The sequence below is a fragment of the Acidovorax cavernicola genome, from assembly GCF_003581445.1.
Genome location: NZ_QXMN01000025.1, coordinates 1 through 55,811 on the forward strand (window position 1 = coordinate 1; position 55,811 = coordinate 55,811).

Annotated in this window: 52 protein-coding genes (1 of these 52 running past the window's edge); 25 read left to right on the plus strand and 27 right to left on the minus strand. The window is 69.5% G+C overall.

Annotation, left to right across the window (positions count from 1 at the left end):
* The 10 genes from yaaA to D3H34_RS19170 all read left to right on the plus strand — a co-directional run.
* Positions 1-729: peroxide stress protein YaaA (gene yaaA / locus D3H34_RS19125; RefSeq protein ID WP_119555827.1), on the plus strand; the 729-nt coding region annotated here is incomplete at its 5' end.
* Entirely contained in the window at positions 729-1,571 is an 843-nt protein-coding gene (locus D3H34_RS19130) for a 2OG-Fe(II) oxygenase (RefSeq protein WP_119555828.1), read from the plus strand. The genes yaaA and D3H34_RS19130, both read left to right, overlap by 1 nt.
* Positions 1,572-1,593: 22 nt before the next feature.
* Positions 1,594-2,505 carry an alpha/beta fold hydrolase gene (locus D3H34_RS19135; RefSeq protein ID WP_119555829.1) on the plus strand — a complete coding sequence of 304 codons (912 nt, stop codon included), beginning with the start codon at positions 1,594-1,596 and terminating at the stop codon, positions 2,503-2,505.
* Positions 2,502-3,380 carry an NADPH-dependent 7-cyano-7-deazaguanine reductase QueF gene (gene queF / locus D3H34_RS19140; RefSeq protein ID WP_119555830.1) on the plus strand — a complete coding sequence of 293 codons (879 nt, stop codon included), beginning with the start codon at positions 2,502-2,504 and terminating at the stop codon, positions 3,378-3,380. The genes D3H34_RS19135 and queF overlap by 4 nt, the downstream gene beginning before the upstream one ends.
* Positions 3,381-3,498: 118 nt before the next feature.
* Positions 3,499-4,404, plus strand: a complete 906-nt coding sequence (locus D3H34_RS19145; protein ID WP_119555831.1) for an SDR family NAD(P)-dependent oxidoreductase — start codon at positions 3,499-3,501, stop codon at positions 4,402-4,404.
* Positions 4,405-4,483: 79 nt separating this feature from the next.
* Positions 4,484-5,374, plus strand: a complete 891-nt coding sequence (locus D3H34_RS19150; RefSeq protein WP_119555832.1) for a LysR family transcriptional regulator — start codon at positions 4,484-4,486, stop codon at positions 5,372-5,374.
* A 4-nt stretch (positions 5,375-5,378) separates the two neighbouring features.
* Positions 5,379-6,266 carry a LysR family transcriptional regulator gene (locus tag D3H34_RS19155; RefSeq protein ID WP_119555833.1) on the plus strand — a complete coding sequence of 296 codons (888 nt, stop codon included), beginning with the start codon at positions 5,379-5,381 and terminating at the stop codon, positions 6,264-6,266.
* 110 nt (positions 6,267-6,376) lie between these two features.
* On the plus strand, positions 6,377-7,531 hold the full coding sequence (locus D3H34_RS19160) for a mandelate racemase/muconate lactonizing enzyme family protein (protein ID WP_119555834.1): 1,155 nt from the start codon (positions 6,377-6,379) through the stop codon (positions 7,529-7,531).
* A gap of 71 nt (positions 7,532-7,602) precedes the next feature.
* A complete protein-coding gene (locus D3H34_RS19165; RefSeq protein WP_119555835.1) occupies positions 7,603-8,613 on the plus strand; it encodes a Bug family tripartite tricarboxylate transporter substrate binding protein in 1,011 nt (336 codons plus the stop codon).
* Position 8,614: 1 nt separating this feature from the next.
* Positions 8,615-9,325, plus strand: a complete 711-nt coding sequence (locus D3H34_RS19170; RefSeq protein WP_119555836.1) for an arylmalonate decarboxylase — start codon at positions 8,615-8,617, stop codon at positions 9,323-9,325.
* Positions 9,326-9,340: 15 nt separating this feature from the next.
* Here the strand turns inward: D3H34_RS19170 and D3H34_RS19175 are convergent, their stop codons facing one another.
* The 3 genes from D3H34_RS19175 to D3H34_RS19185 form a co-directional block, all read right to left on the minus strand.
* Positions 9,341-10,708 (minus strand): MmgE/PrpD family protein, encoded by a 1,368-nt coding sequence (locus D3H34_RS19175; RefSeq protein ID WP_119555837.1) that lies wholly within the window; start codon positions 10,706-10,708, stop codon positions 9,341-9,343.
* Between the two features lie 109 nt (positions 10,709-10,817).
* A complete protein-coding gene (locus tag D3H34_RS19180; RefSeq protein ID WP_119555838.1) occupies positions 10,818-11,978 on the minus strand; it encodes an acyl-CoA dehydrogenase family protein in 1,161 nt (386 codons plus the stop codon).
* A gap of 5 nt (positions 11,979-11,983) precedes the next feature.
* Positions 11,984-12,766, minus strand: a complete 783-nt coding sequence (locus tag D3H34_RS19185; RefSeq protein ID WP_119555839.1) for a citryl-CoA lyase — start codon at positions 12,764-12,766, stop codon at positions 11,984-11,986.
* 144 nt (positions 12,767-12,910) lie between these two features.
* Here D3H34_RS19185 and D3H34_RS19190 point away from each other — a divergent pair, with 144 nt between their 5' ends.
* The 5 genes from D3H34_RS19190 to D3H34_RS19210 all read left to right on the plus strand — a co-directional run bounded on the left by D3H34_RS19190 (position 12,911) and on the right by D3H34_RS19210 (position 18,926).
* Positions 12,911-15,247: an acyl-CoA dehydrogenase family protein gene (locus tag D3H34_RS19190; protein WP_119555840.1), complete on the plus strand. Its 2,337-nt coding sequence runs from the start codon at positions 12,911-12,913 to the stop codon at positions 15,245-15,247.
* A gap of 44 nt (positions 15,248-15,291) precedes the next feature.
* Positions 15,292-16,278 carry a Bug family tripartite tricarboxylate transporter substrate binding protein gene (locus D3H34_RS19195; protein ID WP_119555841.1) on the plus strand — a complete coding sequence of 329 codons (987 nt, stop codon included), beginning with the start codon at positions 15,292-15,294 and terminating at the stop codon, positions 16,276-16,278.
* A 3-nt stretch (positions 16,279-16,281) separates the two neighbouring features.
* A complete protein-coding gene (locus D3H34_RS19200; protein ID WP_119555842.1) occupies positions 16,282-17,787 on the plus strand; it encodes a class I adenylate-forming enzyme family protein in 1,506 nt (501 codons plus the stop codon).
* Positions 17,788-17,901: 114 nt separating this feature from the next.
* Entirely contained in the window at positions 17,902-18,090 is a 189-nt protein-coding gene (locus D3H34_RS19205) for a DUF3606 domain-containing protein (protein ID WP_119555843.1), read from the plus strand.
* A 161-nt stretch (positions 18,091-18,251) separates the two neighbouring features.
* Entirely contained in the window at positions 18,252-18,926 is a 675-nt protein-coding gene (locus D3H34_RS19210) for a hypothetical protein (protein ID WP_119555844.1), read from the plus strand.
* On the opposite strand, the gene D3H34_RS19215 is transcribed toward D3H34_RS19210, so the two are convergent.
* Entirely contained in the window at positions 18,875-20,053 is a 1,179-nt protein-coding gene (locus D3H34_RS19215; RefSeq protein ID WP_119555845.1) for a DNA topoisomerase IB, read from the minus strand. The genes D3H34_RS19210 and D3H34_RS19215 overlap by 52 nt on opposite strands.
* A gap of 105 nt (positions 20,054-20,158) precedes the next feature.
* Here D3H34_RS19215 and D3H34_RS19220 point away from each other — a divergent pair, with 105 nt between their 5' ends.
* Entirely contained in the window at positions 20,159-21,220 is a 1,062-nt protein-coding gene (locus D3H34_RS19220; protein ID WP_119555846.1) for a purine-nucleoside phosphorylase, read from the plus strand.
* A gap of 6 nt (positions 21,221-21,226) precedes the next feature.
* Here the strand turns inward: D3H34_RS19220 and D3H34_RS19225 are convergent, their stop codons facing one another.
* A complete protein-coding gene (locus D3H34_RS19225) occupies positions 21,227-21,916 on the minus strand; it encodes a TIGR02117 family protein (protein WP_119555847.1) in 690 nt (229 codons plus the stop codon).
* Between the two features lie 7 nt (positions 21,917-21,923).
* Complete coding sequence (locus D3H34_RS19230) at positions 21,924-23,108, minus strand: Y-family DNA polymerase (protein ID WP_286185949.1); 1,185 nt, start codon at positions 23,106-23,108, stop codon at positions 21,924-21,926.
* 190 nt (positions 23,109-23,298) lie between these two features.
* On the opposite strand from D3H34_RS19230, the gene D3H34_RS19235 reads away from it, so the two are divergent.
* Positions 23,299-23,577: a contact-dependent growth inhibition system immunity protein gene (locus D3H34_RS19235; RefSeq protein ID WP_119555849.1), complete on the plus strand. Its 279-nt coding sequence runs from the start codon at positions 23,299-23,301 to the stop codon at positions 23,575-23,577.
* A 7-nt stretch (positions 23,578-23,584) separates the two neighbouring features.
* Here the strand turns inward: D3H34_RS19235 and D3H34_RS19240 are convergent, their stop codons facing one another.
* Positions 23,585-24,211, minus strand: coding sequence for a YiiX family permuted papain-like enzyme (locus D3H34_RS19240; RefSeq protein WP_286185933.1), 627 nt, complete (start codon positions 24,209-24,211; stop codon positions 23,585-23,587).
* Positions 24,212-24,274: 63 nt separating this feature from the next.
* Here D3H34_RS19240 and D3H34_RS19245 point away from each other — a divergent pair, with 63 nt between their 5' ends.
* Positions 24,275-24,835: a putative glycolipid-binding domain-containing protein gene (locus tag D3H34_RS19245; protein WP_119555850.1), complete on the plus strand. Its 561-nt coding sequence runs from the start codon at positions 24,275-24,277 to the stop codon at positions 24,833-24,835.
* A gap of 31 nt (positions 24,836-24,866) precedes the next feature.
* On the opposite strand, the gene D3H34_RS19250 is transcribed toward D3H34_RS19245, so the two are convergent.
* Genes D3H34_RS19250 through D3H34_RS19265 form a run of 4 tightly spaced genes read right to left on the minus strand, consistent with a single transcriptional unit; the run spans position 24,867 to position 29,125 of the window.
* On the minus strand, positions 24,867-25,868 hold the full coding sequence (locus D3H34_RS19250) for a Bug family tripartite tricarboxylate transporter substrate binding protein (RefSeq protein WP_119555851.1): 1,002 nt from the start codon (positions 25,866-25,868) through the stop codon (positions 24,867-24,869).
* Positions 25,869-25,919: 51 nt separating this feature from the next.
* Positions 25,920-26,909, minus strand: a complete 990-nt coding sequence (locus tag D3H34_RS19255) for a Bug family tripartite tricarboxylate transporter substrate binding protein (protein WP_119555852.1) — start codon at positions 26,907-26,909, stop codon at positions 25,920-25,922.
* A gap of 52 nt (positions 26,910-26,961) precedes the next feature.
* Entirely contained in the window at positions 26,962-27,906 is a 945-nt protein-coding gene (locus D3H34_RS19260; RefSeq protein WP_119555853.1) for a hydroxymethylglutaryl-CoA lyase, read from the minus strand.
* A 22-nt stretch (positions 27,907-27,928) separates the two neighbouring features.
* Positions 27,929-29,125, minus strand: coding sequence for a CaiB/BaiF CoA transferase family protein (locus D3H34_RS19265; RefSeq protein WP_119555905.1), 1,197 nt, complete (start codon positions 29,123-29,125; stop codon positions 27,929-27,931).
* Between the two features lie 170 nt (positions 29,126-29,295).
* Here D3H34_RS19265 and prpR point away from each other — a divergent pair, with 170 nt between their 5' ends.
* Entirely contained in the window at positions 29,296-31,215 is a 1,920-nt protein-coding gene (gene prpR, locus D3H34_RS19270; RefSeq protein WP_286185935.1) for a propionate catabolism operon regulatory protein PrpR, read from the plus strand.
* Positions 31,216-31,230: 15 nt separating this feature from the next.
* Here the strand turns inward: prpR and D3H34_RS19275 are convergent, their stop codons facing one another.
* Together D3H34_RS19275 and D3H34_RS19280 are read right to left on the minus strand one after the other, a co-directional pair.
* A complete protein-coding gene (locus D3H34_RS19275; protein ID WP_119555855.1) occupies positions 31,231-32,232 on the minus strand; it encodes a Bug family tripartite tricarboxylate transporter substrate binding protein in 1,002 nt (333 codons plus the stop codon).
* A complete protein-coding gene (locus D3H34_RS19280; protein ID WP_119555856.1) occupies positions 32,229-33,152 on the minus strand; it encodes a LysR family transcriptional regulator in 924 nt (307 codons plus the stop codon). The genes D3H34_RS19275 and D3H34_RS19280 overlap by 4 nt, the downstream gene beginning before the upstream one ends.
* 118 nt (positions 33,153-33,270) lie before the next feature.
* On the opposite strand from D3H34_RS19280, the gene D3H34_RS19285 reads away from it, so the two are divergent.
* Genes D3H34_RS19285 through D3H34_RS19295 form a run of 3 tightly spaced genes read left to right on the plus strand, consistent with a single transcriptional unit; the run spans position 33,271 to position 38,423 of the window.
* Positions 33,271-36,057 (plus strand): tannase/feruloyl esterase family alpha/beta hydrolase, encoded by a 2,787-nt coding sequence (locus D3H34_RS19285; protein ID WP_119555857.1) that lies wholly within the window; start codon positions 33,271-33,273, stop codon positions 36,055-36,057.
* Positions 36,057-37,418: an alpha/beta hydrolase family protein gene (locus D3H34_RS19290; RefSeq protein WP_119555858.1), complete on the plus strand. Its 1,362-nt coding sequence runs from the start codon at positions 36,057-36,059 to the stop codon at positions 37,416-37,418. The genes D3H34_RS19285 and D3H34_RS19290 overlap by 1 nt, the downstream gene beginning before the upstream one ends.
* Positions 37,419-37,448: 30 nt before the next feature.
* Positions 37,449-38,423: a tripartite tricarboxylate transporter substrate-binding protein gene (locus D3H34_RS19295; protein WP_119555859.1), complete on the plus strand. Its 975-nt coding sequence runs from the start codon at positions 37,449-37,451 to the stop codon at positions 38,421-38,423.
* 25 nt (positions 38,424-38,448) lie between these two features.
* On the opposite strand, the gene D3H34_RS19300 is transcribed toward D3H34_RS19295, so the two are convergent.
* The 5 genes from D3H34_RS19300 to D3H34_RS19320 form a co-directional block, all read right to left on the minus strand.
* The gene (locus D3H34_RS19300; RefSeq protein WP_147400463.1) at positions 38,449-38,754 is read right to left on the minus strand and encodes a hypothetical protein; all 306 of its coding nucleotides are present in this window, start codon (positions 38,752-38,754) and stop codon (positions 38,449-38,451) included.
* A gap of 129 nt (positions 38,755-38,883) precedes the next feature.
* Positions 38,884-40,215 (minus strand): MFS family transporter, encoded by a 1,332-nt coding sequence (locus D3H34_RS19305; RefSeq protein ID WP_119555861.1) that lies wholly within the window; start codon positions 40,213-40,215, stop codon positions 38,884-38,886.
* Between the two features lie 122 nt (positions 40,216-40,337).
* Entirely contained in the window at positions 40,338-41,495 is a 1,158-nt protein-coding gene (locus D3H34_RS19310) for an alpha-hydroxy acid oxidase (protein WP_119555862.1), read from the minus strand.
* Between the two features lie 130 nt (positions 41,496-41,625).
* Positions 41,626-42,519, minus strand: coding sequence for a LysR substrate-binding domain-containing protein (locus tag D3H34_RS19315; RefSeq protein ID WP_119555863.1), 894 nt, complete (start codon positions 42,517-42,519; stop codon positions 41,626-41,628).
* Between the two features lie 25 nt (positions 42,520-42,544).
* Positions 42,545-43,135, minus strand: coding sequence for a TetR/AcrR family transcriptional regulator (locus D3H34_RS19320; RefSeq protein ID WP_119555864.1), 591 nt, complete (start codon positions 43,133-43,135; stop codon positions 42,545-42,547).
* An 87-nt stretch (positions 43,136-43,222) separates the two neighbouring features.
* On the opposite strand from D3H34_RS19320, the gene D3H34_RS19325 reads away from it, so the two are divergent.
* Entirely contained in the window at positions 43,223-43,654 is a 432-nt protein-coding gene (locus D3H34_RS19325) for a nuclear transport factor 2 family protein (RefSeq protein ID WP_205736762.1), read from the plus strand.
* 70 nt (positions 43,655-43,724) lie between these two features.
* A complete protein-coding gene (gene cynS / locus D3H34_RS19330; RefSeq protein ID WP_119555865.1) occupies positions 43,725-44,168 on the plus strand; it encodes a cyanase in 444 nt (147 codons plus the stop codon).
* 16 nt (positions 44,169-44,184) lie between these two features.
* Here cynS and D3H34_RS19335 read toward each other — a convergent pair whose 3' ends face one another.
* The 5 genes from D3H34_RS19335 to D3H34_RS19355 form a co-directional block, all read right to left on the minus strand.
* Entirely contained in the window at positions 44,185-44,949 is a 765-nt protein-coding gene (locus tag D3H34_RS19335; protein ID WP_119555866.1) for an SDR family oxidoreductase, read from the minus strand.
* A 148-nt stretch (positions 44,950-45,097) separates the two neighbouring features.
* Complete coding sequence (locus D3H34_RS19340) at positions 45,098-47,311, minus strand: hypothetical protein (RefSeq protein WP_147400464.1); 2,214 nt, start codon at positions 47,309-47,311, stop codon at positions 45,098-45,100.
* A gap of 191 nt (positions 47,312-47,502) precedes the next feature.
* Positions 47,503-48,351, minus strand: a complete 849-nt coding sequence (locus D3H34_RS19345; protein WP_119555868.1) for a helix-turn-helix domain-containing protein — start codon at positions 48,349-48,351, stop codon at positions 47,503-47,505.
* 22 nt (positions 48,352-48,373) lie between these two features.
* Positions 48,374-48,727 carry a DUF1161 domain-containing protein gene (locus D3H34_RS19350; protein WP_119555869.1) on the minus strand — a complete coding sequence of 118 codons (354 nt, stop codon included), beginning with the start codon at positions 48,725-48,727 and terminating at the stop codon, positions 48,374-48,376.
* 169 nt (positions 48,728-48,896) lie between these two features.
* Entirely contained in the window at positions 48,897-51,131 is a 2,235-nt protein-coding gene (locus tag D3H34_RS19355; protein WP_119555870.1) for an NADP-dependent isocitrate dehydrogenase, read from the minus strand.
* 166 nt (positions 51,132-51,297) lie between these two features.
* Between D3H34_RS19355 and D3H34_RS19360 the strand changes: the two genes are divergently transcribed.
* On the plus strand, positions 51,298-52,092 hold the full coding sequence (locus tag D3H34_RS19360; protein ID WP_119555871.1) for a hypothetical protein: 795 nt from the start codon (positions 51,298-51,300) through the stop codon (positions 52,090-52,092).
* 12 nt (positions 52,093-52,104) lie between these two features.
* Here D3H34_RS19360 and D3H34_RS19365 read toward each other — a convergent pair whose 3' ends face one another.
* From D3H34_RS19365 to pbpC, 4 genes are all read right to left on the minus strand, one after another.
* Complete coding sequence (locus D3H34_RS19365) at positions 52,105-53,418, minus strand: CynX/NimT family MFS transporter (protein WP_119555907.1); 1,314 nt, start codon at positions 53,416-53,418, stop codon at positions 52,105-52,107.
* A gap of 5 nt (positions 53,419-53,423) precedes the next feature.
* Positions 53,424-54,104 carry a FadR/GntR family transcriptional regulator gene (locus D3H34_RS19370; RefSeq protein WP_119555872.1) on the minus strand — a complete coding sequence of 227 codons (681 nt, stop codon included), beginning with the start codon at positions 54,102-54,104 and terminating at the stop codon, positions 53,424-53,426.
* 122 nt (positions 54,105-54,226) lie between these two features.
* Complete coding sequence (locus D3H34_RS34530) at positions 54,227-55,687, minus strand: TPM domain-containing protein (protein WP_205736763.1); 1,461 nt, start codon at positions 55,685-55,687, stop codon at positions 54,227-54,229.
* 36 nt (positions 55,688-55,723) lie between these two features.
* Positions 55,724-55,811, minus strand: the 3' portion of a protein-coding gene (pbpC, locus tag D3H34_RS19380) for a penicillin-binding protein 1C (protein WP_119555908.1). 2,165 nt of this gene lie beyond the right edge of the window; 88 of the gene's 2,253 nt are visible here — the last part of the coding sequence; its start codon lies off the right edge, out of view; the stop codon is at positions 55,724-55,726.

Here is a 55,811-nt window from a genome sequence, read left to right on the forward strand (position 1 = left end):
CCCGAAACCCCCGTCACCCAGCCGCATTTCGAAGCCCCGCGCGGCCCTTCGGTCGAACTCATCAAGCTGCTGCGCGAGAAGTCGCCCCAAGACATCGCCGAGCTGATGCACCTGTCGGACAAGCTCTCGGCCCTCAACGTGGCCCGCTACGCCGCCTGGTCGCCCAAGAGCACCGACAAGAACGCCCGCCAGGCCGCCTTTGCCTTCGACGGCGACGTCTACGGCGGCTTCGACGCCCGCAGCCTCACGCCCGCCCAACTCGCCTGGGCGCAGGACCACGTGGGCATTCTCAGTGGCCTGTACGGCCTGCTGCGCCCGCTCGACCGCCTGCAGCCCTACCGGCTCGAAATGGGCACGCCGCTGGCCAATCGCCACGGCAAGGACCTGTACGCCTTCTGGGGCTCGCGCATCGCCGAGCACCTGAACGAGCGCCTGGCGGCCGACCGCACGCCGGTGGTCATCAACGTCGCCTCGCAGGAGTACTTCAAGTCGGTCGACCAGAAGGTGCTCAAGGCGCGCGTGGTCGAATGCGTGTTCCAGGAGTGGAAGGGCGACAAGTACAAGATCGTGAGCTTCTTCGCCAAGCGCGCCCGCGGCCTGCTGGCGCGCTGGGCCGTGATGCACCAGGCGGCCACGCCCAAGGCGCTGGAAAAATTCGATCTCGAAGGTTATGGTTTCGACGCCCAGGTATCGACAGCCGAAAGGCTGGTGTTCAGGAGGAAAGTCTGATGTCCCAAGCGATCAGTCCGGAACTGCGCGAATGGCTGGTCGCCCAGCTCGCGGCCGGACATTCGGTGCCCGCGCTGCGGGCCTCGATGCGGGCGGCCGGCTGGCACGATGCCGCGGCCGACACCGCGCTGGCCCAGCTCGAAGGCGGTTTCGCCGATGCCGAGACAGCCCTGGCGCCGGCCCGCACCGAGATGCCCGGCCCCGATCTCGACGGCGCGCCGCTGTACATCGATGCCGGCGACCGCCGTGTGCAGGTGCTGCAGACCGTGCGGCATCCGCGTGTCGTGGTGTTCGGCAACCTGCTGTCGGTGGAGGAATGCGAAGGGCTGATCGCCGCCGCGCGCGTGCGGCTGGCCCGCTCGCTCACCGTCGAGACCCGCACCGGCGGCGAGGTGCTCAACGTCGACCGCACCAGCGACGGCATGTTCTTCGAGCGCGGCGAGAACGAGATCGTCGCGCGCCTCGAACAGCGCCTGGCCATGCTGCTGCGCTGGCCGCTCGAATACGGCGAGGGCCTGCAGATCCTGCGCTACGCGCCCGGCGCGCAGTACCGCCCGCACTACGACTACTTCGACCCGAACGAGCCCGGCACGCCCACCATCCTCAAGCGCGGCGGCCAGCGCGTGGCCACGCTCGTGATGTACCTGCAGGAGCCCGAGCAGGGCGGCGCCACCACCTTCCCCGACATCGGACTCGAAGTGGCCCCGGCGCGCGGCTGCGGCGTCTTCTTCAGCTACGACCGGCCCGACCCCGCCACCCGCACGCTGCACGGCGGCGCGCCGGTGCTCGCGGGCGAAAAATGGGTCGCCACCAAGTGGCTGCGCGAGCGCGAGTTCAAGTAGAAGAAACAACATCAAGGAACCGATGAAAGTCACCGCCAACGGCCTGCAGATCGAAGTCGACGACACCGGCGGCGAAGGGCGCCCCGTCATCCTGCTGATCATGGGGTTGGGCATGCAGCTGGTCGCTTGGCCCGACGGCTTCGTGCAGCAGTTGGTCGATGCGGGCTTTCGCGTGGTGCGCCACGACAACCGCGACATCGGCCTGAGCCAGGGCTTCGATCATGCCGGCGTGGGCAACCTCGTGTGGGAGACCCTCCGCCACCGCATCGGCCTGAAGGTGCGCAGCGCCTACACCCTGCAGGACATGGCGCTCGATTCGCTCGGTGTGCTCGACGCACTGGGCATCGCGAAGGCCCACATCGTCGGCGCCTCGATGGGCGGCATGATCGCCCAGCGCATCGCCGCCACCGCGCCGCAACGCACCGCCAGCCTCGTGAGCATCATGAGTTCCAGCGGCGCACGCGGCCTGCCGGGCCCGCGCCGCGAGGTCGGCGCCATGCTCATGCGTCGTCCGCGCAGCCATGACGAGGCCGCGCTGGTCGCGCACAGCATCAGGCTGCTGCGGCTCATCCAGAGCCCTGCCTACCCGCAGACCGACGAGCAGCTGGCCACGCGCCTCACCTTCGGCATGCGCCGCGCGTATCACCCCGCCGGCCTGATGCGCCAGATGCTCGCCATCGGCGCCGACGACGACCGGCCGCAGGTGCTGGCGCGTATCGCGCGTCCCACGCTGGTGTTGCACGGCGACGCCGACGCGCTCGTGCCCATCGCCTGCGGACAAGACACCGCCCGCCGCATTCCCGGCGCGACCTTCGTGGCCATCCCCGGCATGGGCCACGACCTGCCGCCCGAGGTGTGCACCATCCTCGCCAACCACATTGCGCCGTTCGCGCATGCGGCCGATGCCGCCGCGAACGTCAAGGAAACGCCATGAGCCACGACCCCACCAAGCCCATCACCGCCAACACCCCCGAGCAATCGCAGCTCGGCCGTGCCTCGGCCTACGCCGACAAATACGACCCATCGCAGCTCTTCCCCATCGCCCGTGCCACGCAGCGCGAGGCCATGGGCATCCAGGCGGGCGCCTTGCCCTTCTTCGGCGCCGACCTCTGGACCGCCTTCGAGCTGAGCTGGCTCAATCCGCGCGGCAAGCCGCAGGTGGCCATCGCGCACTTCACCATCCCGTGCGAGACGCCGAACATCATCGAGAGCAAGTCGTTCAAGCTGTACCTCAACAGCTTCAACAACACCGTGTTCGCGAGCGCCGACGAGGTGCGCGAGCGCCTGCGCACCGATCTGTCCGAAGCCGCCTGGCGCGGCAGCGCGCAGCCCGCCACCATCGGCGTGAAGCTGCTCGCGCCCGAGATGTTCGACCGCGAGCCGGTGCACGAACTCGATGGCCTGGACCTCGACCGCCTCGACATCGAGTGCACCCGCTACCAGCCCGCCCCCGAGCTGCTGAGCAGCGACGCCACCCAGGCCCCCGTCACCGAGACGCTGACCAGCCGCCTGCTCAAGAGCAACTGCCTCGTCACCGGCCAGCCCGACTGGGGCAGCGTGCAGATCCGCTACAGCGGCCCGCCCATCGACCAGGCGGGCCTGCTGGCGTACATCGTGAGCTTTCGCAACCACAACGAATTCCACGAGCCTTGCGCCGAGCGCATGTTCACGGACATCTGGCGCCAGTGCCAGCCGACCAAGCTCGCGGTGTATGCGCGCTACACGCGGCGCGGCGGGCTGGACATCAACCCGTTCCGAACGAGCTGGCCGCAGGCGCTGCCGGTGAATGCGCGGATGGCAAGGCAGTAGGTCATCAAGCCATCGCCTGAAGCCCCTCTTCGGAATTCCCGAACTCGCAGCCCGTCCCCTGTGGCATTCTGAAAATCGTCCGCGACCCCGCGGGCGACATTCCAGAGCAGAGGCACACATGGTTGAAGGAAAAGTGGTCGTGGTCACCGGCGCGGGCGGCGGCATCGGGCGCGACATCGCACTCGCGATGGCCCGCAGCGGTGCGAAGGTGGTGGTCAACGACATCGGCGCGGGGCTTGACGGCGCGGGCGGCAGTGCCGGGCCGGCGCAGCAGGTGGTCGAGGAGATTCGCGCGGCCGGCGGGCAGGCCGTGCCCAACACCGACAGCGTGGCCGATGCCGCGAGCGCGGGGCGCATCGTCGAATGCGCGGTCGACAGCTTCGGGCGCATTGACGTGGTGGTCAACAACGCGGGCATCCTGCGCGACCGGTTCTTTCACAAGATGTCGGTCGACGAGTGGGACGCGGTGATCAAGGTGCACCTGTACGGCGCCTACTTCGTGAGCCGCGCGGCCGCGACGCACTTCAAGGAGCAGAACGCGGGCGCGCTCGTGCACATGACCTCCACCTCGGGCCTGATCGGCAACTTCGGCCAGGCCAACTACGCAGCGGCCAAGCTCGGCATTGCGGCGCTGTCGAAGTCCATCGCGCTGGACATGCTCAAGTTCAACGTGCGCTCCAACTGCATCGCGCCCTTCGCCTGGAGCCGCATGATCGGCGCCATTCCCACCGACACCGACGAGCAGCGCGCGCGCGTCGACAAGATCAAGCAGATGACGCCCGCCAAAGTCGCGCCGCTCGCGGTGTACCTGGCGAGTGACGCGGCTGCTGCGGTCAACGGCCAGATCTTCTCGGTGCGCAACAACGAGATCTCGCTCATCAGCCAGCCGCGACCGGTGCGCTCCATTCACCGCTCCGAAGGCTGGACGCCCGAGAGCATTGCCGAGCACGCGATGCCCGCGATGCGCGCCAGTTTCTTCCCGCTGGACCGTTCCGCCGACGTGTTCAGCTGGGACCCGGTCTGAGGACAAACCCGCAGGCGACGGCAGGCGGTGCCGTTCGCCGGACAATGCGCGTTCCTCCCGCTTCCTTCGTGCCACCCCGGTGAACCTGCATTTCGACCTGTTCGACCTGAAACTGTTCGTCTACGTGGCGGACGCTCGCAGCCTCACGCGCGGCGCGGAGAAGGCCTGCATCTCGCTGGCCGCCGCTTCCACGCGCATCAAGCAGATGGAAGAGGCGGTGGGCGGCAAGCTGCTGCATCGCAGTGCCCAGGGCGTGAGCCTCACGGCCGCGGGGCAGGCGGTGCTGTACCACGCCAAGCGCGTGATGCAGCAGATGGAGCACCTGCGCTGCGACATGCAGGACTTCGGTAAGGGCATCAAGGGCCATGTGCGGGTGTTCGCCAATACCACCTCGATCACCGAGTACCTGCCGCAGAAGCTGGCGGGTTTTCTCACGCAGCATCCGGCCGTGCAGGTGGACCTGCGCGAGTACCTGAGCGAAGAAATCGTGCGCGCCGTGGCCGACGGCGAGGCCGACATCGGCATCCTCGCGGGCGATGTGCACACCGGCGAGTTCGACGCGCGTCCCTTCGGCCGCAACCACCTCGTGCTGGTGGTGCCCATCACGCATGCGCTGGCCGGCGCCGCGTCGGTGGCTTTCGTCGACACGCTCGACGAGCAGCACGTGGGGTTGCACCACGGCAGCGCGATCCATCGTTTCCTGCAGCGACGCGCCGAACTGGCGGGGCGCGGCTTCAACCCGCGCATCCAGGTCAGCAGCTTCGAGGCCATCTGTCTGATGATCGAAGCGGGCGTGGGCGTCGGCGTGCTGCCGTCGTCGTCGGCGCAGCGGCTGGCAATGGCCATGCGCATCGCGACCGTGCCGCTGAGCGATGCCTGGGCGGAGCGCGAGCTGAAGCTCATCGCGCGCGACCGCGAACAGTTGCCCGCCTCCGCGCGCGAGCTGTTCGATCACCTCACCGCAGTCTGAGGCCATGTCCGCCGACCTGAAGTCGCTGCGCCTGTTCGTCGCCGTGTCCGACCACGGCAGCATCAGCGAAGGCGCCAAGCGCTGTCACATCGCGCTGGCTGCCGCCAGCAAACGCATCGCCGACCTCGAGGCGCGCGCCGGGTTGCCGCTGCTGGTGCGGCATGCGCGCGGCGTCACGGTCACATCGGCGGGGCATGGGCTGCTGCTGCACGCGCGCGCCGTGCTGTCGGCCATGGACCGACTCGGCGCCGAACTCGACGACTTCCAGAACGGCGTGGCGGGCGTGGTCAGCGTCATGGCCAACGCTTCGACCATCGCGCAGTTTTTGCCGGCGCAGATCGGCTCCTTCCTGCGCCTGCATCCGGTGCTCAAGATCGATCTGCAGGAGCGCGCGAGCACCGAGGTCGTCAAGGCCGTGCAGGCCGGGCTGGCCGACATCGGCGTGATCGAGGGGCAGACACCCGCCGACGGCCTCGAATGCCTGCCCTACCGCACCGATGAACTGGCCGTGGTGATCGCGCGCGACCATCCGCTGGCGCGGCGCAAGCGCATCGGCGTGGAGGAAGTGCTGGCCTACGAACATATCGTGGTGCGCGAAGGCACGGCGCTGCATCGCGTGCTGCTCTCCGGAGCGCTGGAGGCGCAGATGCCGCTCAAGGTGCGCATGCAGGTGGGCAGCTTCGACATGGTCTGCCGAATGGTGGAGCAGGGCGCGGGCATCGGCGTGCTGCCCTATGCGGCGATCCTGCCGCAGCTGCAGATCATGAAGCTGCGCTGCCTCAAGCTCGACGCACCCTGGGCGCTGCGGCGCCACGTGCTGTGCGTGCGCAGGCAGCAGGACCTGACGGTCGCGGCGCGTTCGGTGCTCGAACACCTCGGCCGTCCCGACTGAAGGGCGCGTTCGACGAGCCTTCGCGCCGCGCGAAGGCTCACGCCCGCCAAAAACGAATTGTTCTCCCGCGGTCCTCGCGCAAAGATGCGTGCAAACCAAAGGAGACACCCTTGAAGATCGTTCGCGTCAGCGCCACGCCGCTGAACATTCCCGTGACCATCGACGTGGTCGGCCTGAACAAGCAGACCTCGCTGTCGCTGTGCCTCACCGAGATCGAGACCGACACCGGCCTCGTCGGCCATGGCATGACGGCCATCACCGAAGAAGAAATCATCGCCGCCGCCGTGCGTGAGGTCGCCGGCCCCGCGCTGATCGGCGAAGACCCGATGGCCACCGAGCGCCTGTGGGAGAAGCTCTACTGGCTGCTCTCGCCGCGGGGGCAGACCGGCTATGCGAGCCACACCATCGCCGCGCTCGACATCGCGCTGTGGGACCTGAAGGGCAAGGCGCTGGGCCAGCCGCTGTGGCGCCTGTTCGGCGGCGCGCGCGCCAAGGTGCCGGTGTACGCCACCTTCGGTTTCGGCTTCTTCGAGCGCGACCAGCTCGCCGACGCCGCCAGGCTGTGGGTGTCGCAGGGCTTCGATCGCCTGAAGATGACGGTCGGCAACCACGCGCTGGCGCGCCGCGACGAGCCGCGCCCGCTCGACGAAGTCATCGCCGAAGACGTGCGCCGCGTCGCCGCCGTGCGCGAGGCCGTGGGTCCCGACGTCAAGCTGTATGTCGACGCCAACTGCGGCCTCGACCTGTTCCACGCCACCGAACTGGCGCACCGCATCGAGCCCTACGGCATCAGCTTCTTCGAGGAGCCGCTCACGCAGAACGACGTGCGGCAGATGGCGCAACTGCGCGCACGCACGCGCATTCCGCTGGCCTGCGGGCAGAACGAAGGCCTGGCTTTCCGTTTCCGCGACCTGCTGGTGAACCAGGCGGCCGACGTGCTGCAGCCCAACGTGACCATCTCGGGCGGCTACTCGCAGTGCCTGAAGATCGCCGGCATGGCCGCGGCCTTCAACACGCCCATCGACAACGGCGGCGCCTGGCCCTTCCACAACATGCACCTGCACGCGGGTGTGTCGAACGGCGGGTTGGTCGAGTACCACTACGTCGCGGTGCAGATGCTCAAGCAGATCTTCGACGGCCTGCCCGTGCCCGAGAAGGGCTGGCTCACGCTGCCCGAGGCGCCGGGCCTGGGCTTCACGCCCAACGCCGAGCGCGTGCGCGAACTCGCGAAGCTGCCTACTTCGCACGGCAAGGGAAAAGCCTGACGCGCGACGACACTCTCGACCACGACCAGGCCGCGCAGACGGCCGGCGACACCGACCACCACGGAGACAAGATGAAAGACAGAAGAGACGCAGCCCGGCCCTCGCGCCGGCATGCAGTGCGGACCGCATGGGCCCTGGGCCTGGCCGGCCTGTTGGCCGCCGCACCCGCCGCGTGGGCGCAGAAGTTTCCCGACAAGCCCATCCGCATCGTCGTCGGCTACTCGGCAGGCGGCGGCGTCGATGCCGTCGCGCGCATGCTCAGTGCGCGCCTGCCTGCCGTGCTGGGCCAGCAGGTACTGGTGGAAAACCGCACCGGCGCCACCGGCCTCATTGCGGCCGACCTCGTCGCCAAGGCCCCGCCCGACGGCTACACGCTGATGATGGGCGACAGCGCCCTGCTGATCGCCAAGCTGCTGCAGCCGAAGATCGCGATCGATCCGCTGACCAGCTTCAAGCCCGTGGCCGGCGCCTTCGTGTCGCCGCTGATGATCGTCGCGGGCAACGACTTTCCCGCCAAGACGCCCGCTGAACTCGTCAAGGAACTCAAGGCCCATCCGGGGCGCTACTCCTACGCATCGTCGGGCGTCGGCACCGTGCAGCACCTGGGCTTCGAGATGCTCAAGCAGTCCACTGGCGCGTTCGTGGTGCACGTGCCGTACCGCGGCGCGGCGCAGATCGTGCCCGACGTGGTCGGCGGACAGGTGCCGCTGGGCGTGGTGAGCGCGACCGCCGCGATGGCGCAGTCGAAGGCCGGCAAGCTGCGCGCGCTGGCGCTGCTGAACAACGCGAAGCTCGAAGGTGCCGAAAGCGTCGCGCCGCTGGCCGAGGCCCTGCCGGGCTTCGACGTGGCGCCGCGCATCTTCCTGCTCGCGCCAGCGGGCACGCCCAACGACGTGGTCGACAAGCTCTCGGCCGCCGTGAAGACCGTGCTCGACATGCCCGAGACGGGCACGGCCGCCGCCGCGCAAGGCACGCTGCGCGCCTATGCCACGCCGGCCCAACTGGGCAAGGACATGGCGGAAGAAACGACGCGATGGAAACGCATCATCACGGACCAGCGGATCGTGGCGGAGGGCAATTGAGGTGACGACGCCACCGCATCTCGGCCTCATCGTCCCTCCCGCAGCGGGCGCGGTGCCGGTCGACGGCCCGCTGCTCTACGGCGACCGCATCCGCTTCTCGGCACGTGGCCTCGGCCTCGGCGAAATCTCCACGCGCGGCTACACCGAAGTGATCGACTCGGTCATCGGCAAGGCGCTGGAATTGAAGGCGGAGGGCGCCAGCGCCGTCTCGCTCATGGGCACGTCGCTGAGCTTCTTCCGTGGCTTGGCCTTCACGCGCCAGCTGCAGCGCGAGATGGAACAGGCCACGGGCCTGCCCTGCACGACGATGAGCGACGCCATCGTCGCGGGCCTGCGTCACCTCCAGGTGCGGCGCGTGGCGGTGGCCACGGCCTACATCGACGAGGTCAACGTGCATCTGCGGCGCTACCTCGAACAGAGCGACTTCGAACCGCTGGCGCTCGAGGGCCTGGCCATCTCCGACGTGCAGGCCGTCGGCCAGGTGTCGACCGACGTGCTGGTCGACCTGTGCCTCAAGGTGTTCGAGGACCAGCCCGGCGCCGATGGCATCCTGATCTCGTGCGGCGGCCTCGTCACGCTCGATGCGGTGCGCGAGGTCGAGGCGCGCCTGCAGGTGCCCGTGGTCTCCAGCTCGCCCGCGGGCTTCTGGGACCTCGTGCGCACGGCCGGGCTCGATGCGCGTTCGCCGGGGCAGGGCCGGCTGTTCGACTGAACGGCCCGCGTTCGCTCAGCCTAGCCAGCGGCCCACGCGCGCCGTCTCGCCCAGTTGCCAGACGCGCTGGCACAGGGCCTTGGCCTCGTCGGCCGTCGCGCCTTCGCCGTAGTGCGCCAGGCGCTGCATCTTGTCCTCGATCTCGGCGCGACTCAGGGTGTTGCCCGGGTCGCCCTTGGGCTCGTCGACGCGGCCCGCGAGCGTGCGCCCGTCGGCGGTGTGCACGCTGACCTTGCCGATCCAGCGTGCGGGGTAGGCCGTGTCGACCTCGTCGTCGAGCGCCATCGTCACCTTCTCGCGGAAGGCCGAGACCTCGGGCGAGAGAAAGTCGCGGTCGAACTCGCCCAGGCCCGCGCGGCCGTGCACCGCGATCAGGCCCAGCACCGTGCCCATCGAGAACTTGCCCTGGTGCACCGTGGCGGGCACCGTCACGCGGCCCAGCACGTCGATCGCGCCCTGGTGCACGTGCGTGGTCACGCGGGCCACGTCGGCGGGTTGGAGCTGGTTCTGCGTCATCACCTGCAGCAGCGCGTCGGCGGCCGGGTGCGTGTGGCGGCAGGAGGCGTGGTACTTGAACGAGGTCTCGGCCAGCGTCCAGCGCGTGCCCAGGCCGTCGACGAGCTTCGATGGATCGGCGTCGCTCGACATGCCCACGCCCAGCCCCTGCGCGCCTTCGAGGATCTTTGCCGCGCCCGTGAAGCCGTCCTGCGCGAGGTAGGCCGACATCAGCCCGCTGGCTGCCGCGTGCGCGCAGTGCAGCTGCTTCGAATCGGCCGCGTCGCGCAGGAACTCCCACACGCCGGCCGACTGCGTGCCGGCCGAACCGAAGGCGTGCAGCATCTGCTGCGGCGACAGCTCGAGCAGGCGGCCCACCGCGGCGGCTGCCGCGATCGTGCCCGCCGTGGCGGTGGTGTGGAAGGTGCGGTAGTGCGAGCGGCCCAGGAACTCGCCGACACGGATGCCCACTTCGTAACCCGCGACCACGGCCGTCAGCAGCTGCGCGCCGCTGGCACCGAGGCTCTGTGCCACCGCCAGCGCGGGCGCGATGACCACAGCGGCCGGGTGGAACACCGAGCCGTTGTGCACGTCGTCCTGTTCCACGTAGTGCGAGGCCGCTGCGTTGACGAGGGCGGCGAACAGTGGCGAGCTGGTGCGCCGCGAGGTGAGGATTTCGCTCGGGCCCTCGGCGGGGCCCATCATCTGCGCAAAGCGCTCGATGCTGCGCACCGGCCGTGCCGCGCGTGCCGCGAGCACGGAGCCGAGCCAGTCGAGGATCAGGTCCTCGGTGCGGCGCAGCACGGGCGCGGGGATGGCGTCGAATTGCAGCTCGGCCGCGAAGGTCGCGAGCGCCTTGCTGGGGTGGTCGATGGTGGCGGAAGTCATGAAGGATCCTTTCGTGGAACACCGAGGAACCGGCTTTGCCGGGCCTCAGGTGTTGCCCCCGGTAGGGGGGAGGAGAAGCGACACGAAGTGCGCGAAGCCTGGGGGTGAGTCAAAAAGACCGGGGCAGGCCGAGCATGTGTTCGGCGACGTAACTCAGGATGAGGTTGGTCGAGATCGGCGCCACCTGGTACAGCCGCGTCTCGCGGAACTTGCGTTCGATGTCGTATTCGCAGGCGAAGCCGAAGCCGCCGTGGAACTGCAGGCAGGCATTGGCCGCCTCCCAGCTGGCCTTGGCCGCGAGGTACTTCGCCATGTTGGCCTGCGCGCCGCAGGGCTGGCGCGCGTCGAACAGGCGGCAGGCCTCGTAGCGCATCAGGTTGGCGGCCTCGACCTCGATGAACGACTCGGCGATCGGGAACTGCACGCCCTGGTTCTGCCCGATGGGGCGGCCGAACACCACGCGGTCCTTGGTGTAGGCCGTCACCTTGTCGATGAACCAGTAGCCGTCGCCGATGCACTCGGCCGCGATCAGCGTGCGCTCGGCATTCAGGCCGTCGAGGATGTACTTGAAGCCCTGGCCTTCCTCGCCGATGAGGTTCTCCGCCGGGATCTCGAGGTTCTCGAAGAACAGCTCGTTGGTCTCGTGGTTCACCATGTTGAGGATGGGCCGCACCGTCATGCCCTTGCCGATGGCCTCGCGCAGGTCGACGATGAAGATCGACATGCCTTCCGACTTCTTCTTCACGTCCGCCAGCGGCGTGGTGCGCGCCAGCAAAATCATCAGGTCGGAGTGCTGGATGCGCGAGATCCACACCTTCTGCCCGTTGACGACATAGCGGTCGCCCTTCTTCACGGCGGTGGTCTTGATCTTGGTGGTGTCGGTGCCGGTGGTGGGCTCCGTCACGCCCATCGACTGCAGGCGCAGCTCGCCGTTGGCGATCCTGGGCAGGTACTGGCGCTTCTGTGCCTCGCTGCCGTGGCGCAGCAGCGTGCCCATGTTGTACATCTGACCGTGGCAGGCGCCGGAGTTGCCGCCGCAGCGGTTGATCTCTTCCATGATCACCGAGGCCTCGGTCAGGCCCAGGCCCGAGCCGCCGTACTCCTGCGGGATCAGCGCGGCCATCCAGCCGGCCTTGGTGAGCGCGTCGACGAACTCGACGGGGTAGCCGCGGGCCTCGTCGACCTTGCGGAAGTATTCGTTGGGGAACTGTGCGCACAGGTCGCGCACGGCGTCGCGGATGTCGGGAAAACGGGTGTCGGTCGAAGTCATCGTGCTCAGTCCTGGCGGGGGCCGCCGGCTTCCTTTTCTACGCGTTGCCAGATCTCGACGGCCATCGGGTCGTCGATCTCCTCGAGGATGTGGCCCACCAGGCCGATGGCGCGCGCCATCACGCCGAAGCCGCGAATGATCTTCCACGGAAAGCCGAACTCGGCAGCGATGGCGCCGATGGCACCGGTGGCGTTGATCGGCAGCGACTTGCCCGACACGCGCTCGGCTTCTTCCTGCACCGCCTGCATCAGTGCGACGTAGTGGCTGGAGAGCCCGTTCTCCGCCGCGATCTGGAAGAGGCGCGGCGTGCGTGGGTCGATCGGCTTGTGCAGCGGATGGCCCAGGCCCGGCACGATGATCTTGCGTGCGCGGTGGTCGGCCACGATGTCCTTCGCCATGTCGGCGAGCGGGCGCGCGGGCTTCTCGCCGAAGGGGATGGCCTCGTACAGCATCTTCGCGGCGCCTTCGGTGCTGCCCACGAACACGGTGCCCAGGCCGCACAGGCCGGCGGCCACGGCGGCCTGCAGCGCCTCGGGGGCACCCGCGTAGGTGAGGCGCGCGGCCAGCGCGCTGGGTGTCACGCCGTGCTCCACCAGCGTGACGACGATGGCGTTGAAGGTCACGGATTCCTGCGGCGTCGGGATGCGGCCGGTCAGTTCCAGGAAGGCCATGTCGCCCAGGTTGAGGTGGCCGAGGATTTCCGAGGGCAGGTCGCGACCGCGCACGGTGATCTTGTCGGGCGTGCTGTGGCCGAGTTCGGTGTGCAGGGATTTCTTGATCTTTGTCATGGAAGCGAATCTAGCCCCGCGTGCGCCGGCTGACTCTCTGCGATTGCGAAACCCTCCCTTCCGAAATTGCGAATGCCCCGCGGCGAGGTCTTCGGGCACGCTGCGAACCGTCATTGCAACGGAACAGAAAAGGCAGACAGCGCGATGGATTCCGACTCACTTCTGGCCGTGCGCGAAGCGGCGCTCGACTACTTCACCCGCAGCGGCGCCATCGCGCGGCGGCGCGCCCGCACCGAACACCCGCAGGCCGACGAGGCGCTGGGCTGGGGCGGGATCGCGGCGCTCGGCTGGCCCGGCATGCTGGCGCCCGAATCGGCGGGCGGCCTGGCACTGGGGCTCGACGGCGCCGCCGAGATCCTGCGCGCGGCCGGCGAACACGCGGCACCCGAGCCGCTGCTGGCGGTGGCCGGCCTGAGCGCGCTGCTGCTGGCCCGGCTCGACACGCCCGGCGCGCACGCGCTGCTGGCCGACCTGGTCGCGGGCCGCAGCCTGCCCGCGCTGGCGTGGCAGGAAAGCGCGGGCGACCTCAGTGCCGTGCCGCTGGCCTGCGGCTGCGAGGCGCGGCCGGGCAGCGCGGGCGGCGTGCTGCTGCAGGGCGACAAGCTCATGGTGCTGCCCGGCGCCGCCGCCAGCGGTTGGCTGGTGTCGGCACGTGGTGAAGACGATGCCGTGCTGCTGTGGGTGCCGCGCGGCACGGCCGGCGTGAGCGAAACGCTCGTGCCGCTGGTCGATGGCAGCCAGGCTGCGAACCTGCGCTTCGAAGAGGTCGTGCTGCCGGCCGACGCCGTGCTGGCCAGCGGGCCGGCCGCGCAGGACGCGCTGCGGCAGGCGCTCGCGGCGGGGCAAATCCTGCAGGCGGCGGAACTGCTGGGCGCGGGGCAGGCAATGCTGGCGCAGACGCTGGCCTACCTGCGCACGCGCTCGCAGTTCGGCAAGGCCATCGGCAGTTTCCAGGCGTTGCAACACCGCTGCGTCGACATGTTCATCCATCTCGAGGTGGCGCAGGCCACGCTGAACGAGGTGCTGGCGCTGGCAGGCGAAGGCGCATTGCCCGCTGATCGCCTCGAAGCCGAGGCCAGCCGCGTCAACGCGCGCTGCACCGCTGCCGCGCTGCAGGCGTCGCGCGCGGCGGTGCAGCTGCACGGGGCCATCGGCTACACGCAGGAGTGCGACCTGAGCCTGTTCTACAAGCGCGTGCTGTGCCTGTCGGCGTGGCTGGGCAATGTCACGGCGCACCAGCGCCGCCATGCCGCGCTGACCGGCGAGGCCGAGGCCGCGGCGAGCAGCGTTGCCGCGTGGAGCGGCGAATTCATGGCGCGCACCACCGACTGGTCCGAGGTGCCCGAGGCCGAGTTCCGCCGCATGGTGCGCGGCTTCTTGCAGCAGCGCTATCCGGCGCAGCTGCGCTACCTGTCGCACCGCGCGCGCTGGAGCGAGATTCGCGAGTGGTACCTCACGCTCTCGGCGCAGGGCTGGATCGCGCCGGCCTGGCCCCAGTCGCACGGTGGCATGGGTCTGCCGGCCGACAAGCTCATCGCGTGGATCGAGGAACTGGAGCAGCACGGCGTGGCGCGCGCGCCCGACCAGGGTATCGTGATGATCGGTCCGCTGCTCATCCAGCACGGCACGCCCGAGCAGCAGCAGCGCTTCCTGCCGCGCATCCTGAGCGGAGAGCATGTGTGGTGCCAAGGCTATTCGGAACCCAACGCCGGCTCCGACCTGGCAGGCCTGCGCACCGAGGCGGTGGCAGGGCACGATGCGCAGGGCGACCACTTCGTCGTCAACGGCCAGAAGATCTGGACCACGCTGGCGCAGGACGCCAACCACATCTTCATGCTCGTGCGCACCGACAAGGGCGCGCGCAAGCAGGAGGGCATCAGCTTCCTGCTGTGCGACCTGCGCACGTCGGGCGTCACGGTGCGGCCGATCCACACGCTGGCGGGCGAGCCCGAGTTCTGCGAGGTGTTCTTCGACAACGTGCGCGTGCCGGCCGACAACCTCGTGGGCCAGTTGCACGGCGGCTGGACGATCGCGAAGGCGCTGCTGGGCTTCGAGCGCATCTTCCTGGGCAGCCCCAAGCAGTCGCAGTACGCGCTGGGCCAACTGGCGCGGCTCGGGCAGGCGAGGCGCCTGTTCGCCGACCCGGTGTTCGTGCAGCGCTTCGCGGCGCTGCGGCTCGACGTGCTCGACCTGTCGGCCGCGTACACCGGCTTCGCCAACATCGTGCGCGCGGGCAAGCCGCTGCCGGCGTCGGTGTCGCTGCTGAAGATCTGGGCCAGCGAGACCTACCACCGCATCGGCGCGATGCTGGTCGAAGCCGGCGAAGAGCAGGGCGCGGTCGCGGGCGACCAGGTGCTCGACGGCCAGAGCTTCAACGTGCTCTCGCCGCTCATCGGTTCCACCGCCGCAATGATCTACGGCGGCACCAACGAGATCCAGCGCAACATCCTCGCGCGGCAAGTCTTGGACTTGCCGGCCTGAGCGATGTGAGCCGCCGAAGAGATAAACAACAGGAGACAACGCTCATGCCATCCCTCGAACTTTCGCGCCGCCAGCTCATGGCTGCATTGGCAGGCAGCGCGGCGCTGGCCGCACTGCCGCACCGCGCCTCCGCGCAGCAACCGCTGCCGCCGCTCATCAAGCTCGTCGTCGGCTATTCCGCCGGCGGGCCGGTGGACGGCGCCGCACGCCTGCTCGCGCCCGCGCTGGGCCAGGAGCTGGGCACTCAGGTGATCGTCGACAACCGGCCCGGGGCTGCGGGCTCGCTCGGCGGCAATGCCGTCGCCAAGGCGCCGCCCGATGGCGCGATGCTCTTCTTCGGCGCCAGCCCGACCATCACCATCAACCCGAACGTGCAGCGCAGCATGCCCTTCGATCCGATGAAGGACCTCACGCCCCTCGCGCCGCTGGTCGACTACACCAACGTACTGGTGGTCAACAACGACCTGCCGGTGCGCACCGTGGGCGAGCTGCTGGCCTATGCCAGGTCCAAGCCTGGCAAGCTGTTCTACGGCTCGGCGGGCGTGGGTGCGTCCAACCACCTGAGCGGCGCGCTGCTGGAGAAGATGAGCGGCGTGCAGCTCACGCACGTGCCGTACAAGGGCAGCGCGCCGGCGCTGGCCGACGTGATGGCGGGCACGGTGCCGATGATGTTCGACATCATCGCGACCTCGCGGCCCTTCATCCAGTCGGGCAAGCTGCGTGCGCTGGCCGTCACCTCGCGCCAGCGCAACCGCATGCTGCCCGATGTGCCCACCATGATCGAGTCGGGCGTGCCCGGCTACGACGTGGGCGGCTGGTTCGGCCTGTACGGCCCGGCGCGCATGGATGCGGCGCTGGTCGCGCGCGTGAACGCCGCGGCGCAGAAGATGCTGGCGCGCGAGGACATCGCCAATCGCCTGCGCGAGCAGGGCTACGACGTGTGGTCGGGCGCGCCGGAGGTGCTGGCGACCAAGGGCGTGTCGGACCGCAAGCTCTGGGCGAGTGCGTCCAAGGGCATCGAGGCGGAATAACCGATGCAGCCACAGCGCATTCATCACCTGCTCGAAGACCGCGCGGCCCGTACGCCGGACGCGGTGTTTCTCTACGAATCCGGCGGCGCCACCACCACCTACGGCGCGCTGCAGGCCATGGTCGAGACCGCCGCGAACGACCTGCTCGCCGCCGGCGTGCGGCCGACCGATCGCGTGGTGCTGGTGGCCGAGAACTGCGCCGCCCACATCGCGCTGCTGCTGGCCTGCAGCCGCGTGGGCGCGTGGTCATGCGGCGTCAACGCGCGCATGTCGCCGGGCGAGATCGCGGCCATCGTCGAGCGCGCCGATGCGCGGCTGTGCTGCTTCACCACCGACGCTTCGGAGGCGGCACGCGCGCACGCGCAGCGCGCATCGGCGGCGGTGGCCACGCTGCCCGGCGTGATGTTCACCGCCGCGCGCGCCGAGGCCCGGCCGGAGTCCGATCCGGCATTGGCCGATGCCGCCGCGATCATCTTCACCTCAGGCACCTCCGGCACGCCCAAGGGCGTGATGGTGTCGCACCGCGGGCTGCTGCATTTCGGCCGCGTGTCGGCGGCAGTGCGCGCGCTCGGCGCGCACGACCGTGTCTATGCCTTCCTGCCGATGACGCACATCTTCGGCATCGGCACCGTGCTGATGGCGGCGCTCACGGGCGGCGCTGCGCTGGTGCTGCGCGGCAGCTTTTCGCCGGCCGACATGCTCGAGGCGCTGGCGCACGGGCAGGTGTCGAACCTGCTCGGCCCGCCGACCATGTATGCGCGGCTGCTCGCGCACATCGAGGCGCAGCAGCTCACGCCGCGCTTTCCGGACCTGCGCTACGTGTACACGGGCTCCGCGCCGCTCGACCCGGCGCTCAAGCAGCGCGTGGAGCAGCTGTTCGGCCAGCCGCTGCACTACGGCTACGGCCTCTCGGAGTACGCGGGCTCGGTGTTCCTCACGCGCACCGAGGCGCCGCGCGCCGACACCTCGGCCGGCTACGTGGTCGAGGGCGGCGAGGGGCGCATCGTCACGGCCGGGGGCGCCGAAGCCGCGCCCGGCGACACCGGCGAGATCTGGCTGCGCGGCCCGGGCCTGATGCTCGGCTACTTCCGCGACGCGGCCGCCACCGCCCAGGTGATGCGCCCGGGCGGCTGGTACGCTACCGGCGACCTCGGACGCTTCGACCCCGACGGCGCGCTGTTCGTGGTCGGGCGGCTCAAGGAAATGATCATCCGCTCGGGCTTCAACGTGTACCCCGCCGAGGTCGAGGCGGTGATCGGCCGTTTCGCGGGCGTGCACCTGTGCGCCGTGGTCGGCGTGCCCGAGGCCGACGGCAACGAGCAGATCGTCGCCTTCGTCGAGCTGAACCTCGGCGCCGCGCTCGACGAGACCGCCTTGCGCGCGCACCTGGTCGAGCACCTGTCGCCCTACAAGCGGCCGGCGCGCATCGAGGTGATCGACGCGATGCCGACCACGGCCAACGGCAAGCTGCTCAAGCGGGAACTGCAGGCGCGGGCGCGGGTGTCCTGAACGGGCGCGCACCGGCACGGCCTCGGACTTTTCCTGCACGGTGGCGCGCCGCTGTCCTCCAGGGGCGGGTGCGCCCACGCTGCATGGTGAGGCATCTACCGAGGAGACTTTTCCATGGCCGATGACCTGAGCAAGCGCGGACCGCAGGACGCGACCCGCATCAATGTCAATGAACTCCACGAGGTTCGCTACTGGACCCGGACGCTGGGTGTGACCGAGGCGCAGTTGCGTTCGGCCGTCGCGGCCGCCGGGGTCGAGGTGAAGGACGTGCGCGCCTACCTCGGCAAGCCCGAGAAGGTCTGAGACGGCGCAAAGGGCGCAAGTAGGCCGGCTCCTACAGCCGGGGTGCGGGGCGGGACCGATACTCGTGGCCTCATTCCCGACCTCAGGAAGCTTGCCTTGACCGTGTTCCCTGCCGCCTCCCGTCACGTGGGCAGTGCGCCCTTGCGGGCCGCCGCACCACAATGAAGTCATCCCCCAGCGCCCGCAGCTGGATCGCTGCTGGCGTGCGCCACGAACTCCTGACACGCGCCTTGCCGGCCCTGCGGCACGACATGACGGCGCCCGTCTCGGTGATCCGCATGGCGGTGCTGATGCTCAAGCGCCAGGTGGCGGCAGACCCCGTCGACCCCGCCGCCTGCGAGGATCGGGTGAACCTCATCGACAACCAGGTGTCCGAACTGGTGGGCGCGATCCGCTCGCTGCGCGACTGGGAACTGGCCACCACCGACGACGGCATCACGCGCAGCGCACTGGTGGCGCAATGCATGACGCTGATGCGCTCGGCCTTCGACCTGCACGGCGTGGCGCTGGAGGTGGATGACTCGCTTTCCGCGCAGGAGGACGAGCCGCTCTGGCCCCACGCCGCCGCGCTGCGCTACCTGGTCCTTGGCGCGCTGGGCTACCTGCACGACGGCGTGGACGAGATCGGCGCCATCCGCATCGAAGCCGACGGCGCCGACGCGCTGCGCCTGCGGGCCCAGGTGCGTGAACCGGGCGGCGCGAGCGCGGTGCTCGACGCCCATCGTGCGCCGCGCGCGCTGGCCATCGACCTCGTGGCGTTGCAGAACCTGGCCGAAGACCTGGGCTACGCCGTGGTGCTCGAGGCCGACACCGTGCGCTTCGCCCTGGCGGCCTGAGGCGCCCGCCGTCGCTGCGTCCGCAGGAAGGCCAGCAGCCGCCGCTCCGCTGCGACCAGCCCGCGCGCCGGGCCCGTGGCTGCGGCGCGCGCCGCGATCTTCTCCAGCAGGGTGCCGGTCGTCGCCGCGTCGTCCTCGCGCGCCAGCGCCTCGCCCAGCGCCAGCACGGCTGGGTGCACGTAAGCCTTCTTGCAGACTGCCGGCGTGTTGCCCAGCTGCCGCGCGACGGCCGAGAGGATGTCTTTCGCACCCGGGCGGCGCTCGCCGCCGTCCCACGCGCAGGCCAGCCGCGTGAGTTCCAGCGCCTGCACCGTGCCGTGCCAGGTGCGGAAGTCCTTGGCGGTGAAGCGCTCGCTCTCGCCGTTGCCGTTGCTCATGCCGGTGGCTTCGGCGATGTAGTCGTTCACGTCGGTCGACGACACGCCGCGCACCTCGCCGGCCTCGTCCGTGTACTGGAACAGCGCCTGCCCCGGCAGTTGCTGGCACTGGCGCACCACCCGGGCCACGCGCGGGTCGTCCAGGAGCGCCTCGTGCGCCACGCCGCTCTTGCCGCGAAAGCGCAGCCGTAGCGCCGACCCCTGCACCGCTGCGTGGCGGTTGCGCAGCGTGGTCAGGCCGAACGAGCCGTTGCTGCTCGCATAGGCCTCGTTGCCCACGCGCAGCAGCGTGGTGTCGAGCAGGCGCACCAGCGTGGCGATCACCTGCGCGCGGCCGGGTGTCCGGGCGCCCGCGCGCAGGTCGCGCGTCACGCGGGCACGCAGACGGGGCAGGGCACGCCCGAAGGCCTCCAGGCGCTCGAACTTGGTGCCGTCCTGCAGCGCGCGCCAGTCGGGGTGGTAGCGGTACTGCGTGCGGCCGCGCGCGTCCAGGCCGGTGGCCTGCAGGTGCCCCTCGGGCAGCGGGCAGATCCACACCTCGGTGTAGGCCGGCGGAATCGCCAGGCTGCGGATGCGTGCGAGCGTCTCGGCATCGCGCAGCCAGCGACCGCGCGCGTCGCGGTAGCGAAAACCGTCGCCCCACTTCAGCCGGCGGATGCCCGGCATGCCGGGGTTCACGTAGACCAGGCCGTGGGCCAGGGGCAGGGCAGGCGCCGGCGCGGGCCGGCATGGGGTTTGCATCGAAGGCATGACACCGCGCTTGTGCCAGCATCGACAATCGCGCGGTGTAGGACGCCGCACGCTGTTGCCAAGGCGCGCTTCCCTTTCCTTTCTTCTCCTCCTCGGATTCCACCCATGTCTCTCCTGAACTCCCGTCGCTTCTCCCTTGGCGCCCGCGGGCTGGTCCTGTGCGGCGCCGTGCTGCTCGCCACGGCCTGCGCCTCCACGTCGCCCACGGCCGACTCGCGCACCGCCGCAGCCGTCGGCGCCCCCGTCAAGGTGAAGGTGTTCGTCGCCGCCATGTTCGAGATCGGCCAGAACACCGGCGACCGCGCCGGCGAGTTCCAGCACTGGTACGAGCGCTACTGGAAGGGCGCCAAGCCCATGGCCGTGCCCGGCGCGCTGCAGCCCGTGTACTGCAACACCGACGGCGTGTGCGGCGCGGTGCTGGGCATGGGCAAGGTCAACTCGTCGTCGTCGATGCAGGCCATCCTGCTGAATCCGCAGTTCGACTTCTCGCAGGCCTACTACGTGATCTCCGGCGTGGCCGGCACGCCGCCGCAGCGCGGCACCATCGGCGAGGTGAGCTGGGCGACGTGGCTCGTGGACTACGACCTCGGCCACCGCTGGGCGCCCGAAGAGAACAAGCCCGGCGAACCCACCTTCATGCCGCGCAAGGGCTACGAGGACTACCGCCGCTTCAAGCTCAATCCCGACCTCGTCGGCTGGGCGATGAAGCTGTCGGCCGACACGCCGCTGAAGGACTCGGAGTCGGCCCGCAAATACCGTCTGCGCTACCCCGACACTGCGGCGCGCCGCGCACCCTTCGTGGGCACCGGCACGCACATGACCGGCGACACCTTCTTCCACGGCCCCGGCATGTCGAAGCAGGCGCAGTACATCGCCAAGCTCTACGGCGCCGACGACTACGTGATCACCGAGATGGAGGCCGCCGCCATCACCCTCGTGATCAAGCGCACCCACGGCACCGACCGCGTGATGAGCCTGCGCGGCGCAGTCAACTTCGACCAGGGCAACCCCAAGGAAACCACGCTGCAGCACCTGGACCCCGCACCGGGCGAGACGGCGGGCGGCTTTGCCGAGACGGTGGAGAACATCGCGCTGGTGGGCACGCGCGTGGTCGATCACATCGTGAAGAACTGGCCCACCTGGTCGGCGGGCGTGCCCAAGCCCTGAGACGCCTCAAGGCGGCGGCACCAGCACCGGTTGCAGGTGCCACGTCACGTTGAAGTCGAAGGGCGTCCAGCGGCTCACCGTGACGCCCGCCTGCCGCAGGCCGCGCCCGGTCCAGGTGTTGCAGGTCTCGAAGAGGTGGTAGCTGCCGATGGCTTCGTAGAAGGCATCGTCGTTCGCATAGTGCGCACCTGCGATCGGCGTCGCGCGACCTGAAGGCAGCGTGGCCCGCACATGGGCCACGAGCTGCGCGTACTGCGCCTGCGAGAGCGACAGTTGGTAGGCTCCGCGCCGCAGTTGCGCTCGCTGCAGATAGGTCACGTGCAGCAGCGAGCGGTTGCCGCCCGACAGCGCTCCGAAGGCGCGCGCTGCCGTGAGGTCGGCCCAGGTCGGCGTGTGCAGGTAGAACTCGCGGTCGCCCCAGCCGATGGCGACGAACTCGGCATCGGGCGGCGGTGCCTTGAAATCGGACAGCGGAAAGAGCTGCTGCCAGTCGATGGTGGCCGATCGAACCGGAAACACCAGGTCGGTGTGCACGCCGTTGCTCAGCACCCAGGCCTCGACGGCCGAGGGCTCGGGCGATGGTTTCGCATTCGCCGGCCAGAAGACCAGCGCGCAGGCCACACCCACATACAGCGCGATGGCGAGCAGCAACCCCAGCAGGGTGAATGCGATGCGCCGCAGCCAGCGTCGGATCATGCGGATGTCAGAAGAGCGAAGCGGTGGTCGCCACAGGTTCTGCCGCGCGAGCGCCTCCGGCCGGCGCCAGCGCCTCGGGGCTGCCCGCCTTGGCCAGCGCGCCCACGCGCACGCCCAGCAGGCGCAGCGGCCGTTCCAGCGGCACGCGCTTGAGGCACTGGCCGCCGATCTGGCGGATGGTCTTGCCGTCGTCGGTGAAGCGGTCGATGGTCTGGTCGCGCGTGGCGATCTTGAAGTCGTCGTAGCGCAGCTTGATGCCGATGGTCTTGCCCACGTAGCCCTTGCGTTGCAGGTCTTCGGCCAGCTTCTCGCACAGGTGCGTGAAGATCGCGCCCAGCTCGGCGCGGTCGCGCACCGCATGCAGGTCGCGCTCGAAGGTGGTCTCGCGGCTCATCGACACGGGCTCGCTCTCGGTCACCACGGGGCGGTTGTCGCGGCCCCAGGCCACCTCGTGCATCCACGCGCCGGTGGCCTTGCCGAAGGTGTCGACGAGCCAGCCGCGATCGCGCGCCGCGAGCTGGCCCACGGTCTCGATGCCGAAGCGCTTGAGCTTCTCGTCGGCTTTCGGCCCGATGCCGTTGACCTTGCGGCAGGGCAGCGGCCAGATACGGGTTTCGAGATCGCTTTCGTAGACCACCGAGATGCCGTTGGGTTTCTCGAACTCGCTGGCCATCTTGGCGATGAGCTTGTTGGGTGCCACGCCGATCGAGCAGGTCAGGCCCGTGGCGTCGAAGATGGATTTCTGAATCAGCCGCGCGAGCACGCGCCCGCCCTCGCGCTGGCCGCCGGGCACGTCGGTGAAGTCGATGTACACCTCGTCCACGCCACGGTCTTCCATGAGCGGCGCGATGTCGAGGATGACTTTCTTGAAGGTGCGCGAGAAGCGGCGGTACTCGTCGAAATCGACCGGCAGGATCAGCGCCTGCGGGCACAGCTTGGCCGCCTTCATGAGCCCCATGGCCGAGCCGATGCCGTACTGGCGCGCGGGGTAGGTGGCGGTGGTGATCACGCCGCGCCCCGTGTAGTCCTTCAGGAGCGGAAACGCCTCGACGGGAATGTCGGCCAGCGTGGCGCCGTCGGGCAGCGCGCGGATGGCCTCGTCGACCCGGCGCCGGCCGCCGCCGATCACCACCGGCAGCCCCTTGAGCTGTGGATAGCGCAGCAGTTCGACCGACGCGTAGAACGCGTCCATGTCGAGGTGGGCGATGCGGCGGATGGTGGGGGCCTGGGACGGCGCGGGCTGGGAACTCACGGTGACGATTGTCTCGCTCTCGGCGCATGTTCGCCTGCGCCGGAGTCGCGTGCAAGAATGAAGCGAAATTTCAAGCCCCGTGCCGAGACGACGAACAGCCGGATGCACCGGCCCTTTCTCACGACCCACGATGCGATTCGAACTGATCGACCACCTCACCACGGTTTATTTCGGCCAGGATGCCGACCTCCTGTTTGGCGACACCGGCGCCGAGATCATGGCCTCGTACCGCGAGTCGAGCACCGAGGCCGAACTGGCCGCGCTGCGCGCCGAGATCGCCGACTACCTCGGCTCGCACGACGACCTGGAGGCGACGTTTGCGCACGACTTCCCGCGCGGCTATGTCCCGGAAGATTTCGGCGCGTCGGCGAAGCAGTTTCTCGACAGCGTGCTGGCGGCGGTGCGGTAGCGGGTCGTCAGCGCGACTCGACCGTCACCAGCAGCGGCGAGTCGAACATCGCCACCGGCGAGATCACCGGCTCGTCCATCGGCACCTTGTCGCCGTAGCGCTCGCGCATCTTGGCGCGCACGGCGGGGTCGGCGAGGTTGAAGCTGCGGATCTTCTGCAGCTCGCCGATGCGCACGCCCAGCGCGCGCTCGTAGAGCTTCCACACGAGTTCCGAGCAGTAGATGCGCTGGTCCGACCATTCGAAGGTCAGGTCGTACGGGCGGCCTGCGAAGTCCGAGGTGCGCGCATGCAGGCGCGCCACGGCGCCGGGTGTGAGGCGCGAGTCGGCGTCGCGCAGCCGCTTCACCACATAGCGCCCGCCGTTGCCGCGCGCGGTCCATTGCGTGAGCGGCGTGTAGCGCACCGTCGAGACCGCCTCGAACACGTAGGGTTTGCCTTGGCGCATCAGCACGATGCCCATGTGGCTGTAGCGCGAACCGGTGGCGCGCTGCACGGCCAGGCTCTGCGCGGAACGCGAGGTGTGGAAGATGATGTCGCCGTCTTTCAAGGCGGTGGCCGCGTGGCCGGAACCGGCTGCCAGAAGGGAAAGAAGGGCAAGCAGGGCGGAGCGCGACGCGGAAAGGGCTTTCGACATGCAGGGCATTTTGCGCGATGCCGCTTGCGTGCCGCTGCCTGCCGGTGCCATGATCCGCGCCATATGCAAACCGTCGCCTCCATCCTCTGGCGCAGGCTCGATGCACCGGGCCACGATGCCTGCCGCCTCGAACGCAACGCCTCGGCCTGGCAACTCGACGGCGCCGCGGTGTTTCGCACCGAAGGTGGGCGCATCGCGCAACTGCACTACCGCGTGCGCTGCGACCTGCTCTGGCACACGCAATGGGGCACGGTGCGCGGCTGGCTCGGCGAGTCGGCGGTCGACCTGTCGATCACGCGCGACGCGCGCGGCCACTGGAAGCTCAACGACGAAGCCGTGTCCGACATGTCGCACTGCGTCGACCTCGACCTCGGCTTCACGCCCGCCACCAACCTGCTGCAACTGCGCCGCCTGAACCTCGCGCCCGGCGAAGGCGCCGACGCACCGGCCGCATGGCTCGACATCGAAGACGGCGGACTCAGCGAGCTGATGCAGCGCTATGAGCGGCGCGACGAAAACTCGTATGCGTACGAGGCCAAGCGCTTCGACTATGCGGAAGTGCTGGGCGTGACGGCGGATGGGTTCGTGCGCGACTATCCGCGACTCTGGGCCGCGGAGAGCTGACGGGGGCCAGAGCGCCGGGCGGGGCCGATGCTCAATCGACCTTGATGTTCGCGGTCTTCACGACCTCGGCGTATTTCTTCAGGTCCGAGCGGATCTGCTGCGCGAACTCTGCCGGCGAGTTGCCCGAGGCCGTGATGCCCAGCGACGCGAGCCGATCGCGGATGTCGGGCATGTGCACCACCGCATTCAACTCGCGCTGCAGGCGATCGACGATGGCCGGTGGCGTTTTCGCCGGCGCGAGGATGCCGATCCACGAGTTCGATTCGAACCCCGGCACGCCCGACTCGGCCACGGTCGGCACGTTCGGCAGCGAGGGCAGGCGCTGGCTGCTGGAGACCGCGATGGCGTTGATCTGCCCCTTCTGCACGAAGGGCGCGGCGCCGGCGACCGCCGTGTAGAGCATCGGCAGCGTGCCGCCGACCACGTCGGCCATCGCCTGCCCGCCGCCCTTGTACGGGATGTGCGTGAAGCTGGCGCCCGTGCGCACCCGCAGCAGTTCGCCTGCCAGGTGCGGCGTGCTGCCGGTGCCGGCACTGCCGTAGGAGACGCCACCCGGGGTCGTCTTGGAATACGCCACCAGCTCCTGGAAGGTCTTCACCGGCACCGACGGGTGCGTGACGATGATCAGCACTGCGTCGCCGATCTTGCTGACCGGCGCGAAGTCCTTCACGGGGTCAAAGGGCACCTTGGCATAGACATGCGGGTTGATGACCAGCGTGCCGTCGAAACCCACCACCAGCGTGTAGCCGTCGGGCGCGGCCGTGGCGGCCATCTGCGTGCCGATGTTGCCCGAGGCGCCGGGTCGGTTGTCGACCACCACCTGCTGGCCCAGCCGCTGGCCGAGGCGCTCGGCGACCACGCGGGCGCCGGTGTCCGTCACGCCGCCAGGCGAGAAGGGCACGATCAGCCGGATCGGCTTGTTCGGATAGTCGTCCACGGCAGAGGCAGCGGCCGCGAGGCCGGGCAGGGCGAGGCCGCAGAGCATGAGTGCAAGGGCCGTGCGGCGCCGTGCGGTGGTGAAAGGGATGCGCATGGGTGTCTCCGTTCTTGTCCTTGTCGTCGTCATCGCGATGAGGCCGCTGGTCTACTCGGCCTTGATGCCGCCGCGTTGCGCGACGGTCGTCCACTTCTGCGTCTCGCCCACCAGGAAGCGGCGGAAGTCCTCGGGCGAGGACAGCACCAGCTGCGCGCCCTGGTCCTGCATCTGCTTCGCCACCGCCGCGTCGGCGGTGACGGTCTTCAGGCCCTGGTTGATCTGCGCCACCACCGCGGCCGGCATGCCGGCCGGCCCGAACAGGCCATACCAGCTGAGCGATTCGACGCCTGAGAGGCCGGCCTCCTTGAAGGTCATCGCGTCGGGGAAGATCGCCATGCGCTGGTCGGCCGCCACCCCCACCACCCGCAGCGCGCCCGAGTGCACGTGCGGCAGCGCCGTCAGCACGCTGGTCACGCCCAGCGGCAGGTGGCCGCCGATGATGTCCACCATGATCGGCGCGCCGCCCTTGTAGGGAATGCCGCTGAGTTTGAGCTGTCCGGCCTGCCGGATCAACTCGCCGGTCAGGCGCGTCTGGCCTTCGGAGTAGCCCACGGCCAGTTCTTCCTTGCGCGCGGCGGCGAGCACGTCGGGCAGCGTCTTGTAGGGGCCCTTGGCCGAGACGACCAGCACCATCGGCGAACTGGCGATGTTGGTCACCGGCGTGAAGGCCTTGAGCGTGTCGTAGGGCAGGCTCTTCATGAGCACCGGGTTGATGGCGTGCGAGCCGACCACCAGCAGCAGCGTGTGGCCGTCGGGGTGCGCCTTGGCCACGTAGCTGGAGCCGATGACGCCGTTGGCGCCGGTGCGGTTGTCCACCACGACCGACTGGCCCCACAGCTCCGACAGGCGCTGCGCCACCAGGCGCCCCACGATGTCGGTGCCGCCGCCTGCGGCGTAGGGCACGACGAGGGTGACGGGCTTGGTCGGGAATTTCGGGGCGTCCGCGGTGGTGGCGCTCCAGGCGCTCCAGCCGGTACTGGCCAGCAGCGCGGCCGATGTGCCCAGGAAGGTGCGTCGCGAGGGATGGGGAATGTGCATGTCTCTGGTCTCCGTTGTCTCTTGTGTTTTCGATGAATGCGTGGGGGTGGCTTCAGGCGGCGGCCTGCTGCGGTGCGTCCACGTGCGCCTCGCGGGCCTTGTCCCGCTGCCGGCGCAGCCACTGGATCGCGCGTCCGCCCAGCGGCCGCTGCAGCCTTGCTTCGGCGAAGTCGATGGCGCCCAGCAGGCCGTCCTGCGAGATGCCGGTGGCGAAGCCGCTGCGTTCGGCCATCAGCACCAGGTCCTCGGTGGCGAGGTTGCCCGCGGCGCCCGGCGCGAAGGGGCAGCCCCCGATGCCACCGACGCTCGCGTCGAAGCGCCGCACGCCGGCTTCCAGCGCGGCCCAGGCATTGGCCACGCCCATGCCGCGCGTGTCGTGCAGGTGCACGGCCAGCTGCGCCACCGGCAGCGCGTCGGCGAGCGCGCCGATGCGCTCCTTCACCTGCCCGGGCGAGCCCGAGCCAATGGTGTCGGCGATCACGATCTCGCCCGCGCCGGCTTCGTGCATGCACCGCGCGAGCGCCACCACGCGGTCCAGCGGCGTCTCGCCCTCGAAGGGGCAGTCGAAGGCCACCGCCACATAGGCGCGCGTGCGCAGGCCCAGCGCGTGCGCGGCGGCCAGCGTCTGCACGCTCACGTCGATGGCCTGGTCCAGGCCCATGTTGATGTTCTTGCGGTTCATGGTCTCGGTGGCCGAGAGCACGACCGCGATCTCCTGCGCGCCCGCGGCATGCGCACGCTCCAGGCCCTTGAGGTTCGGCACCAGCACGGAGGTGCGCAGCGCGGGCAGCGCCGTGCGCAGTTGCGGCACCAGTTCGGCCGCGTCGGCCATCTGGGGCACGGTTTTCGGCGAGACGAAGCTCGTCGCTTCCACGCTGCGCACGCCGGCTGCGGCGAGCAGGCGGATCAGTTGCAGCTTGGCCGCGGTGTCCAGGTGGATCTGCTGGTTCTGCAGGCCGTCGCGCGGCGAAACGTCGGTGATGTGGATGGGTTCCATCGTGGGTGTCTCCGTCGGCGTTTCAGGCGATGGCGCTTTGCGCCTGCAGCGCGGCGAGCTTTTCCGGTGAGTAGCCGACCAGCTCCCCCAGCACCTCGCGTGTGTGCTCGCCCAGCGCGGGCGGGCAGGTGAAGGCGCGCGGCTTCGCGGCCGACAGCTTCATCGGATTGCCGGGCATGCGCACCGTCTCGCCCGTCTTCAGGGGCACCTCCACCACCATGTCGCGCGCGCGCACCTGCACGTCGTTCAGGGCCTGTTCGAAGTTGTTCACCGGCCCGCAGGGGATGCGCGCGGCGCGCAGCCGTTCGAGCCAGTGGGCGGTGGGATGCTTGCGCAGTTCGTCGGCCACGATCGCATCGATCTTCGCGCGGGCCGCGAAGCGCACGGGCTGCTGGCGGTAGGCCGGGTCGCGCAGTGCGGGCAGGTCGATGAACTCGACGAAGCGCTCGAAGAAGCCGTCGCCGATGCAGGCCACGATGATGTGGCCGTCGGCCGTGGGATAGCTGTTGTAGGGCACGTGCACGAAGTGGCCGTTGCCGATGCCGCCCGGCACATGGCCCGACATCAGGTGCATGGTCGCCATGTAGTTGAGCATCGAGATCTGCGCGTCGAGCATCGACACGTCCACGTGCTGGCCGGTGCCGGTGCGCTCGCGTTCGGCGATGGCCGCGAGCACGCCCATGGCGCCGAAGAGGCCGCCGCCCAGGTCGCCGATGGGGATGCCGCTGCGCGTGGGCCCCGAGTCGCTCGTGCCCGTGATCGACATGCCGCCGCCCATCGCCTGCACCACCTGGTCGAAGGCGGGGCGCTGGGTCTCCGGCCCGCTCTGGCCGAAGCCGGTGACCGAGCACGTGATGATGCGCGGGTTGACCCGCGACAGTGCCGCGTGGTCGATGCCCAGCCGCTCGGTCACGCCGACGCTGAAGTTGTCGAACACCACGTCGGCATGGCGCACCAGGTCCAGGAAGACCGCCTTGCCGGCGTCGCTCTTCAGGTCGATGCACACGCTTTCCTTGTTCCGGTTGAGCGTGAGGTAGTACGCGCCCATGCCGTCGCGGGCGTAGTCGGGGTCTTTTTCGAGCAGCCGGCGCGTACCTTCGCCGGTGCCGGGGGGCTCGACCTTGATGGTCCTGGCCCCCAGGTCAGCCAGCAGCATGGTGCCGTAGGGGCCGGAAAGCATGTGCGTGAGGTCCAGCACGGTGATGTGTTCGAGGGCCAAGTCAGTCTCCATGAAACGGTTGCGCTTCACCGTTTGCACGCGACGTGCCAGCCTGCTCGAAATATTCAAGTCGTTGATTTCATTGGACTTTTCATTTCTATGAAGACAGGTTGACGTCCCATGAGACTTCAATGAAACAATTCAATGTTTCATTGCGACATTGGCCTCCCATGAAAGCTGCACGTTCTCCCGCCCTGCCACGGCTTTGCTTTCTGAGCTACCGGCAGATCCGCGAATTCGCGATGCCGGTGGTGGCCGAGTACGCGCAGCGCGCGGACATCGAGGTGGTCGACGGCACCTTCGGCGGCGCGCTGGCCATCGCGCGCGACCGCATCGACCGCGGCGTGGTCGACGCCTTCGTCAGCGCCGGCTCCAACGCGAGCATCCTGCGCGCCGGGCTGGAGGCGCCGGTCGCCACGATCCAGCTGGGCGGCTTCGACCTGCTGCAGGCGCTCATCGAGGCGCGGCGCATCGCCAGCCGGGTCGGCATCGTGATGTACGGCGCCACGATCCCCGAGCTCGACGCCGTGAAGGACCTGCTGAACATCGAGATCGTCCAGTACGCCTACCAGACGCCCGACGATGCGCGCCAGCGCTTCGAGCTGCTGCGGCGCCAGGGCTTCGAGGTGATCGTGGGCTCCAGCCTGGTGGTCGAGCTGGCCCAGGAAGCCGGTTTGCACGGCCTGCTGGCCTATTCGCTGGCCAGCGTGCGCAAGGGCTTCGAGGACGCGATGGAACTGGCGCGCGTGGCCCGCCTGGAGGCCGGTCGCTACGAGCAGCTCAACGGCGTGCTGCACAACCTGCAGGAGGCGGTGCTGGCCGTCAACGAGGACCACCGCATCATCGCGGCCAACCCGCCGATGCGGCAGCTGATGCGCCCGGTGGCGGGCTCGCTGCTCGGCCAGCGGCTGGACGCGGTGGAGCCCGAGCTGTCGCTGCAGGCCACGTTGGACAGCGGCACCGAGGAGCGCGCCGCGGTGCAGCGCTTCGGCCAGCGCGACTGGATCGTCAACCGCACGCCGATCCGCGAGCACGGGCAGGTGGTGGGCGCGGCACTCACGCTGTACGACGCACGCCGCATCCAGGAGGCGGACACCAGCCTGCGCATGCAGCAGCGCCTGCGCCAGAGCACGGCGCGCTACCGCTTCGAACACCTCATCGGCGCGAGCGAAAGCTTTCGCCGCGCGGTCGCCACGGCACAGCGCTTTGCGCACACCGACCTCACGGTGCTGATCGCGGGCGAGAGCGGCGTGGGCAAGGAGCTCTTCGCGCAGGCCATCCACAACGAGAGCGCGCGCACCAGCCGGCCCTTCGTGGCGGTCAATTGCGCGTCCTTTCCCGAGGCGCTGCTGGAGAGCGAACTCTTCGGCTACGAAGAGGGGGCCTTCACCGGCTCGCGCCGTGGCGGACGGCGCGGCCTGTTCGAGGCGGCGCACACGGGCACCCTGTTCCTCGACGAGATCGGCGACATGCCGCTCGCGCTGCAGACGCGGCTGCTGCGCGTGCTGCAAGAGCGCGAGATCACGCGGCTCGGCTCCAACGCGCCCATTCCGGTCAACGTGCGGGTGATCGCGGCCACCCACCAGCCGCTGCAGGACATGATTGCCGAGCGCCGCTTCCGGCAGGACCTCTACTACCGCATCAACACCCTGCGGCTCACGCTGCCGCCGCTGCGCGAGCGCAGGGAAGACATCGCGCCGCTGGCGCAGTCGCTGGTGGCGCAATGCCTGCAGCGGTTGCAGGCAGGCATCGATGCGCGGGAGGCCCTGGCCCCGCTGCTGCCGCGCCTCGTCGCGCACGACTGGCCGGGCAATGTGCGGGAGCTGGAGAACATCGCGGAGCGCATCGCCGTGTTCCTGATGCAGTTCGACACGCCGCAGCAGATCCGCTACGACGACCTGCGGCACGACTGCCCCGAGCTGTTCGAGGGCCTGCCGGCCGCGGCGCTTGATTCGCAACCCCTGGAAGAGCGGGTGCGCGAGGCGATGCGCCTGGCTGGAGGCAATCGACAGGAGGCGGCGCGCTACCTGGGCGTGAGCCGGTCCACGCTGTGGCGCTGGCTGCGCACGATCGAGCCCAACGAAGACTAGGCGCGCAAGGCCTGATCAGTCGAATTGCGCCCGCGCCCCCGCCACCAGCGCGCGGTTGCGCCGCCGGTCGGCCGCGATCTCCTGCGCGAAGTCCTCGATGCTGCCGCCGGCCGGCAGGTTGTAGGCCTCGCGCAGGCGCGCGCGCAGCGTGTCGCCTTGCAGCAGCCGGTTGATCTCGGCGTTGAGGCGCTGCACCACCGCCGCCGGCGTGCGTGCCGGCGCGAAGATGCCGAACAGCGAATCGCGATTGGCCTTCTCGTAGCCCAGCTCGGCGAGCGTGGGCACGGCGGGCAGGGCCTCGATGCGCGCGGGCGCGCCCACGGCCAGCGCCTGCAGGCGGCCGCTCTCGATGTACTGCAGCTGCTGCGCCGCGACGTTGGTCGACAGCACCTCGAACTGTCCGCCGAGCGCGTCGTTGAGCTGCGGGCCGCCGCCCTGGTAGGGGATGTGCGTGATGTCGGTGCGGCTTTGCATGCGCACCTGCGCCAGCACCATGTGGCCGATGGTCGCGACGCCCGACGTGGCCCAGCGCACCGCGCCGGGCTGGCGGCGCGCCAGCGAAATCAGCTCGCCGAAGCCGCGACCCGCGAAGGCCGGTGTGCCCACGACCAGCACCGGCGTGCGCATCACGCTGGCCACGGGCGCGAAGGCGCGCAGCGGGTCGTAGGGTGCGCGCGCGAGCAGCGGGTGCAGGGTGAGAGGGCTGATGGCGGAAAAGGCCAGCGTGTGGCCGTCGGGCGTGGCGCGCGCGAGCGCGTCCATGCCCAGGCTGCCGCCCGCGCCGGCACGGTGCTCGATGAGCACCGGCACGCCCAGCGACTGCGCCAGCGGCTCGGCCAGCGCGCGCGCCATGCCGTCGCTGACGCCGCCCGGCGGGTAGACGACGATCAGGCGCACCGGTCGGCCGGGCCAGGGCGTGGCGGCGTGGGACAGATGCGGTAGCGCGCACGCGGCCGCAAGGCTCACGCCGAAGCGTTGCAGGACGCGGCGGCGCGACAGCGGCACGGTCACGGTCATGCGACAGGCTTTCCTTCGGCCAGCCCGCGCAGCAGTGCCGCGAAGTGCCGCGCCGGCAGGTTGTCCTCGTCGGCGCGCGACACCAGCGTGAGCGGCGCATCGAGCTTGCCGCCGTCGGCCAGCCGCGTGTAGGCGATGGCGTGCGCGTGCACGCCGGTCATCGAGGTCGGCACCACCGACAGGCCCACGCCCGCGGCCACGAGGTTCAGGTTGGTCATCATGCGATCGACTTCGGCCACCACGCGCGGGCGCAGGCCCTGTGCGTGGCACAGTGCGAGCAGCTCGGCATAGAGGCCGGGCGCGCCCGGGCGGCGCACGAGGATGATGCCTTCTTCGCAAAGCTTGGACAGCGACAGGGGCCGCGCGGCCTGCTTGCCGTTCGCGGGCGCGAAGCGGTGGTCGTTCGGCATCGCGACCCACACCGGTTCGCGCAGCAGCGTCTCGAACACCAGTCCCTCGGGCCGCGCCACCGGCACGCGCAGCAAGCCGCAGTGCAGCCGGCCCGCGGCCAGCGCCTCGGTCAGCTCGGCGGCGTTGTCCTCGCGCAGCTGCAGTTCCACGCCGGGGTGCGCGCGACGGAAGGCGCGCAGCGCCTCGGGCATGAAGCGGTGCGCCGCGGCCGAGCTGGTGAAGCCGACCGCGAGCGTGCCGGTCTGGCCCTGGGCCACGCGCGCCATGCGCTGCTTCATGGCCTCCATGTCCTGCAGCATGCGCAGCGCTTCGGCCTGGAACAGCCGGCCGGCATCGGTGAGCGCCACGCCGCGCGGATGGCGCTTGAACAGCAGCACGCCCAGCTCGCGCTCCAGCGCCTTGATCTGCAGGCTCAGCGGCGGCTGCTGGATGCCCAGCTGCTCGGCGGCGCGCGTCATGTGGCCGGTGCCGGCCACGGCCACGAAGTACCTCAGGGCGCGTATATCCATATGTTTTTTGTATTGAATAGGCCTTGTTATTTTATTTGACCCTAGGTCACACGGAATCTATCGTCCGGCCGCCCATTCAAAAAGCAGCCCACCGAGGTTGCATGCCGGAGACAAATCCATGCGCACACCGCGCCCTGCCTCGAAGTTTCGTGCCGTCGTTGCGCTGATCGGCGTTTCATTGGTTCCGCTGGTCCTGGTTGCCTGCGGCGGCGGCAGCGGGGGAGGCGGGAGCCCCGGCTTCTTCCTGCCGACCACGCCGCCCGCCAGTGGCAACAACCCGCCCGTGGACGATCCCGCCGGGGAACCGCCTCCGCCCGTGGTGCCGGTGGTGGCCTGCGCCGATCTGGCCGGCAAGAGCCTGCCCGCCTCACTCATCAGCCTGCCCACGCAGGGCGCGACCGTCACCAGCGCCACGCCCGTGGCGGCCGGCGACGCGGGCAACACGCTCGGCGACTACTGCCGCGTGCGCGGCACCATCGCGCCGGTCGACCCAGCCTCGCAGCTCATCCACTTCGCGGTCAACCTGCCCGAGCAGTGGAACCAGAAGACCATCCACTTCGGCGGCGGCGGCTTCGACGGCGTGCTGATCGACGGCACCGAGGTCATCCGCTTCGGCCCCGCCGGCAAGCCCGCGCCGCTGGCGCTGGGCTACGCGACCTACGGCGACGACTCGGGTCATCAGTCGAGCAGCATCACCGACGGCAGGTTCGCGGCCAACGACGAGCAACTCGCCAACTACGGCGGCAACGCGCTCAAGAAGACGCGCGACGTGGCGCAGGCACTCGTGTTCGCGCGCTATGCAGTGAAACCCAGGCACGCCTACTTCCTGGGCACCTCGACCGGCGGGCGCGACGCGCTGAGCTACATCCAGCGCTGGCCGCAGGACTACGACGGCGTGATCGCCAACGAGCCCGCACTCAACTACACCGGCACGCGGCTGTCAAACGTGGCCGTGGGCCGCGCGCTCTACAACAACAGCGGCGCGGGCTGGCTCAACCTGACCGAGACGCTGCTGGTGCAGAAGGCCGCGATGCAGGCCTGCGACAAACTCGACGGCGCGCTCGACAACATCGTGAGCAACGTCGAAAGCTGCCGGCAACTGAACGCGCAGGTCCTTGCGTCGCTGCGCTGCCCCGGCGGCGCGGACACGGCAGATACCTGCCTGTCGGACGCGCAGCTCGACACGGTGCGCGCCATCGAATCGCCGCTGGCGTTCACGAGCTATTCGCTGGCCAACGGCGTGAAGCGCGCGGGTGGCTACAACCTTCTCGAAGGCGCGCTCGTCGCCGGCCCCTACACCACGCGCGACCTCGGCACGCGCAAGGCGCCGGGCAACCCCGCCACCTCGGCCGACGCCAACATGTACGTCACGGGCGACCAGTGGGTGAAGTTCTTCGTCACGCGCGATGCCGACTTCAACACGCTGACCTTCGATCCGCAGAACCCGGGCACCTATGCGGCGCGCGTGACCGAGGTGTCGAAGCTCACCGACGCGACCGATGCCAACCTGGCGCCGTTCTTCGCGCGCGGCGGCCGGCTCCTCATGCTGCATGGTCTGGCCGACGAGGTGATCAGCCCCAACTCGACCATCGACTACTACCAGCAGCTCGTCGCCACGCTGGGCCAGGCCACGGTCACGCAGCACGTGCGCTTCTACACCGTGCCCGGCATGGGCCATGGCACTGGCAGCTTCATTCCCAACTGGGATTCGCTTGCGGCGCTCGAAGGTTGGGTCGAGGGTGGCCTGGCGCCTGCCACGCCCGTGGCGGTGGACGCCGTGCCCGGCACTTACGGCCGCACGCGACCGCTGTGCCAGTTTCCGTCGTGGCCCAAGTACCGCGGCAGCGGCAGCCTCGATGCCGCGGTCAACTTCAGCTGCGTGACCGAGGTCGGCGACCCGCTGGCTTGCCCGAACCTGCCGGCGAGCGTGACGAGCTACAAGGGCGGCAACAGCTTCGGCGAGGAACTGCGCGTGCAGATCGACCCGTCCACCATGGCCTACACCGTGACCATCGACGCCAGCCACGAACCCACGCGGGTCGGCACGCAGCGCAGCGGTTCGCTGGTGTCGCAGGGCAGCTGCAGCTATTCGAGCGGCGAGAGCGGGGCGGTGTTCAGCTTCGGGGCCGGCGGCGTGCTGCTGGGCGGCGTGAACCCGCCGAGCGGCGCCGGCTTCTCGCCGCTGGTGGCTTTCCAGAACACCTTCCAGAATGTGTCGCCGTCGACGGATTTCCGCTCGGTGTCGTTGATCTTCAATGCGGCTGGTGTGGAACAGGTCGGCGCCGGGGCCACGGCGGCGTTCTCGTCGGCGGGGCGGCTGCGCAATGCGGGCACCTTCCAGTTCTGCCGCAGCCCGGCGTCGAACAGTTTCATGACCTACGACCAGACCTGCAAGAACACCGAGAAGGGCTACCTCGCCTACAACACGCCGCGCGGCGCCTTCGACATGTACACGACCTCGACCTCGTCGAGCGGCACCGCCGAGACCACGGGCGGCACGCTCACCGGTTCGGTGGTGATCGGGCTGGTCAACGGCGTGTCCACGCCGCTGTACCTGCGGCGCGTGGCCACGGCCGTGCCGGCAGGGGACACCAGCAGCGGCGCGGCCACCGTCATCCAGCCGGGCCTGCGCCTGCTCGCCGTGCAGCAGACCCTCATGTCCGGCGCGGCCGACGGCAGCTATGCCATGGCCAGCGTGAAGGGCGAGAGCCGCGAAGCCACCGTGGCCGGCACCGCCTTCAACCTCGGCGGCGCGGCCGCCACGCTGGGCTACGACACCCCGGTGCTCGGCGTGGCGCAGGCCGGCGCCGGCCGGCCGGGCCATTTCATCTTCAACAGCGGCGTGATGGCCTTCGTTTCCACCGACGGAGCGAACGCGGCGCTGGACCTCGGAGTACGCCATTGATGAAACAACACCTGACCCGATTCGCCGCCTTCGCCCTGCTGGGTGCGGCGCCCCTGCTGCCCGCGCACGCGGGACCAACCACCGCACCGAAGCCCACGGCTTGTCCGTCGCCCGTGCCCGACACGGCGCGCTGCTACACCGGCGAAGACGGCGCGGGCGCCTTCTACTGGATCGCCCTTCCGAAGGACTGGGCCAAGGATTCGAACCGCGTGCTCGTGATGCACGCGCACGGCGGTCCCGAGACCGGCCCGCCCAAGCTGGCGCGCAGCGAGGAAGACCTGAAGCGCTGGGCCATCACCGTGAAGGCCGGCTATGCCTGGGCCGGCTCCACCTACCGGCGCGGCGGCTACGGCGTGACGATGGCGGCCGAGGACACCGAGCGCCTGCGCCAGATCGTCGTGCGCCACTTCGGCCAACCCAAGCGCACGCTGCTGCACGGCCAGAGCTACGGCGCGGGCGTGGCCGCGAAGGCGGCCGAACTCTATGCACCCGTCGGCGATGCGAAGACGCCGTACGACGGCCTGCTGCTCACCAGCGGCGTGCTCGGCGGCGGCAACAGCGCCTACGACTTCCGGCTCGACCTGCGCGTGGTGTACCAGTACGTCTGCCGCAACCATCCGCAGCCCGACGAACCGCAGTACCCGCTGTGGATGGGCCTGCCGATGGATGCGAAGCTCACGCGCGCCGACCTCGCCGCGCGCGTCAAGGCCTGCACCGGCGTCGGCCTGCCGGCCGCGCAGCGCACGCCCGAGCAGGCGGCGCGGCTGAAGACGATTCTCTCGGTCGTGAAGATTCCCGAGCGCTCGCTGCAGGGCCACCTGAACTGGGCGACGTGGCTCTTCCAGGACCTCGTGCAGAAGCGCCTGGACGGGCGCAACCCCTTCGGCAACATCGGCGTGGTCTACAGCGGATCGACCGACGATGCGGCGCTCAATGCTGGCGTGCTGCGCTACGCGGCCGACCCGCAGGCCCAGGGCGCGCTCGCGGCCGACAGCCAGCCCACCGGTCGCACCTCGCTGCCCACCGTGGGCCTGCATGCCATCGACGACCCGACGGCCTTCGTCGAACTCGAGAATGCCTACCGCCGCATCCGCGATGCGGCCGGCACCGGCGGTCACCTCGTGCAGAGCTTCAGCGCCGAGCGCGAGCACAGCTACCTGAGCGACTCGGAATACCCCGCGCTCTTCGGCGCGTTGCTCGACTGGATCGACAAGGGCGAGAAGCCCACGCCGCAGAGCCTGGCGCAACGCTGCGCCTCGCTCATGCCGCGCTACGACACCGACGGCAAGAACGGCTGCCACATCCAGCCGGGATGGCAGCCACCAGCGCTCGAAAGCCGCGTGCCATCGCGCGCCCCCTGATTCTTCTTTTTGACCTTGACGGAGACTTCCATGAAAAAAATGCTCGCCCTCGCGGCGGTGACCCTGGCCGTGTGCGCCCACGCGCAAGAATTTCCCGCGGGCAAGCCCGTGACCATCGTCGTGCCCTTCGCGGCCGGCGGCCCGACCGATCGCGTCGCGCGCGACCTCGCCGAGGCGCTGCGCAAGCCGCTGGGCGGCGCCAGCGTCATCATCGACAACGTGCCCGGCGCGGGCAGCTCCATCGGCGCGGCCAAGGTCGCGCGCGCCAACCCCGACGGCTACACGCTGCTGCTCAACCACATCGCCATGGCCACCGTGCCCACGCTGGTGCGCAACGTGCCGTTCAAGGTCGAGACCGACTTCGAGTACCTGGGCATCGTCAACGATGTGCCGATGACGCTCATCGCCAAGCCCAGCCTGCCGGCCACCAACTACAAGGAACTGACGACCTGGATCGCGGCCAACAAGGGCAAGATCAATCTCGGCAACGCGGGCATCGGCTCGGCCTCGCACCTGTGCGGCCTGCTCTACCAGAGCGCCACGAAGACCGAGATGACCCCTGTGCCCTACAAGGGCACGGCGCCCGCCATCACCGACCTGATCGGCGGCCAGATCGACCTGCTGTGCGACCAGAGCACCAACACATCGCCGCAGATCGAGGCGAAGAAGGTCAAGGCCTATGCCGTGACCACGCCCAAGCGCCTGACCACGCCGCTCTTGAAAGACCTGCCCACGCTCGACGAAGCCGGCCTGAAGAACTTCCAGGTGACGATCTGGCACGGCCTGTACGCGCCCAAGGGCACGCCCGCGCCGGTGCTCAAGAAACTGAGCGACGCACTCAAACTGGCGCTGAAGGACGCCGATTTCATCAAGCGCGAAGAAGCGCTCGGCGCCGTGGTCGCCACCGACGGTCGCATCGAGCCAGAGGGCCACAAGAAGTTCGTGGCAGCGGAGATCGCCAAGTGGAGCCCGATCATCAAGGCGGCGGGGGTGTACGCGGACTGAGCGCGGTGCGCGGCGCTTGTCGCGCTCAGAGTCCGTAGATGAGCACGTTGATCCAGAAGGCCGCCCACACAGCCATCAGTCCCAGCAGGGCCATGACGGTGAGGTACGCAATGAAATACACGATGCGCCCGCCGATGCCACGGGCGGCTGGCACCTGTCGCCAGTAGATCCATCCTGCCCACAGGAGCAGGGCGCCGACCATGAAAGCAACGGCAGGCCCTGTCAATGTCAGGACCTGGCGTCGCTCCAGGGCGGGAAGCAGGACGTTGAGAGCCAGTATCGAAACGGCCCACGTCAGCACGCTCCACAGCAAGCGCAAGGCGGTGTTCATCGGATCGCCTCGGCCGGCGAACTGATGGTGTGCGGTACTGTCATGTCGGCTCTCCCTGTCGGACCGTTGTGGCCTCCTCGGGATCATAGGGGGCGCATGTTTCATGCGCCCGCAGCGGTACTGCTTGAATCAATGGTCGTGATGCAGATAGCTCGCCTGTCGCGGCAGCCGCAGGCTCACCAGGAAGGCGATCACCATCATCGCGCTCACGTACCAGAAGAACGCCGACTCGTGCCCCAGTGACTTGAGCCCCAGCGCCACGTACTCGGCCGATCCACCGAAGATCGCATTCGCCACGGCATACGCCAGGCCCACGCCGAGCGCACGCACCTCGGGCGGGAACATCTCGGCCTTCACGATGCCGCTGATCGAGGTGTAGAAGCTCACGATGGCCAGCGCCGCGATGATCAGCACGAAGGCCAGCACCGGGCTCGTCGTGTGCTGCAGCGCCGTGAGGATCGGCACGGTGGCCAGCGCGCCCAGCCCGCCGAACAGCAGCATGTTGTTGCGCCGCCCGATGCGGTCCGACAGCGCGCCGAACAGCGGCTGCATGCACATGTAGACGAAGAGCGCACCGGTCATCACGTAGCTCGCCGTCTTGATCGGCAGGTGCACGGTGTTCACCAGGTACTTCTGCATGTAGGTGGTGAAGGTGTAGAAGATCAGCGAGCCACCGGCCGTGTAGCCCAGCACCGTGAGAAAGGCCGGCGTGTGGTGCCTGAAGAGCCCGGCCATGCTGCCGGCCTCCTTGTTGGCCTTGGCTTCGGCGCTTTGCGTTTCATGCAGCGTGCGGCGCAGCAGCAGCGCGACCACGGCGGCGATCGCACCGATCACGAAGGGAATGCGCCAGCCCCAGGCCTTGAGCTCGGCTTCGGTGAGCAGCTGTTCGAGCACCACGATCACCAGCACCGCCAGCAGTTGGCCGCCGATGAGCGTGACGTACTGGAACGACGAGAAGAAGCCGCGCTGTCCGCGCAGCGCCACTTCGCTCATGTAGGTGGCGGTGGTGCCGTATTCGCCGCCCACGGACAAGCCCTGGAACAGGCGGCACACCAGCAGCAGGAAGGGCGCCCAGGCGCCGATCTGCGCATAGGTCGGCAGGCAGGCGATGACGAGCGAGCCGCCGCACATCATGGTCACCGAGATCAGCATCGAGGTCTTGCGCCCGAGCCGGTCGGCCACGCGACCGAAGAGCCAGCCGCCGATGGGCCGCATCAGGAAGCCGGCCGCGAACACGCCGGCGGTGTTCAGCAACTGCGCGGTGGGGTCCGACTTGGGGAAGAAGGCCGGCGCGAAGTACAGCGCCGAGAAGGCATACACGTAGAAGTCGAACCACTCGACCAGGTTGCCGGAAGAGGCCGCCATGATCGCGAAGACGCGGTGGCGTTTTTCTTCGGCCGTGTAGTGCGGGGGAGGCGAGGAGGCCGCGAGGCCTCCCTGTGTAGCGGTGACTGCGCTCATGGTGTGCCTTCTGTGGCCCGGGGGCCTGTTGTTGTGGCCAAACCATTCTGCGCCGCGATGCGGGGGTGGCGTGTCAGCCGACGCCGCATCGGCCTGCCCCTAACGAGGTCTTGAGTCGCCCGTCAGAACGTACCCGGCAGCAGGATGTCCGAACGCACGTCGTCGATCTGCGTGCGGCCGCAGAAGGCCATCGTCACGTCCAGTTCCTTGTGGATGATCTGCAGCGCGCGTGTCACGCCTTCCTGGCCGTAGGCGCCCAGGCCGTAGAGGAAGCTGCGGCCGATGAGCGTGCCGCGCGCGCCGAGGGCGCGGGCCTTGAGCACGTCCTGGCCGCTGCGCACGCCGCCGTCCATCCACACCTCGATCTGGCTGCCCACGGCATCGGCGATGGCCGGCAGCGCCGCGATGGAGGAGGGCGCGCCGTCGAGTTGGCGCCCGCCGTGGTTGGAGACGATGAGCGCATCGGCGCCGCTGGCCACCGCCAGGCGCGCGTCTTCCGCGTCCATGATGCCCTTGAGGATCAGCTTGCCGCCCCAGCGTTTCTTGATCCATTCGACGTCGCCCCAGTTCAGCGCCGGGTCGAACTGCTCGGCGGTCCATGACGACAGCGACGACAGGTCCTTCACGCCCTTGGCGTGGCCGGCGATGTTGCCGAAGGTGCGGCGGCTGGTGCCCAGCATGCCCATGCACCAGCGCGGCTTGGTCGCCAGGTTGATGAGGTTCTTGATGGTGGGCTTGGGTGGCGTCGACAGGCCGTTCTTGATGTCCTTGTGGCGCTGGCCGAGGATCTGCAGATCGAGCGTGAGCTGCAGCGCAGAGACATTCGCGGCCTTGGCGCGGTCGATCAGGCGCTCGATGAAGTCGCGGTCCTTCATCACGTAGAGCTGGAACCAGAAGGGGTGGCGGTCGGTGTGCTCGGCGATGTCTTCCAGCGAGCAGATGCTCATGGTCGACAGCGTGAACGGGATGCCGAAGGCCTTGGCCGCGCGGGCGCCCAGGATCTCGCCGTCGGCGTGCTGCATGCCCGTGAGGCCCGTGGGCGCGATGGCCACGGGCATGGCCACGTCCTGGCCGATCATGGTGGTGCGGGTGGAGCGGCCTTCCATGTTCACGGCCACGCGCTGGCGCAGCTTGATCTTCTGGAAGTCGCTCTCGTTGGCGCGGTACGTGCCCTCGGTCCAGGCGCCGGAGTCGGCGTAGTCGTAGAACATCTTGGGCACGCGGCGCTTGGCGATCGCCCGCAGGTCTTCGATGCAGGTGATCTTGGAAAGGTCGGGCACGGGGGAGGTCTCCTGGCTGTCTGTTTATGGGGGATGGGGCACGTCGCCGCCGGGGGTCGAGTCTGCAGGGGAATCGGGCTGCCTACCTGAAAAAAGCCGGGACCCCATCTGAAATTAATTCAGTCCCCATTCAGTCCCCATCGCGCAGCGCCTGGCGCAGCCACTCGACGAAGGTGGCGCATTCCCAGCGCTCCATGGTGCCGGGGCGCCAGCACAGGAAATAGGCGTTGGGCGAGGGCGCGCTGTGTGGCGACAGCCGCACCAGCCGGCCGTTGTCGAGCCAGGCCCGGCCCAGCCGCAGGTGCATGAGCACCACGCCGAAGTCTTCCGCCGCGGCGTCCAGCGCCAGGCCCAGGTCGTTGAACTGGTGGCCCGTGGCCGGTTCAGGCAGGCCGATGCCGCAGGCCTTGAACCAGATGCGCCACGACTCCAGCGGCGTGCGCAGCAGCTGCACCCGCGCCACCTCGGCGTCGGTCGAGAAGTGGTCGTCGAAGGGCCCGTGGCGTTCCAGGTAGGCCGGGCTGCACACCGGCGAGACATCGTCGGCCAGCAGCTGGCAGAACTCGCGGTCGTGGAACGGGCCGGTGCCGAAGCGCAGCTCGATGTCGGCTTCCTCGGCCGTGGCGTTGCGCACCGGCATGGTCACCTGCAGCATCAGCTCGATGGTCGGGTAGGCGTCGCGAAACTCGGCCAGCCGGGGCAGCAGCATCTGGCGCGAGAAGGTGGGCGTGACCGCCACGCGCAGCCGCCGCACCTGCGACGCAGGCTCGCGCCCCGGCACCTGCTGCAGCGCCGCGATGGCCTCGCGCACGCGCGCCAGGTAGGCCACGCCGTCGGCGCTCAGGCCGAAGTCGTTGCCCGCGAAGAGCTTGAGTTCGAGCAGCGTCTCGAGCTGGCGGATGCGGTGGCTCACGGCGCTGGGCGTGACGCTGAGTTCCTCCGCCGCCAGGTTCACGCTGCGCAGCCGCGCGACGGCCTCGAAGGCCTGCAGGCCCTGGGTCGAGGGGAGTCGCGTCGATGCCATGTGTTTCTGGAGGGAGTGAGCGATGTTATCGAAGGGCGGCCAGCGCTTCGAGCAGCCGGCGCAGGTCGTCGACCGCTTCGCGCGCCAGGGCCGTGTCGGCCGTGTCGCCCATCTGGGCCTTGACGATGGCGCCATCGACCCCGAGCGCGGCCGCCTGCGCAATGGCCATGCGCTGCGGGCCGTCGGGCAGCAGGCCGGCGATCACCTCGACCATCTCGCGCTTGTGCTCGCGCGCGATGTCGGCGGCGCCGTCCACGCTGGCGCCGACTTCCGCCACCGCGTTGATGAAGGCACAGCCACGAAAGGCCGGGTCGGCGAACCACTCGGCCATCACGTCGGCCAGCACCGGCAGCGCCTGCCCGTGCGCGATGCGTGGCTGCGCGTCGCGCCGGCCCAGCGCATCGACGAACCATGCCATCCATACGCCGTGCCGATGGTCGAGGAAGGCGCGCACCAGGTCGTCCTTCGACGGGAAGTGCCGATAGAAGGTGACCTTGGTGACGCCCGACGCCGCGATCACGCGGTCGATGCCGGTGGCGCGGATGCCGTCGGCATAGAAGAGCTCGTGCGCCGTGAGCAGGATGCGCTCGCGCGCGGGCAGTGCAGAGATGTCCATGCGGCGATTGTAGGCATGTAGACAGGTCTGTCTACTCGTGGCACATTGCGGGCCTTCATCACTTCATCTTCCGATTGAAAGCCCGCCATGGAATCCCTGGAATCCCGCCCGCCGCTGCCGCCCTTCACCCTCGAATCCGCCCTGCGGAAAGTCCAGGCCGCCGAAGACGCCTGGAACTCGCGCGACCCCGTGCGCGTGAGCCTGGCCTACACGCCCGACACCGAGTGGCGCAACCGGGCGGACTTCGTCAATGGCCGCGAGCAGGTGGTCGAATTCCTTTCGCGCAAGTGGGAGCGCGAGCACGACTACCGCCTGAAGAAGACGCTGTGGGCCTTCATGGACAACCGCATCGCGGTGCGCTTCGAGTACGAATGGCACGACGCCGCGGGCCAGTGGTTTCGCAGCCATGGCAACGAGAACTGGGAGTTCGCGGAGAACGGCCTGATGCGCAAGCGCTACGCGAGCATCAACGACCAGCCGATAGCGGAGGCGCAGCGCAAGTTGCGGTGGGAGCGCTGAGGGCACCAGCCCGCTGGGCATGCCTGTTGCTTGTCATGTCGCATCCCTTTCATCCCCAGGAGCCAGCGACATGAACCGCAACGACGTCACCGAGAAGATCATCACCGTGAAGGTGTCCAAGGGCCTGCAATGGGCCGACGTGGCAAAGAAGGTGGGGCTCTCGAAGGAGTGGACCACCGCCGCCTGCCTCGGCCAGATGACGCTCGATGCGCGGCAGGCGAAGATCGTCGGCAAGATCTTCGGCCTCACGCCCGAGGAGCAGAAGTGGCTGCAGGTGGTGCCGTACAAGGGCTCGCTGCCCACGCCGGTGCCCACCGACCCGCTGATCTACCGCTGGTACGAAGTGGTGAGCGTGTACGGCACGACTATCAAGGAGCTGATTCACGAGGAGTTCGGCGACGGCATCATGAGCGCCATCGACTTCAGCATGGACATCCAGCGCCAGCCCGACCCGAAGGGCGACCGCGTCAACGTGGTGCTGTCGGGCAAGTTCCTGCCGTACAAGAGCTACTGAGGCGGCCTGACACGCCTCAGCACACCGGCGCCGCGGGCTTCGGCCGCGGCGTGTGGGCCGAGCGCCAGCCGGGGCTGGCGATGCCGTAGCTGGCGCCTTCGATCGCACCGGCGATGGCGCGCGCCACGCCGTCGACCGGTGTGCTCAGGCGCCGCCGCGTGCGCATGCGCTCGAAGGTGTAGCTCGCGGCGATGTGCTCGGCCAGCGGGTCTGCCGCCTCGGCCACGTCGGGGCTCACCAGCGTGACGTGCAGGCGCCCCGCGTGTTCCCGCCGCAGCCCCTCGGAGATGGCCTGCACCGCGTACTGCGTGCCGTGGTACACGGCCGAGTCGGGCGTGGCGCCGCCCATGGCCACCGGCGCGACATTGACGATGTGACCCCAGCCCTGTTCCTGCATCGTGGGCAGCACGGCCGCCACACCCAGCAGCATGCCGCGCAGGTTGACGTCGATCATCAGCTCCCACTCCTCGATCTTGCGCTGCCACAGCGGCGACAGCGGCATCACGCCGGCGGCGTTCACCAGCACGTCGATGCGGTCGTGCGTGTCGAGCGCGAACTCGGCAAAGGCCTCCATGTCGGGCCGGTGCGTCACGTCCAGCCGCCGGAAGCTCGCCGAGCCGCCGGTGGCGTTGATCTCGGCCGCGAGCGCCGCCAGCCGTTCGGTGCGGCGCGCGCCGAGCACCACATGGGCGCCGCGTCGCGCCAGCCGCCGCGCCGTCGCCTCGCCGATGCCGCTGCTGGCGCCGGTGACGAGAACCACTGTGTCCTGGATTGCACTCATACAAAACTCCTCATGCGGGTCGATGCGCCATGGCGCGAAGGGTGCGCCGGGCATGGGGATGAGTCTCGGGCCGGAGGGGCCTGAGGCGGTATCCGGATCGAACGAGGTTTTTGCCTGATCCTGCGAAATCGCACCGGCGCGGTCGTGGTCAGACCGCGGCGTCCGGCAGCGGCGGCCACTGCGGCGTGCAGGCGCCGATGTGCAGCGTCAGTTCGTCGTCGTGGTGCGTGTGCGCGGGCGACTCGAAGCCGCTGCCCAGCTTCAGCGCGAGCGCGGGGATCGCGTAGGGCGTGCCGGCTTCGGGCATGTCGGGCCGCGCGAAGTCCTCGGTGCCGTCGAGCAGGCCGAAGGGCGCGACCACCTTGTCGGCGTGGCCGCAGTCCGATTCGTTCAGGCCCGAGGTTTTCGGATCGCGCAAGCCCAGCGCCAGGCCGAGCCAGGCATCGTGATTCCGGGTGTCGATCTTCAGGTGGCACATGATCACCGCCGCGGGCTCGGGTGCGCCGTTCTCCGGAATGCCCGGAAAGTCCTGCGTGCCGCTCCAGCTGATGCTGCAGTTCGCGTCCTTGGGCTGGCTGCCCGAGGCCACCTGGTGGAAGGTCGAGTCCCGCGTGCCGATGGCATGGACCTCGGGCGTGCGTGGCACTTCGCCGGGCAGCTCGCGGTGCGGACCGACGTCGGCGCGCAGGCGCAGCAGGCCATTGCCGTCGACCTTCAGCGCGGGGTAGATCTGGTGCACCCACTGCGTGGTGAGCGGGATCTTCCACACCGTGAGCTGGCGCACGTTGCTGCGGCGCCGGCCGACGCGCACGAACACCCCGCCGCCGCTGCCCGCGCCGGTGCGGGGAAGGTCGCACACGATGCGGTCATGCGCCCACGACTTCACGGTGCGCACGGTCGAGTCGATCTCCACCTCGCCCGGCACGCTGCCGAAGCCGCCGAACAGCGTGAGCTCGTCGGCGTACTCCGAGACCTGCAGGCGACGGATCGTCGGTGCCAGCACGTGGGTGGCGGGCTGCCCGGCGCGCGGCTTGGCCAGCAGCTCGGCCCGCGTCTCGGGGTCGATGGTCAGCCCTTTCTTCTTCATGTCCTGCATGACGAGGTCCCAGGCGAAGGGGCGCTGCTCGGGTGATTCGCGCAGCTCCTTGTTCGCGCCGAGCAGGCGGTCCACGAAGTAGCGCGGCGCGGTGTCGGCGCCGGCGGTGGAGACCGTCTCGTTCCAGCCCAGGTACACGGCCGCGCCCTTGGCGTGGCAGGCGTCCATGAAGGTGCCCGACCAGCGCCGTTCGCTGGTGCGCGCGCTGCTGCAGGCGTTGATGAACACGATGCTGTGGGCCGGGAAGCTCCAGTACCTGTGCACGAACTTGGCCGTGATGCCGTAGCGCGTCTGCTTCACCGGGTCGCCCTCGCCGTAGCCTTCGAGCTCGAAGATGTCGGCGGTGTAGTAGGTCAGGCGCCAGTGGTCCAGGTCGTCCTTGAAGTCGGGCATGGCCTCGAGCACTTCGCTCACCTGTGTGGACGACTGGAGCGAGTACATCTCGGGCGCCGCATCGTCGCGGTCGCTCACGCGGGCCGAGGCGCCGCCGTGGGTGTTGATGTAGAAAAAGCCGTCGCCCGAGACCTCGCGCAAGGTCGAGATGCGCGCGTCGCCGCGCGTGCCGTCGCGCAGCAGGTAGCCGCCGTCGGTGAGCATGCGCCCGAGCACCGCGACGGTCTGCTGCCGGTCGAGGTTCAGGCCGAAGGCATGGAACACGCGCGCGTTCTCGGTCGAGGGCAGCTCGATCGGTGCGGCGGCCGCGGCGAAGGCCGCGTCGTGGCGGGCCGCGTCCGCAGAAACAGGCACGGCGCCGGGCGCGGCCATGTTGCGGTTGGCCGAGACGAGGTGCACCCGGCCGTCGCGGAAGTGGCCCCAGGCGGTGAGCGTCTCGGTGTCGACGCCGGTCTCGCGGTAGGCCGGCAGCGTGGCCATGTAGGCGGCCAGCGCCTCCACGAACGCCAGCCGCGTGCGGCCGGTGCGCAGCTCGAAGCCCTTGCGCGTGACGTCGCGCAGCGTGTCGAGGCGTTCGGCGTCGGAGATGGGGGCATCCGGCGGATTGCCGGGTGTGTCCGGCGTCGCGGGTGGCGTGGCCGGGCCCTGGCCCTGGCCGATAGGCAGTGGCAGGCCGCCGCCCCCGCCGCCTCCACCTCCGCCGCAGGCCACCAGGGCCGCCGGCAGGCTGGCAAGCGCGGCGCCGCCCGAGAGCCAGCCCAGCAGGCTGCGGCGCGCCATGCGGGGCGCACCGGGAACGGAGGGCGTCGCGGCTGTGGCAACGGGAGAAAGTGCGTGCGTGCGGCCGCACGGGATCATGGCGGGGTCTTTCATGCAGATCGAGGTCGTTCGGAACAGAGACAGGACGGGCCGGGCAGGCGCACGCGCGCGCCGGCCTGGAGCAGGCCGTGCGTCAGGTGTGCGCTGGCTCGGGGAAGGGCGGGAAGTCCGGAGGGGTGCGGCACGCGTCAGCGTGGAGCCCGCCGCCGCGGGGCTCGCCCTTCGTTCTTCTGCTGCGGGGCAGTCTAGGCAGCGTCCTGTGCGGCGTCTTGTATGGATCCGACATCGCGCAGACGCAGGCGCACCGGCCACAGCGCCGGGTCTTCGACGATCTGGCGTAGGAAGGCGCGCGGCGTCTGGCCCGTCATGCTGCGGAAGTCGCGGCTGAAATGCGCCTGGTCGAAATAGCCGCTGTCCAGCGCGATGTCGGCCAGCCGCAGCCGGCCCTCGGCCGCGACGATGCCGTCCATCGCCGCGCTGAAGCGCAGCAGCTTGCGGATCTCGCGCGGCGCCAAGCCGTAGGCCTGCAGGCTGCGCCGCTCGAACTGGCGCTCGCTCAGGCCCAGGGTCTCGGCGAGGGTGCGGGCCGACCACTGCCCGTCGGGCCGGGGCAGGCGCAGCAGCTGCGTGCGCCGTGCCTGCGCGCCTTGCCGCGCGAACTGGCCCAGCGCCTGCATGAGCCGTTGGCCGCCGGTGCGCAGGTCGGGCGCGCCGCCGACTTCGTCGAGCCACTGCGCGGCCAGCCGCTCGCCGATCAAGGCGTCCAGCGGCACGCGCTGGCCGGCCAGCTCGGCGGCCGGCATCGGGAAGAGCGCCTGCCAGCCACCGGGCGTGACCAGGACTGAGACGAATTCGGTGGGCTCCTGCACCAGCAAACGCCGCGCGACGAGACAGGGCCCCTCGACATAGGCCGCGGACGTCGCCTCGACCTGCCCCTGCGCACCGGCCACCATCGTGCGCCCGCGCCGGAAGACCACCAGCATCGGCCGCATCATGGCCGGCAGGAAGGTGGGGCCGGCCTCGAGCCGGGTCGCGATGCCGCAGTCCAGGTAGGGCGCGAGCGTGGCGGGCGGACGAAGGACCAGGGACGACATGCGGGCGTGTGCCTGGCCTGCCTCAGGGTTTGCAGCTGCCGCCCATGGACACCGAGCCGTCCTTGCACTCGGTGAGCATCGGCTCGCCACGCGGCGCTGGTGCCGGTGCCGACGTCGCGGCAGGCGCCGGCGAGGCCGCGCCGCCTTCGCGCTGGTAGACGATCTTCTTCGTGCCCAGGTCGCAGCTGCCCACCACCTGTCCGCTCGCCGTGGTGGCGGTATCGACGGTGACGACGCTGAAGTTGGTCACGCCCGACGCGGCGATCTTGGCCTCGATCTGGGCGCGCAGTGTTTCGCAGTTGCTCTGGGCATGGGCGCTGTTGGCGGCCGTGAGCAAGGTCCAGGTGGCAGCGGTAGCAAGCAGACGGAATTTCATGAGGGGCCTGCCTTTCTTTTCTCTTGCAGTGGGCGGGAAAACGTCGAAGTCTAGTTTCTCGCGGCGTGGCGGCAGACGCAAAGACAAACGGCCTGCCGCGCAAGCGACAGGCCGTCGGGGTGGACGCTTCAGGGCCTGATCAGACCCGGAAGACGCAGGCGCAGCGGAATCAGGCCGCCGATGCCAGCGCCGCGTTCAGCGTGGCGCTCGGGCGCATCACGGCTTCGTACTTCTTCGGGTCGGCCAGGTAGTAGCCGCCGATGTCCACGGCCTTGCCTTGCACGGCCGCGAGTTCGTCGACGATCTTCTTCTCGTTGGCGGTGAGCGTCTCGGCCAGCTTCTTGAACTTGGCGGCCAGGTCCTTGTCGTCGGTCTGCGCGGCGAGTTCTTGGGCCCAGTACATCGCCAGGTAGAACTGGCTGCCGCGGTTGTCGAGCTGGCCGGTCTTGGGCGAGGGGTTCTTGTTGTTGTCCAGCAGCTTGCCGGTGGCGGCGTCGAGCGTCTTGGCCAGGATCTTGGCCTGCGCGTTGCCGGCCTTCAGGCCCAGGTCTTCCAGGCTCACGGCCAGCGCGAGGAACTCGCCCAGCGAATCCCAGCGCAGGTGGTTTTCTTCCACCAGTTGCTGCACGTGCTTGGGGGCCGAGCCGCCCGCGCCGGTCTCGTACATGCCGCCGCCGGCCATCAGGGGCACGATGGACAGCATCTTGGCCGAGGTGCCCAGTTCCATGATGGGGAACAGGTCGGTCAGGTAGTCGCGCAGGATGTTGCCGGTGGCGCTGATGGTGTCCAGGCCGCGCACGACGCGCTCCAGCGTGTAGCGCATGGCGCGCACCTGGCTCATGATCTGGATGTCCAGGCCCGTGGTGTCGTGCTCGTGCAGGTACATCTTGACCTTGGTGATCAGCTGCGCCTCGTGCGGGCGGTAGGCGTCGAGCCAGAACACCACCGGCATGCCGGAGTTGCGCGCGCGGTTGACGGCCAGCTTCACCCAGTCGCGGATCGCGGCGTCCTTGACCTGGCACATGCGCCAGATGTCGCCTTGCTCCACGTCTTCGCTCATCAGCACCTCGCCGGTGTCCAGGTCGGTGATGTTGGCCACGCCGTCTTCGGGGATCTCGAAGGTCTTGTCGTGCGAGCCGTACTCTTCGGCCTTCTGGGCCATGAGGCCGACGTTGGGCACCGTGCCCATGGTCTTGGGGTCGAAGGCGCCGTGCCACTTGCAGAAGTTGATGATCTCCTGGTAGATGCGGGCGAAGGTCGATTCGGGCATCACGGCCTTCACGTCCTTCAGGCGGCCGTCGGCGCCCCACATCTTGCCGCCGTTGCGGATCATGGCGGGCATCGATGCATCGACGATCACGTCGTTGGGCGAGTGGAAGTTGGTGATGCCCTTGGCCGAGTCGACCATGGCCAGCTCGGGGCGGCCTTCGTGGCAGGCGTGCAGGTCGCGCTTGATCTCGTCCTGCGTGCTCTGGGGCAGCGTGGCGATCTTGTTGTACAGGTCGACCATGCCGTTGTTGACGTTGATGCCCAGCTCGTCGAACAGCTTGCCGTGTTTCTCGAAGGCTTCCTTGTAGAAGATCTTCACGCAGTGGCCGAACACGATGGGGTGCGAGACCTTCATCATGGTGGCCTTGACGTGCAGCGAGAACATCACGCCGGTCTTGTGCGCGTCCTCGATTTCCTTTTCATAGAAGGCCAGCAGCGCCTTCTTGCTCATGAACATGGAGTCGATGACCTCGCGGTCCATCAGCGCGACCTTGGGCTTGAGCACGATGGTCTTGCCGCTCTTGGTCAGCAGTTCCATCTTGACGTTGCGCGCGCGGTCCAGGGTCATGGACTTTTCGCCGTGATAGAAGTCGCCGCCGTGCATGTGCGAGACGTGCGAGCGCGAGGCCTGGCTCCACTCGGCCATGCTGTGCGGGTTCTTGCGCGCGTATTCCTTCACGGCGCGGGGTGCGCGGCGGTCGGAGTTGCCTTCGCGCAGCACGGGGTTCACGGCGCTGCCGGTGCACTTGTTGTAGCGCGCGCGGATGTCCTTGTCCTCGTCGGAGGTCGGGTTCTCGGGGTAGTCGGGGATCTTGTAGCCCTTGCCCTGCAGTTCCTTGATGGCCGACTTGAGCTGGGCGACCGAGGCGCTGATGTTGGGCAGCTTGATGATGTTGGCGTCGGGCTTGAGCGTGAGCTTGCCCAGTTCGGCCAGGTTGTCGGGCACCTTCTGGTCGTCGCTCAGGAATTCGGGGAACTCGCCCAGGATGCGGGCGGCCACCGAGATGTCGCTCGTCGTCACGTCGATGCCGGCCGGAGCCGTGAAGGCGCGCACGATGGGCAGGAAGGCGTAGGTCGCCAGCAGGGGCGCCTCGTCGGTGAGGGTGTAGACGATGGTGGGTTGCTTCGTGCTCATGCGCTTGCTTCCGTAGGTTCTGGGTTGTCGAGGTGGCTGAAATTTCACTGGGCGAAAAGGATTTTCGCCAAAACCCCCCATTGTCGCCCGGCTGGCCCCGGGGCGGCTACAGAGGCCCCGATGCCCTCTCGGCCACTGTCGCGCGACCGGACTACCATCCGGGCCCATGAAAAAGCTGCTTCTGGGGAGTCTTCTCGCGTCGCTGCTGGCCGGCCCCGTGCTTGCCGCGCCCGCCGCGCAGGTGTTCGTGGACGTCAAGACGCCCGAATCCATCGATGCGCAATGGCGCGCCCACCTGTGCGCCTTGCTGCCCCAGCCCTGCGACGCGCGCGGGCTGGATCTGCACCGCCCGCGCGGCGGCGCGCCCGACGACTACATGGTCACTTCGGAAAAGCCCCTGGCCATGGCGCGCCTGACGCGCGACGCGGCCGCGGGCACCTGGAAGCTCGAACGGCTGCACGATTTCTCGACCTACGTGGCCTCGATGCAGCGCGACCGCACGAGCGACGACCGCGAGCTGTACGTGGGCCTCGCGCCGGCGCTGTATCCGCTGGCCGAAGGACGCTGGGCCGTGGCGGTGACCCAGCGCGAATCCGAGAGCTATTCGGGTGGCGGCGCATCCGCCGTCGTCGCCGATTTCTTGCCGCTGGACACCCCGTCGGGGCAGCCCGCCAAGGCCGTCCACGAGAACATTCCGTACTGGTGCTCGCGGTCGATCCGCGCCTGCTTCAGCGAGAAGGAATACAACAGCTCGAAGCACTGCCACGACGAAAGCCGCGGCAGCCTGCGCATCACCTACGACGAACCGAAGAAGGCCGGCGAGTCCTATGTGTGGCGCTACACGTGGCTGCAGAGCGTGTGGCCGGCACACACGGGGCCAGCCGGCAACAAGCGCACCAGCGTGAACTTCACGAAGGACACGACGCAGAAGGCGAACTTCTGCGACGGCGGGCTGGAGTAGATCGGCCCGGCTTCAGTGCCTGGGCACCGTCACCGCCCCCACGTGCAGCGTGCGCCCCGCGCCCAGCCCGGCGATCACCAGCGCCACGCCCAGCCCGACGAACAGCCACGCCGAGGCGCGGAAGCTGCCGGTCCAGCCGTGCAGCAGCCCGGCCAGCAGCGGACCGAAGGCCGCCACCATGTAGCCCACGCCCTGCGCCATGCCCGACAGGTGCGCGGCGATGTGCGAATCGGGCGAGCGCAGCACGATCATCGTGAGCGCCAGCGCGAAGGTGCCGCCCTGCGCAATGCCCAGCAGCACCGCCCAGGTCCACATGCCGCCCGGCGCGTCGACCGGCGCGAACAGCATGGCCAGCATGGCCGCCACCGTCATCGCCGACAGCACCACCGCCAGGCCGCGCTGGTTGCGCAGCTTCACGGCCAGCGCCGGCACCACGAGGCAGGTCACGACCTGCGTCATGACCGACAGCGACACCACGTAGCCGGCCGTCTCGCCACTGAGCCCGCGCTCGCGCAGGATCGGCGCCAGCCAGCCCATCACGATGTACGCCAGGGCCGATTGCAGCCCCATGAAGAAGGTCACCTGCCAGGCCAGCCGGTCGCGCCACAGGCCGCGCACGGTGAAGCCCGATTCGCTCGCCACCGGCTTGAGCGGCAGCGCCTGCGGTGCCCAGACCAGCGTGACCAGCGCGGCCGGCGCGGCCCACATGGCGAGCGCCAGTGTCCAGCCGCCGCCCAGCGCGTGTTCCAGCGGCACCGTGAGGCCCGCCGCGCTGGCGGCGCCGCCGCACACGGCCATGGTGTACAGGCCCATCATCAGCGCGGCCTGCTTCGCGAAGTCGCGCTTGACGAGGCCCGAGAGCAGCACGTTCGACACCGCGATGCCGCTGCCCGCGATGGCCGAGGCCAGGAACAGCAGCGGGATGTTCCCGGTGCCGCGCAGCAGCGTGCCCACCAGGATCAGCACCATGCAGCCGAGCAGCGTGCGCTCGGTGCCGAAGCGGCGCCCGAGCCACGGCGCCATCGGCGCGAACACGCCCAGGCAGACGATGGGCAGCGTGGTCAGGAGGCTCGCGGCGGTGGACGACAGGCCGGTGGCGCGGATGATTTCCGGCAGCACCACCGACAGGCTCGCGAACACCGGCCGCAGGTTGAAGGCAATGAGCACCACGGTCAGGCCCAGCAGCAGCCGGCGGCCCCGGCTGGGCGTGGGCGTCGGTCGGGGCGCGGGCAGGCTGTCGACCTCGGCGTCGATCAGCAGTTCTTCGGTGCCCGATGGCGCGGCCTGGGTGCGCGCGGTTGTGGCGGCACCCGTGGGCAAAGTCATGGAGGTCATGCGGTCCCCAGTGCCAGGACGTGCATCGTCGGCGCCATCAGCTCGCGCACGGCGGCGGCGGCGCGCTCGGGGTCGCGACTGGCGATGCCTTCGACGATGGCGCGGTGCGCCGCCTCGTCGGGCTCGGGCAGGTTGGCGTTCAGCGTGCTGGCGATGGTTTCCTTGATGTAGCCGGTGATGAAGCGGCAGGTCTCGACCAGCGCCAGGTTGCCCGATACATCGACGATGGCCAGGTGGAAGGCCAGGTCGCGCTCGATGAAGGCTGCGCCGTCGTCGGCCATGTCGGGCTGGCCGCGCTTGTCGAGCAGGGTGTGCAGGCGGCGCAGGTCCTTTGCCGTGTGGCGCACGGCGGCGAGCCGGGCGGCTTCGACCTCCAGCGCGCGGCGCACCTCGAACTGGTCGCGCAGGCTGGCCAGGCGCAGCTTCTGCAGGCTGGCCGAGGGGTCGAAGCCCGAGCGCACGTACGTGCCCGAACCCTGCCGCACCTCGAGCAGGCCGCGCGAGACCAGCGTCTTCACCGCCTCGCGCACCGTGCCGCGGCTCACGCCCAGCAGTTGCGCCAGCTGGGGCTCGATGGGAATGCGCGAGCCGATCGGCCAGCGGCCCGCGGCGATCTCGGTACGGATGCTGTTCGCGGCGGCGTCGGCCAGGGAGGTGCGGGGCGGTTGGACGAGCATGGATTCGGGCGGCTTATTCATTGAATGATTGGACGAATTTAAGCATTCCTGAAAAGACGCGGTCAACGGCAGGGGCATGAAGGCGGCGCGGCGGGTGTCCGCCCGCCCCCGTCACCACCCTGTCACCAGCTGCCCGAGGCGCCGCCGCCGCTGCTCGAACCGCCGCCGCTCGAGGAGGAGGACGAAGACGAGGACGACGAAGAAGACGACGAAGAGGAACTGCTGCTGCTCCAGCCGCTGTCGCTGTCGTCGTCGCTGCCACCGCTGCCCGATCTCATGACGCCGGGCGGCAGGAAGCCGAACAGCAGCGAGAAGAACGCCGCCAGTGCCGTGGGAATCCACGAGGTGTCCGGCACCGGTCCGGGCGAGGTTTCCGAGATCACGAAGCCGCAGATGCCCGCCACGATGACCAGCCGCACCAGAAAGCTGGTCGCGCTGCGCTGGAAGGTGCTGACCATGCAGCGCACGATCACCACCGCGAACAGCGTGGCGCCGCCGATGCCCAGCGCCCACAGGAAGCCCCACCAGAAGCGGTCGGCGCCGACCGTCCACGCGGTGGCGACCAGCGCCGCGATGACCGCCACGATGCCGCCCACCACATACCGCATCGTCCGCCAGCGGCCGCTGGCGTAGCCGATGCCGTAGGCAAAGCCGGCCGGCATCGCCAGGGCCAGTGCCAGGACCGGGTTCAGCAGCACCGCGCTGGCACCCACCGGGCCGGCGCCGGCCAGGCCGAGCGCCAGGCGCCAATCGGGCTTGCGCCGCGGCGTCGGGGGCTCGATGGCCGCCACCGCGTCGGCCCAGGGCTCAGGGCGCCTGTTCACGGGTTTGCCCTTTCGGCGGCCCTGGCGCCTGCGGCCGGACTGTTGCACCGCCGCGCGCTCGCGCGCATGGCCCGCGATGCCGTGCGCGTACCACGCGCCCACGCCGAAACTCCACGCCAGCACGCCGAAGAATGCCCAGCCCTCGGGCGTGATGCTGCCGCCGCCCCCACCGCTGCGGGCAGGCTCGTCGGGCATGGTGTCCGGCAGCGCGTCCGAGGCCTGCACGTCGGTGTCCGGCGCCGCTATCGCCGGCGCGGCGATCAAGGCAGAGAGCGCCTGCACGGCGGCCTGGATGCCACCCGCGAAGTCGCCTTCGCGAAAGCGCGGCGTCATCTCGCGGTCGATGATGCGCGCGGCCTGGATGTCGGTGATCGTGCCTTCGAGCCCGGTGCCCACCTCGATGCGCATGCGCCGGTCTTTCAGGGCCACGAGCAGCAGCACGCCGTCGTCCGCCTCCTTGCGCCCGAGCTTCCATTGCGCGAAGACCCGCGTGGCGAACTGCTCGATGGAGTCCTCGCCCGTGGTCGGCACGAGCAGCACGGCGAGCTGGGCCTGCGTTTCTGCCTGCAGCGCGGCGATGTCGGCGCGCAGCGCGTCGGCCTCGTGCGGCTTCAGCGTCTTCGTGAGATCGACCACGCGCGACGACAGGGCGGGCACCGGCACGGGCTTGGCCTGCGCGGGCAGGGCCCACACCAGCCAGGCCGTGCACAACAGGTGCAGCCACACCATCGCCGCTGTCGGCCATCGGCGACCATTCATCCAGGACTCCCTTTCTTTCTTGCTGTCCAACCGTCGTCAGCGCCGTGCGTTCTTCGTCACCACGCCCGCGCCGCGCACTTCGACCCGGCGCTGGTCGACCACCTTGCCGGTGGCGTCCACCAGT

What these genes read in the sequence shown, in the direction of transcription:
- D3H34_RS19370 (WP_119555872.1), bottom strand. Translation starts at nt 54,104, where the DNA reads ATGCTCGTCCAACCGCCCCGCACCTCCCTGGCCGACGCCGCCGCGAAC.
- D3H34_RS19305 (WP_119555861.1), bottom strand. Translation starts at nt 40,215, where the DNA reads ATGAGCGCAGTCACCGCTACACAGGGAGGCCTCGCGGCCTCCTCGCCT.
- D3H34_RS19240 (WP_286185933.1), bottom strand. Translation starts at nt 24,211, where the DNA reads ATGTCGAAAGCCCTTTCCGCGTCGCGCTCCGCCCTGCTTGCCCTTCTT.
- D3H34_RS19295 (WP_119555859.1), top strand. Translation starts at nt 37,449, where the DNA reads ATGAAAAAAATGCTCGCCCTCGCGGCGGTGACCCTGGCCGTGTGCGCC.
- D3H34_RS19155 (WP_119555833.1), top strand. Translation starts at nt 5,379, where the DNA reads ATGTCCGCCGACCTGAAGTCGCTGCGCCTGTTCGTCGCCGTGTCCGAC.
- D3H34_RS19205 (WP_119555843.1), top strand. Translation starts at nt 17,902, where the DNA reads ATGGCCGATGACCTGAGCAAGCGCGGACCGCAGGACGCGACCCGCATC.
- D3H34_RS19175 (WP_119555837.1), bottom strand. Translation starts at nt 10,708, where the DNA reads ATGACTTCCGCCACCATCGACCACCCCAGCAAGGCGCTCGCGACCTTC.
- D3H34_RS19225 (WP_119555847.1), bottom strand. Translation starts at nt 21,916, where the DNA reads ATGATCCGACGCTGGCTGCGGCGCATCGCATTCACCCTGCTGGGGTTG.
- D3H34_RS19180 (WP_119555838.1), bottom strand. Translation starts at nt 11,978, where the DNA reads ATGACTTCGACCGACACCCGTTTTCCCGACATCCGCGACGCCGTGCGC.
- D3H34_RS19165 (WP_119555835.1), top strand. Translation starts at nt 7,603, where the DNA reads ATGAAAGACAGAAGAGACGCAGCCCGGCCCTCGCGCCGGCATGCAGTG.
- D3H34_RS19130 (WP_119555828.1), top strand. Translation starts at nt 729, where the DNA reads ATGTCCCAAGCGATCAGTCCGGAACTGCGCGAATGGCTGGTCGCCCAG.
- D3H34_RS19250 (WP_119555851.1), bottom strand. Translation starts at nt 25,868, where the DNA reads ATGCGCATCCCTTTCACCACCGCACGGCGCCGCACGGCCCTTGCACTC.
- D3H34_RS19320 (WP_119555864.1), bottom strand. Translation starts at nt 43,135, where the DNA reads ATGGACATCTCTGCACTGCCCGCGCGCGAGCGCATCCTGCTCACGGCG.
- D3H34_RS19195 (WP_119555841.1), top strand. Translation starts at nt 15,292, where the DNA reads ATGCCATCCCTCGAACTTTCGCGCCGCCAGCTCATGGCTGCATTGGCA.
- D3H34_RS19340 (WP_147400464.1), bottom strand. Translation starts at nt 47,311, where the DNA reads ATGAAAGACCCCGCCATGATCCCGTGCGGCCGCACGCACGCACTTTCT.
- D3H34_RS19290 (WP_119555858.1), top strand. Translation starts at nt 36,057, where the DNA reads ATGAAACAACACCTGACCCGATTCGCCGCCTTCGCCCTGCTGGGTGCG.
- D3H34_RS19215 (WP_119555845.1), bottom strand. Translation starts at nt 20,053, where the DNA reads ATGCCTTCGATGCAAACCCCATGCCGGCCCGCGCCGGCGCCTGCCCTG.
- cynS (WP_119555865.1), top strand. Translation starts at nt 43,725, where the DNA reads ATGAACCGCAACGACGTCACCGAGAAGATCATCACCGTGAAGGTGTCC.
- D3H34_RS19235 (WP_119555849.1), top strand. Translation starts at nt 23,299, where the DNA reads ATGCGATTCGAACTGATCGACCACCTCACCACGGTTTATTTCGGCCAG.
- D3H34_RS19325 (WP_205736762.1), top strand. Translation starts at nt 43,223, where the DNA reads ATGGAATCCCTGGAATCCCGCCCGCCGCTGCCGCCCTTCACCCTCGAA.
- D3H34_RS19345 (WP_119555868.1), bottom strand. Translation starts at nt 48,351, where the DNA reads ATGTCGTCCCTGGTCCTTCGTCCGCCCGCCACGCTCGCGCCCTACCTG.
- D3H34_RS19335 (WP_119555866.1), bottom strand. Translation starts at nt 44,949, where the DNA reads ATGAGTGCAATCCAGGACACAGTGGTTCTCGTCACCGGCGCCAGCAGC.
- D3H34_RS19190 (WP_119555840.1), top strand. Translation starts at nt 12,911, where the DNA reads ATGGATTCCGACTCACTTCTGGCCGTGCGCGAAGCGGCGCTCGACTAC.
- D3H34_RS19350 (WP_119555869.1), bottom strand. Translation starts at nt 48,727, where the DNA reads ATGAAATTCCGTCTGCTTGCTACCGCTGCCACCTGGACCTTGCTCACG.
- D3H34_RS19365 (WP_119555907.1), bottom strand. Translation starts at nt 53,418, where the DNA reads ATGACTTTGCCCACGGGTGCCGCCACAACCGCGCGCACCCAGGCCGCG.
- D3H34_RS19220 (WP_119555846.1), top strand. Translation starts at nt 20,159, where the DNA reads ATGTCTCTCCTGAACTCCCGTCGCTTCTCCCTTGGCGCCCGCGGGCTG.
- D3H34_RS19230 (WP_286185949.1), bottom strand. Translation starts at nt 23,108, where the DNA reads ATGGACGCGTTCTACGCGTCGGTCGAACTGCTGCGCTATCCACAGCTC.
- D3H34_RS19285 (WP_119555857.1), top strand. Translation starts at nt 33,271, where the DNA reads ATGCGCACACCGCGCCCTGCCTCGAAGTTTCGTGCCGTCGTTGCGCTG.
- D3H34_RS19360 (WP_119555871.1), top strand. Translation starts at nt 51,298, where the DNA reads ATGAAAAAGCTGCTTCTGGGGAGTCTTCTCGCGTCGCTGCTGGCCGGC.
- D3H34_RS19260 (WP_119555853.1), bottom strand. Translation starts at nt 27,906, where the DNA reads ATGGAACCCATCCACATCACCGACGTTTCGCCGCGCGACGGCCTGCAG.
- prpR (WP_286185935.1), top strand. Translation starts at nt 29,296, where the DNA reads ATGAAAGCTGCACGTTCTCCCGCCCTGCCACGGCTTTGCTTTCTGAGC.
- D3H34_RS19255 (WP_119555852.1), bottom strand. Translation starts at nt 26,909, where the DNA reads ATGCACATTCCCCATCCCTCGCGACGCACCTTCCTGGGCACATCGGCC.
- D3H34_RS19185 (WP_119555839.1), bottom strand. Translation starts at nt 12,766, where the DNA reads ATGACAAAGATCAAGAAATCCCTGCACACCGAACTCGGCCACAGCACG.
- D3H34_RS34530 (WP_205736763.1), bottom strand. Translation starts at nt 55,687, where the DNA reads ATGAATGGTCGCCGATGGCCGACAGCGGCGATGGTGTGGCTGCACCTG.
- D3H34_RS19315 (WP_119555863.1), bottom strand. Translation starts at nt 42,519, where the DNA reads ATGGCATCGACGCGACTCCCCTCGACCCAGGGCCTGCAGGCCTTCGAG.
- D3H34_RS19135 (WP_119555829.1), top strand. Translation starts at nt 1,594, where the DNA reads ATGAAAGTCACCGCCAACGGCCTGCAGATCGAAGTCGACGACACCGGC.
- D3H34_RS19300 (WP_147400463.1), bottom strand. Translation starts at nt 38,754, where the DNA reads ATGAACACCGCCTTGCGCTTGCTGTGGAGCGTGCTGACGTGGGCCGTT.
- D3H34_RS19355 (WP_119555870.1), bottom strand. Translation starts at nt 51,131, where the DNA reads ATGAGCACGAAGCAACCCACCATCGTCTACACCCTCACCGACGAGGCG.
- queF (WP_119555830.1), top strand. Translation starts at nt 2,502, where the DNA reads ATGAGCCACGACCCCACCAAGCCCATCACCGCCAACACCCCCGAGCAA.
- D3H34_RS19245 (WP_119555850.1), top strand. Translation starts at nt 24,275, where the DNA reads ATGCAAACCGTCGCCTCCATCCTCTGGCGCAGGCTCGATGCACCGGGC.
- D3H34_RS19200 (WP_119555842.1), top strand. Translation starts at nt 16,282, where the DNA reads ATGCAGCCACAGCGCATTCATCACCTGCTCGAAGACCGCGCGGCCCGT.
- D3H34_RS19280 (WP_119555856.1), bottom strand. Translation starts at nt 33,152, where the DNA reads ATGGATATACGCGCCCTGAGGTACTTCGTGGCCGTGGCCGGCACCGGC.
- D3H34_RS19275 (WP_119555855.1), bottom strand. Translation starts at nt 32,232, where the DNA reads ATGACCGTGACCGTGCCGCTGTCGCGCCGCCGCGTCCTGCAACGCTTC.
- D3H34_RS19145 (WP_119555831.1), top strand. Translation starts at nt 3,499, where the DNA reads ATGGTTGAAGGAAAAGTGGTCGTGGTCACCGGCGCGGGCGGCGGCATC.
- D3H34_RS19210 (WP_119555844.1), top strand. Translation starts at nt 18,252, where the DNA reads ATGAAGTCATCCCCCAGCGCCCGCAGCTGGATCGCTGCTGGCGTGCGC.